A 57,671-nucleotide genomic window follows, 5' to 3' on the forward strand; every position below is an offset into this window, starting at 1 on the left:
TGGTTTGATGACACAAGACAAAAAGATTCATCGGATATGGTTGCATAGTAATCAACCCAACGGGTATCGGTTAGGAGTGAAATTAGATTTTGAAACCAAACAGGTAGATGGTACAAGACCAAATGCTGCGAATGTGTCCAATTGGGATGAAGCGATTTGGGATCAGAATACATTTGATAGAATCGAAATGTATATTAATCGACTACGTGTAAGTAATCGAACGAAAAAAATAGGCATGATTATTGAGGACGTAACTCATATACGTCCTTTTGTTGTATACGGCATCGGGGTCCAGTATGAATTGAAAAGAAGAAAGGAGACGTCCTATGGTACAAATTCAAAGAAAATATAATTTTATGCCAGGTACAACCATTTCATCTGGGCAAGTAAATCGTCCTATGGTACAAATTCAAAGAAAATATAATTTTATGCCAGGTACAACCATTTCATCTGGGCAAGTAAATGAAGAATTTACGAATTTAATTAATGCCCATAATGACAATGATGGGATTTTACAAAATTTGAATGAGTATGGGTTCTATAAAAATAACATACGAGCAGGAAAGACAGAGTTTATTCAGATAAGTCGTGGACAAACGTTGCAGAAACAAATCTTATTTACTCCTGCCTTTTCCCAAACTCCAATTGTTACGGTGACAGCGGCGAATGGAGATATTGGAACAGGAGACATCGTGGTATATCTTTCGCAAGTTACGACGACTGCTTTTACACTTACTCTGCACAATAAGAATACAACAAGAGATACTTCATTGGCTTTTCATTATATTGCCATTTCAATGGGATGAGGTGAGTTTGTATGACGAATTATCCAGTGTTTACAACGCCAGAACGGCGTAATTTAAGTATGCAAGATGCACGCTTACAAGCGNATTTCAATGGGATGAGGTGAGTTTGTATGACGAATTATCCAGTGTTTACAACGCCAGAACGGCGTAATTTAAGTATGCAAGATGCACGCTTACAAGCGAATGACGAGCTRGGTTCTTTATATGAAAGAGCATTGCAAAACATGCAAACGAGTGTAGCGGATAGTCAAACRCAAGCAGCAGAACAAGCAGCYGCAAGAGGGATGGGAAGCTCGGGTTTATCACAAGATGCGATGAATAAAATCGCGATTGCAGGTYTATCACAAAGAGGAAATTTAGAAGCAGAGCGTACACAAAAAGTTGCTTCTTTAGCTCGCCAACTRATGGAACGTGACCAAGACCTTGGTTTCCGTGAACGCCAACAGGCGTTTCAGGAATGGAGTGGAGAACAAGGAATGAAGATGGATCAAGACCGYTTTGCCTATCAACAGAAAAATGATTTACGAAACCATAATTTTGATAAAGAGCGCTTCRATTATCAACAGAAAAATGACACGTTAAATCGTGATTTAGAGCGTGATAAGTTTGATTATACGAAAGACAAAGATTGGAGAGATTATCAATTCGATAATAAACGATTTGACCATCAAGTGAAAAATGATAATCGAAACTATGGTTTAGAACGAGACCGGTTTGATCATACGGTTCGAAATGATGATAGAAACTATGATCTGGATATAAATCGTTTCAACCACACCGTGAAAAATGATGATCGAAATTATGATTTAGACCAACAGCGTTTTAATTATACGATTTTTAATGATGGTAGAAACTATAGTCTTGATAAAAATAGATTTAACTATCAAATGAAAAATGATGATCGGAATTATAATTTAGACCTGAACGTGATTATAATCTTGATGTGAGCCGATTTAATCATTCCGTAAATAATGATAATCGGAATTACAATCTCGATTTGAGTCGTTTTAATTATGGGAAACAAAAAGATACACGTGATTATAACTATCAAGTAAGTCGGGACAGTGTATCGGATAACCGTTGGCAGCAAGATTATAATTACCGGGCCGGTCGCGACAGTGTATCCGACAATCGTTGGCAACAAGAATTCAATTATCGTTCTGGGAGAGATGGTGTATCTGATAGCCATTGGCAACAGGAGTATAACCTAAAAAAGCAAGCAGCCGCCTCTAGAAATAGTGGTGGAGGTGGCGGCTCGCGAGGAACGTCAAGTAGTGGAAGTTCTTCAAGCAGTTCACCAAGTGTAAGCTCAAAATCTTCATTGAATGGTTATACACGCGATCAAATTAATTGGTACAGTAACCCAAATAATGCCCCGTATGCATATGGACAAAAGAAGGAAGAAGTAAAGAAAGCACCATCTTATGTGGAGTCGCTGTTATTGAGGAAACCATGGGAGTCTTCTTCTTTGTTGAAACAGTTTGGGCCGAAAGGGGTTAGATAGTATTGAAGAANTAATTGGTACAGTAACCCAAATAATGCCCCGTATGCATATGGACAAAAGAAGGAAGAAGTAAAGAAAGCACCATCTTATGTGGAGTCGCTGTTATTGAGGAAACCATGGGAGTCTTCTTCTTTGTTGAAACAGTTTGGGCCGAAAGGATTTTGGTAAGGAGTGTGAAGTATGCCTCGTAAAAAGAAAAGTGACATAGAAAAAGAACAAGCTTCTTCTATGGTGAAGGATTGGGAAAAAGATAATGGTGGTCTAGATGATAATCAGCGTGCTACGCTTCAACGCATGATTGAACTCAATTCAAATACAGCTCAGCAAGATGTTCGTCGTGTGGATTATTATAGTGGGAATCAAGATAAATATGAAAGAAGTACGCAACCCATTCAAGTTCGGAATGAAAATACAGGTAGTCTTGTAAAAAAGAAAAAAGAAATCTTCGCATTGAGAAATGGTGAGGAAGATGAACCAGTAGAGAATGTGTATCAAAATCTTGAATTTGATAAGAACAATGAGGATCATAGAAAACCACCAGAGAGAAATCCATTTTTAGATCAAATAAAAGCAGCTAACAGTATTTCACAATCCATATCCACAGACTGGATGAAACAACAAGAAGAAGCTAGTCGTACCAATCGTATGATGGGTACGATTGATCGTATCGCGAAACAGTCACCTCCTCAGGAAGGGGGTTTTTTTGGTGACTTGAAATTTGCCGCGCAAAAGTTTGGTGAAATGATTAAACCACCAGAAGGGAAAACTCGTCAGCAAGTTTGGGATGAGTACATGAAAGATGGCGGGAAAAGTGAAGCCACAAAAGAGGTAAATCGCTTTGCTACTCGTACACTGGATTCCACTTTACTCAATGCACCAAGTGCTACAATGAAAAAAGTAAGAGGGCAAGATGCAGTTGATTGGCAAGATCACCGTGAGGGTGTAGGAGAAAACATCGCTGATTTTGCTTCTATGGGACTTGGATATGTGCTACCTGGTGCAGGAGCGGTGAAGGTAGCTGGTAAGCTAGGGCTTGCCGCGAAGGTGGGAGAAAATACATCTAAACTCGGTAAAATAGGGCAATACGCAAAAGAGGGAGCTGCAACAGGTGCCCTTATTGCAGGCGCAGAAACACCAGCAAAAGCATATGTGAATCCTGACCAAACGATAGAAGATCATTTGAAACGAATTGGCGTAGAGACCGCAGCGGGGGCGGCTATTACCCCTCTTGCCTATGGAATTGGTAATGTGATTAAAAGCTTACGTAAGACGAAGGGTGATACTTCTAACATAGCTGATGATGTCATTCAGCAGGAAAGACAACAAAGGGAATTAGTCAATCAAGCTGTGGAAGAACAAGTATTACAAAATACGCGTACCAAAAACGAATCGGAATCTTTACCGATTCAATCTGAATTAGAAAGCAATACTTTTTTTAAAGAATATAACGATGCAGTAAATGAGCAATATAAATATTTGAAAAATTCATCTGGAAAAGGTGTAGAACCAGGTGGGATTATTCGGGATGAATTAGGAGATGTTGTTAATCGGTATGGACGTATTTCAAATAATCCATCTTGGTATCAAGAATTTTATAAAACAAATGGAAGGAAACCAAATAACACGGAACTTCGTGAATTGGCAGAAAGTCATGTTCGCAATGGATATCAAGAAAACGGGGTTGATATTCCTTCTTGGAGTCCATCGTCTGTTAAAAAGATTGACGAGCAAATTGGACAGGCAACGGCATTAATTAAACAAAATCCTTCCGACCAAGAAGCGTTACAACCAGTAATTGATGCACTCAAGCAGGAACGAGAAATCGGATTACAAAAGTTTTATACAGAACTAAATGGTAAGAAAGCTTCTTCAAATGGAGAACTTCCTGATGACGTACAAGCGATGCGCAATGCACCACCGGTCATTCAATCCGCTATGGCGCCAGATGGGCGGACCATTACGCAGAAAAAGTTAATGGATAGTTTCCGTGATAATGTGGATATCACACTTCGTACGGGGCGCATGGGAGTGGGAGACGATGCGGTTTCGGGTATTTATAAAAATGGTCCCGAAGTCATTCGTACACGTGATTATGGGGACTTAGAAACGTTAGCGCATGAAACAGGTCATCATTTGGATAAGAAATTTGGATTGAATGACCCAAAATTTGATGACGAATTAATGAAACTTGGTTCCCANCTTAGAAACGTTAGCGCATGAAACAGGTCATCATTTGGATAAGAAATTTGGATTGAATGACCCAAAATTTGATGACGAATTAATGAAACTTGGTTCCCATACATCCGGTCAAAATTATACACCTGAACAAATTCGTCAAGAAGGTATGGCGGAATTTATGCGTCGTTATTTACTCAACCCAGCCATGGCAGAACAAGAGGCACCTGCATTTATGAAGCATTTTCAAAATACCATTCCGGAAGATGTACAAAAGGGATTGAAAAAAGTACAAGAAGATGCGCAAATTTGGGCGAATCAAGGGGATGAAGCGCGTTTCCGCGGAAAAATTAATGTAAATGAAAAACCTAAGAGTCTTGAGCGTGTGAAGCAAGTGCTGCAAAAACTACCAAATTCGAAAGAAGAGTTATATACAGATGTAATAGATAGATTGTATCCAATTTCTAAAGCAGAGAAAGAGATACTTGGTGGAGAATTGGCGGATGCTTCTGTTTCTCCTTATAAAAAAGCAAGGCTTGCAGCGGGAACGCCTAAAAAGGCGCAAATGAAGGTAGAAGAGTTCCGTAATATCTTTGGAGATTCAAAGGTTGATATGGCAGATATACGTGATTATGTGACCGCTACGCATGCAAGAGACTTAGAAAAACAAGGCATTAAAACTGGGTTTACTCCGGACGAGATAGAGAAAACAATTGCGAAGTTTGATAATCCTGAAATACAAGCNGAGACTTAGAAAAACAAGGCATTAAAACTGGGTTTACTCCGGACGAGATAGAGAAAACAATTGCGAAGTTTGATAATCCTGAAATACAAGCGGCACACCAAAAGATTAAAGCCTACAATGATTCCTTGTTAGATATGTTGGTTGAAGGAAATATGTTATCTAAGGATGCTGTTACTGCCATGCGTGAAAAGCATCCAAACTACATGCCATTTAACCGTTATTTTGATGAAGAGGGCGTGGGTGAAGGCTTCGGTGGTGGAAAAGGCTTTGTAGATTTGACCAATCCTGTTAAGCGTATAGAGGGATCGAGTCGAAATGTCATTGATCCATTTGAAAGCATTGTGAAAAATACCTTCAAGTCTATGCAAGCAATAGAACGGAATAAAGTTGGACTAGCTCTAGCAGATTTAGCGGAAAATGAAGGCGCAGGGAAATGGATTGAAAAGCTTGCAGGTGATGGAAAAGAGTCGGTAGCGAAAGAGAACATTGTAACTGTTTTTCAAAATGGGGAAAAACAACAATATCAATTAGCGCCTGAATTATATCGTGCCGTGAAAGCAATGGACAAGGAAGTTACAAATAAATTTATATTGGCGGCATCGAAACCGAGTGATTGGCTACGTGCCGGGGCAACCTTAACTCCTGAATTTGCCTTGAGAAATCCGATTCGTGACCAGTTTGCAGCTTATGTGGTAAGTGATACAGGGTACAATCCGTTTGACTTTGTAAAGGGACTTAAAGAAGTTGGGAAGAAAAAGTTCGGGAAAGGTTCAGAGGTGTATGATGACTGGGTAAATCAGGGCGGTGCATATGGTGGATATTTATCTGCCGATCGTGACTTGTTGAAAGAACAGTTATCAGGATTAGAAAAACAAGAATCTGGACTTCCAAAAGCGATAAAGGCTATTACAGCTCCTGTTAATCCTAAAAATTGGCTGAAAGTACTACAGAATATCTCCGAAGTATCGGAAGAAGCAACAAAAGTTGGAGCTTATCATAAAGGATTGAAAAAGGGATTAACGCCAGAAGAATCAGCTTATCAGGCACGTGATTTAATGGATTTCAACCGTATGGGGAATTCCATGCAATCTGCCAATCGAATATTTACGTTCTTAAATGCAAACGTACAAGGAAAAGACAAATTAATTCGTGCGATGAAGGAACATCCAGTTCGAACAAGTGCCCGTATTGCAGGTTCAACCCTACCACCAAGTGCACTAGCCATCGCAAGTTATGCAAGTGCAAATGATAAACAAAAAGAAATGATGGATAATATGCCGCAACAAGAGAAGGACACGTATTGGTCATATGCCATTCCTGGTACTGATAAAGTGGGACGGATTCCTAAGCCTTTCGATATTTCATTACTAGCTAATACAGTAGAAAGAGCAAATAAATATAGAGAGGGAGATCAGTATGCGTTTGATGGATTTGATAAGACTGTAAATGATGCGGTGAAAGTACCTTGGATACCGACTACGTTACAACCAATTGTCGAGAATATGGCAAACTATAGCTTTTTTAGAGATGGTCCAATTGTTCCAAAGCGTGATGAGAAAAATTCACCGAAAGAGCAATACGGTCCGAATACGAGCCTAACAGCTCGTGAAATGGCAAGTGCATTAGATAAGATAGGAATTGAAGCTTCTCCATACAAAATTGATAATCTATATAAAGGGTACACGGCTGGATTAGGTCAATTTCCATTGAAAGGATTAGATAGTGCTATTTCTTTAATATCTAATAAAGATGTGCCTACGCCAATTGCACAAGAATGGAATGAATCGACACCGGGTGCGAAAGCGTTCTTTGTAAATGGACAAGGTGGTGGGCAAGTCATGGAAGATTACTATAACATCATGGATGAACAACAAGCGATTCAAGCGGATAGTAAAAAGAATGAAGAAGATGCATCGAATGCCGAAGAAATGAAAGCATTTAATAGAATTGATAGAGAAATGGCTAAATTACGTAAAGAATATTATGTTGTAAAATCGAATACCGAGATGAATCCAGAAGTAAAACGAAGTGAATTAGATCGTTTGGATGAAGAAATGCGTACACTTGCACGAGAAGGAATTACAGTCTTTAGACCTGATTATAAATAAGGGTTCTACATACTCTGTTTGAATAAGAACATCTTGTCCATTTTTAGAATAATATATCTAGATGCTTCGTATTTAATTAGAACAAGGGATGTGGAAACATGGAAGACATCAAGAAAAAAATAGAGGAGTTGACTTTGGAGCAAAAAGAAATCATGCGAGAAATAAGAANAATTTAATTAGAACAAGGGATGTGGAAACATGGAAGACATCAAGAAAAAAATAGAGGAGTTGACTTTGGAGCAAAAAGAAATCATGCGAGAAATAAGAAATTTAGAGATGCGTACAACGATAAATGAAAAAGATATTTCTACAGTTAATAAGCAATTAGAAAAAATCAGTTTAAATACAACTTGGATTTTACGAATTGTTATCGGGGCGGTTGTAACAGGGGTTTTAGGTCTAGTAGTTAAAGGGATAATGTAAAAATCGTATCCAAAAGAGCTCCTAAAAGGGCTCTTTTTTCTATTGCCAATAAAGGGGATGAGAACAATGGAGGAGCAAATTTTTAATTCTATGATTCAACAAGGGGCATTCGCAGCGTTATTCGTGTGGATGCTTTTTACGACGCAAAAAAAGAATGAACAGCGTGAAGAACAATATCAGAAAGTCATTGAAAAGAATCAGGACGTTATCACAAAACAAGCAGAAGCTTTTGGGGATTTATCAAAAGATGTTTCTGAAATTAAACAAAAAATCTTAGGAAGCGGAGATGTTCAATAATGGAAATCCGAAAAAAATTAGTTGACCCAAGTAAATATGGTACGAAGTGTCCGTATACAATGAATGCGGAGTTTATTACAGTTCATAATACGTATAATGATGCTTCAGCGGAAAACGAAATCGCTTATATGATTCGAAATAATAATGAAGTATCCTTCCATATTGCGGTAGATGATAAAGAAGCTGTACAAGGAATTCCTTTGGAGCGTAACGCTTGGCATTGTGGTGATGGTGGAGGTAACGGAAATCGTAAATCTATCGGGGTTGAAATTTGCTACTCTTTAAGTGGTGGAGATCGATATTATAAGGCGGAAAATAATGCGGCTATCGTTGTAGCTCAACTCATGAAACAGTTCAATATTCCAATTAGTAAAGTTCGTACACACCAATCCTGGAGCGGTAAGTATTGTCCACATCGTATGTTGGATGAAGGGCGATGGAATTCCTTTATAGAAAGGGTGCAAAACGCATATAACGGTGGCGGCAATACAGCACCATCCACACAACCGTCAAACAATGGTGTAGGTGTTGTTACCATAACAGCAGATGTATTACGCGTTCGTACGGGACCAGGAACAAATTATGACATTGTGAAAAAGGTCTACCGAGGTGAACGCTATCAATCTTGGGGCATTCAAAATGGCTGGTACAACGTTGGAGGGGATCAATGGGTATCGGGGGAGTATGTGCGGTTTGAGGGGTAGAGAGTCACACGGTTTAATAGGCGTGCATACTATGTAATTACCAAAGGTTTTTATATATGCGTACAATAGGGCAGACAAACAGCATTCCCCTGGCGAGGGAGGAATGCTGTTTTAACATTATAAAGATATACATCTCTTATTTGGTTTGCAATAGTATTATATATAACCGTAAGAATTAATATGAACTGTAAAAAATAATGACTATGTGTAGATGGAGTAAGGAGGGGAACCAAAAGAGGCCCCTCTTGTCTATATAAGGAGACCTCTTCTAGGGATGTCAGTTATTTGTAAAGCTTATTATATGATATGCAATAGTTACAATATATTATAACAGTAAAAATAAAAAACCAGTGCACTCTTGACTGAGGAGTACGCTGGTTTCGTGGTTTCTCTTGAACCATTAAATATATATGTGAAAAAATTATATTGTATTACTAAAAAATAAAAAAAGAACACTCCAATATAAGGAATGCTCTTTATGTAGAGTAGTATAAGGTTCTAATGGGAGAAAACTGTTATTAGTTTAGCTATATGCATGTTAGGTACTTAATATTCCTTAAAAATAGAAAAAGACACTTTCTCTCAGTTGAAAGTGTCTTTTTCCATGAGGAGTATTCTCCGATGACATTCTTACTATATGCGCGTGAAAATAATGTATGAATACAAAATAAAAAGACGCTTTCTTTAGGAAAGCGTCCGGTTTATATAAATTTCTCTCGGTGTTAGTTTTAGTATATGTAATAAAAGCGAGCGATAGAACGAAATATTGACGATAGAGTATATTTTTATTATATTCTTTAATCTAAAATTGTATGTAAAGAAAAGAGCCGTTTCCTTTAGTGGGGACGGCTTTTTTGTTGGTGGGATTACATATTGTGAAAAAGGGTAAAATTATTGAAATGGAGGTGTTAAAATGTCTGTTTTCACAATTGTTCTCTTATTTATAACGTGTATTTCTGTTATTAATTGGGTATTGTTACGAAGGAAAAAAGAGCACGACTTTTTGAATTTATTACATTTAGCAAATAATGATGTAGATTTTAAAAAAACTGTAGCTATGGGGCTGTATTATCGATTCATGAAACAGACAGAAGAAGAAAAAGTATCTAATGTATTTATTGGGGAAGATCCAATAGCATTTGAACATTTTGTTGGAGACGTATTTGAAAGGTACTATGGAGGATCAGTTTACGTAACGAGGGGGTCAAATGATTACGGTGTTGATTTTGAACATAAGTTAAATGACGAATTATATCTTGGACAAGTGAAATGTTATAATTCGGACATGCCTTTTAATGCTATCGCGTTAGTTCATTCAAATATGGTAAAAGAAGACGCGAAGGGCGGATACGTAGTAACAACTGGGAGTTATACTGTAAATGCCCAGCGTTATGCTGAAGGATTAAATATCCAACTAATCGATGGACCAAAACTTGCTGAGATGTACATAGAAGTGTTGCAAAATGAAAGAAATCCTGTTTACAAATTGGACCCTGTTAATAATTAATTAGCAGGGTCATTTTTTTGTACTTCATATAAATCGTCAACTCTACAATTAAAGATACAAGCTAATTGGTATAAACGATGAACATTTGGAAAAGAAGTTCCAGTTATGTAGTTGTTGAGTTGTTTTACGGTTATTCCTAGTTTATTCGCTATAAAATCTTTTCGATATCCACTTTTTTCTACCCAATCTCCAATTTTACTTTTAAGTTTTATCTCCATATTTTATCACCTGCAAATTATTTCAACACACATAAAAAAATACCTCTATTATAATTTATCTTCTATATTAAAGAAAAATAATTTCTCAATATGGGTAATAATCCTTCTTCTAAGTCATATACCTATATTAATACCATGAGGAATACCAAGTGGAAGCAAGGAAATCTGGAGGGGAGAGAGCACATATGCGTTGGCAATATTCACATTTAAACGAAACACCTTATCTATATCCATCGAAGGAATTGAGAAATATGCATAGGAGTTCTAAGGGTAAGAAAGAAATGAATGCGATAGTGAACCACATGGAAAGACATGAAGTATTTAATAATCGTGAATATAAAGGCTATTACCATTTATCAAGCGAAATTATCGATGATTTATATGAAGATGGAGATGAAGTGTTGGAATGGGGGGATGTCATTAACGATTATCAACCAATAATGAATTCAAAGAAGGTTCTACAGCTAAAAAGAAAAGAGGGGTTTAGATGACACTTGCAGGGGAAGCGGTAATTATTTGGACAGCAACAGGTTTGTCTGTAATCGCGATGAGTGTAGCTGAAAAAATGGGGAAGAGTGTTCCGCATTGGCTTCCACGTATAACCTTGTATACGACGCTTACGGGCTCGTTCTTATATCTTCTACGTTATATTCTCGTTATGTTTCTATGAAGGAATACGATGTGGAAGAGAGGGACAATAGACCTCACAAGCAAAAATGCTCGTCCTGTTATCTTCCAAAAAAATGCAACTATATCCTTATAGGATATATAAGGAGTGTTCATCAATGCTTGAATTATTGTTAATACCCGTTGCTTCATTTGGATATGCCTTGGTAAGTGATAAGCTCAAACGTAAAGATGATGATAAACGCAAGATACAAGTATTCTTTGAAGTGTCTGGAATCGCAATCAAAAAAGAAGAAAAGCTATGTTATCCAAAATTTCAAAAGAAAAATATTGATGATCGCAGTACAACATACATTTACACTTTACCTGTTGGTATGCCAAGTAAAATCATTCAGAAGGTCGAGGATGTTGTTTCTGAAGGACTAAATAAACCCGTTCGAATCCAGTATGATAATTATGAATTGAATATTCGAGTATTCCATAAAGAAATACCTACGAGATGGGAATGGTCAACGAATTTAATTCAAGAGCGCAAATGGCGTGTACCAATCGGGCAAAGTTTAGAAGAGTTAATTTGTCATGACTTTGATAAAACACCGCACATGACTTTAGGTGGACTAACGAGGATGGGAAAAACGGTGTTTTTAAAGAATGTATTCACTTCACTTACTGTAGCTAATCCAGAGCATGTTCACTTTTACATTATTGATTTAAAGGGTGGATTGGAGTTTGGACCTTACACGAACGTAAAACAGGTAGAATCTATTGCGGAAAAGCCAATTGAGGCCTTTCAACCATTATACCAATGTGGTAGAAACAAATATAAAAGAACGCTATTTTATTATCGTGGATGAAGGCGCAGAACTTTGTCCTGATAAAAGTATGAATAGAGAACAACAAAAGTTATTAGGAGCTTGCCAACAAATGCTGTCTCATATAGCGCGTATAGGTGGAGCATTAGGGTTTAGACTAATTTTCTGTACACAGTATCCAACTGGGGATACGTTACCACGCCAAGTGAAACAGAATTCAGATGCGAAGCTAGGCTTCAGGTTGCCAACAGCAACAGCTTCACATGTTGTTATAGATGAACCAGGGCTTGAAACCATACACAGCATTCCAGGGCGTGCGATTTTTAAGACTGATCGATTGACTGAAGTGCAAGTTCCTTATATTACGAATGAAAAGATGTGGGATGTACTAAAACAATATGAGGTGAAGAAAGATGAACATCCAGACACATATCAAAATCAACAGACAAATGATGATTCTGACCTCGATTAGAAAGCTGAAATTTGCTACACGTAGGCATTTAATGGCTATACATGATTTAGGTGGCATAAGAAATGCAAACCGCATATTAAAGGATTTAAGCTCATTTGTGAATAGTACAGTGTATAAAAAAGAACATGTATATTACCTAAATAAAAATGGTAGAGAGCTATTTGATGATAATGAGAAAGTTATACCCAATAGTCGGTTAGCGCATAGTCTTATGAGAAATGAAGCATGGCTTTATCTGTTTTGTCCCGATGACTGGCAAATAGAAGCACCCATCCGTTATAAAGTAAATGACCGAAAGAAAACGATTATTTCTGATGTGAAATTCCGGGATGACGACGGGATATTAAACGCTGTAGAAATTGATCGTAAACAGACGATGAATATAAACGCTGAAAAAATGAATCGGTATGGTGAATTCACTGTGTATTATAAAAACAAATATAACGGGAAAGTCCCTATTATTCACTTTTTTACACTCACATCATACAGGCAAAAGACGTTAGAACAATTCGCTGTGCAACAAGGTGTATATGCAAAAGTACATGTTATACCTGAATTGTAAAGTGAAATCAGGACATCTGCTCTATTCAATATAGCCCGATTTCATCAGCTTCTTCTTTAGATGTTTTATAATATACACCTGGAGTAAAAGGGTTGTCTATTGTCTTTGTGGAAGGTATTTTTGAGCCATCAACCTCTAGCCAATTATAAAATATTCCATCACTAGTGCATGCACTTGTCTTACGATTTGCAAGGTTATGTATCTCTCTAAAGCTATCAATGTAGTTATAGACCATCCTTTTGAATGTTCGAGTAAAGTATCCAATAGGATTTTTCATCAAATTTCCGTTATGCTCGTACTTATGTGTTTTAGNTATCAATGTAGTTATAGACCATCCTTTTGAATGTTCGAGTAAAGTATCCAATAGGATTTTTCATCAAATTTCCGTTATGCTCGTACTTATGTGTTTTAGAGTACAAAACCGAAGAAGCATTCGCAAGAAGGTTGTGAAATATATCTGTATCCGCTAGTAAATTAAATTGCTTTGCAGCCTTCTTCGCAATATTTTTGGCATTTTTGAAAGATTCATTAATAACATTTGATGAAAAAGCAGTTTGTAATTCCATACGCATAGATTGTGGCACACGATAATCAATGAAGTCTAAATCATGTTGAAAAGATTGCGAAACTTCCTCTTTACGTTTGTTTATATCTTTTATATTTTGTTTTAAGGTTTTTGTAGTTGTTTTCTTGGTGTGACAAATTTCCACAGTTTTAGTGGGGGCTTCTGTGACAAACTCTTCTTTTGTGATGATTGGCTGGATTACAATAATGTTACTTGTTTGTCTCATATCACTTTTACGTTTCATTTCTAGCTGTTTGATGATACCAAGTAATTCTAAGTGTTGGCATGCACGAATGACCGTTCTACGGCTAATATGAAGTACTTCAGCAATCTTTTTTTTGGATTTAAAAGAAACGCCAAAATATTTACAAGAATGGGTGTGTAAGTGATTGAGTACAGCCAATTGATTTTTATTTAATTGATCAGCAAATTGATCTTTATATGCGCGCACAGTGTCATTTAACTCCTTGAGATTTTGAAAAGATACTAAGTTTTCATATGTTTCTATACTAGCAAGAATGGTAATTGCTTGTTTCTTTTTCATAAGGGCTCGTCTCCTCCGAAAACAAAAAAGCAACAGTATGCCACAAAATGTAAGCAAACTGTTGCGGAGGAACCCTTATGTACGATAAAATGAGGTACATAAAGAGTTACAGCAAGTGTTTGCCTAGTGTGATTAGGCGGACGATTAATAGAGTGTCTCACCACTCTATTAACACGCTGTGCTCTTTTGTTTTTAATTGTTCAATCCGGTAACAAATTGGTAACGGAAATGTAAAATAACACGATTATTTCACTTCTTGAAGATAATCCAAAAAGTTTATATACCAACGCTTTGTATCACTTTTAATACGTTTGATTTCATTAATACCAGAAGGTTAACTTCTCGTTTGTTTTATGCTAGAATAGAAAAAGATGTAAAACAGCAGTGAGGACACCTGTATGAAGGTGTCCCTTTCACATTACATAGCTGTTGGTAGAGGGGGTTTGTATGAGCAAGAAGCAGAAGCAAAATAAGAAAAAGACCCACGTTCCTTTTCGGTTAAACGTGCTGTTTTTCTGCGTGTTTTTAATGTTCTCCGCGGTTATTGTAAGGCTCGGATATGTACAAATTGTTCGCGGTGAAGAATATAAGAATGAAGTGGAGAAGAAAGAAAACTCAACGATAAGTAATCCTGTACCGCGTGGGAAAATATTTGACCGTTATGGGCGACCTGTAGTAGATAATGCAGCCATTCGTACTATTACATTTACAAAAATGAAAGGATCAACGGCAGAGGATCGCTTAGAAACAGCGAAAAAGCTAGCAGATTTGATTGAAGTACCGACAGATAAATTAACAGATCGCGATAAAAAAGATTATTGGCTTGCTATGCATAAAGAGGAAGCTAAAGAAAAAATTACGAATAAAGATCGCCAAGAGTTTAAAGATAAAAAAATTGATGATAAAGAATTAGACGAGCGTCAGCGAAGTCGTGTAACAGAAGAAGAGATTAATCAATTATCCGCAAAAGATCTAGAAATATTAGCGATTAAAAGTAAGATGGACGGCGGATATGCAATGACACCTCAAGTTATTAAAAAGGATGCTACAGAAAAGGAATATTCGATTATTAGTGAAAACCTAGCAGCATTACCAGGTGTAGATACGAATGTTGATTGGGATCGAAAATATACGTACGATGATTTATTCCGAAGTGTACTTGGTGGGGTGTCGACATCTGATGAAGGCTTACCGAGAGAAAGACTAGATTACTATCTTGTTCGTGATTATAATCGAAATGACCGAGTAGGAAAAAGTTATCTTGAACAACAGTATGAAGATAGCCTGCACGGTACGAAAGCAGAAGTTAGAAATGTTACAGATAAAAACGGTAATATTTTAGAAACGATTAATGTATCAAAAGGACAAAGTGGTAATGACTTGAACTTAACAATTGATATGGAATTACAAAAGCGTGTGGAAGATATTCTTGCGAAGAATTTAATGAGATTTAAAGGAAGCGAACCTCTTTTAGATCGCGCATTCGTTGTAATGATGAATCCAAAAAATGGTGAAGTTTTATCTATGGCGGGGAAACAATTAGTTAACGAAGATGGTCAAACGAAAGTAAATGACTTTGCATTAGGTACCATGACAAGTTCTTATCCGATGGGGTCAACTGTAAAAGGTGCAACAGTACTTACTGGATATCAAACTGGTGCGATTCAACCAGGGTCGGTGCAATTGGATGAACCAATTAAATTAAAAGGTACACCTACGAAATCGTCTTGGAAAACGATGGGATACATTAATGACCTTACAGCTTTAAAAATGTCTTCTAACGTTTATATGTTTAAAACAGCGATGAATATCGCCGGTGTTCAATATGTGAGAGGTGGTACGTTAGATATACCTCAAAAAGCATTTGATACGATGCGTTATTATTTCGGACAGTTTGGACTGGGTGTAAAAACAGGAATTGATTTACCCAATGAATCTGCTGGTCAGATGGGTAGAAGTAGTCAACCAGGTTTCTTACTAGATTTATCAATTGGACAGTATGATACGTATACACCGCTTCAATTAGCGCAATATATTTCGACGATTGCCAATGGCGGATATCGTATGCAACCACAAGTTGTAAAAGAAATTCGTCAACCAGCAGTGAAACCAGATGAAGTTGGGAAAGTTGTTCAATCTATGGAACCGAAAGTATTAAATCGTGTTGATATGCCAGAATCGCAAATTAAACGTGTTCAAGAAGGATTTAGACAAGTGTATAATGATTCAGGTGGTACAGCTACAAAATACTTTACAGGTGCAAAATATAAAGCGGCAGGGAAGACAGGTACCGCGCAAACTGTGTATGGCGGAGATAAAGAGATTGGTAGAAAGGCAAACGGTGAACGTGTGGAAACATATAACCTAACATTAGTAGGTTATGCGCCACTTGAAGATCCAGAAGTAGCATTCTCTGTTGTCGTTCCGTGGGTACATGATGATAAGACTGGTATTAATGGATATATTGGTCGTGAAATTATGGACGCTTACTTTGATTTGAAAAACAAAGAAGTAAATGGTGAAACTCCAAAAGATGACAAAGACAATAAAAATAAAGATCAAGATGATGAATAAAAAAATTGTAAAAAAGCACACTATCTGAAAAGATAGTGTGCTTTTTTTTATGGTTTATGCATATCGTGTAATAAATGTGGACAAGTATACAACACTGAAAAACACGCGGCCGTATAAATGATACTTGTATATGATGAGATAGGGGATAACTGTTTTATAGGGAAATCATCAGAGAAAATGAATAGCTACTACTGATTAAAATTGTATCGTATGTTGATCTTTGTGGAACTTTACAAAACTTTTACAAACAATTAAAACCGAATTAATAGTTTAGCAGTATTCTTATATCTGTAATCCTGTTATTTCCGGTTACTTCTAGGAGGAAGAACACGTGAAATGGATGCGTACACCGATTAAAATTTTCGTACTATCAATATGGTTCCTCTGTTTTGAAATGTCTACTGCATTTGCTTTAAATGATACGGGAGAAGTGAGAGTTGATGGATCCTCAACGGTTTTTCCTATTATAGAAGCAGTAGCGGAGGAATATACAAAGGTGCATCCAGACGTGAAAATTTCCATCAGTATTTCTGGAACTGGGGGAGGATTTAATCGTTTCGGTAAAGGAGAAGTAGATATAAATAATGCTTCGAGAGTAATGAAACAAGTCGAGAAAAATGAAATGAAGAAAAATTCTATTCAATTCACACCTTTTGAGGTGGCTAACGATGGTCTTGCAATTGTTGTGAATTGGCACAATACATGGGTAGACGATATGTCAGTAGACGAGTTACGTCTACTGTGGAGTGAAGATGGAAGTGAGAAGCGATGGTCACAAATTCATTCAACATGGCCACGTGAACAAGTGAACTTTTATGCACCAGGCGTAGACTCTGGTACGTATGATTATTTTCAAAATGTCATCTTACAAAATCATCGCATTGTAAAAAAAGTCTCTTTGTCTGAAGACGATCAAGTTATTATGCAAGGGGTAATGAATGATAAACATGCCATTGCTTTTGTAGGATATGCTTATTATATGGCTAATCGAGATAAGGTGAAAGCAATAAAAGTAAATGGTGTATTTCCGACGAAAGAGACCATTCAATCAGGTAAATATAAGCCGTTATCTAGGCCGCTACTTACTTATGTGAATAATGCATCTATCCGAAATAAAATGAATGTAGCAAACTATGTTGAGTTTATGATTCAGCATGTTGGTAACCTCGCTGAAGAGGTCGGTTATGTAAAATTGCGAAAAGAAAAATACAATGAACAGCTGCGTATGTTAACAGAAATAAAAAGGTAATGTCAGGGTGGAAAGGGGTTTTCATCTTTGGCTCATAATGACAAAAATCAAATTACATTTTCTGTACAACATTTGATTGAAAGAAATAAAAAGCAAAGAAAAAAAACGCAGCGAATCAATCGAATAGTACCTTTATTACTAAAAATAATTGCTAGCGTTTCTATTGTGACGACACTTGGAATTGTTTTTACGCTCTCTAATGAAACAATCATGTTTTTTCAAAAAATATCACTATACTCCTTTTTGACGGAGAAAGAATGGTTACCATTTTTTGAAGATCCTAAATTTGGTATAGTACCACTTATATGTGGAACGTTCCTTGTAACAGCGCTTGCTATGTTTGTGGCAATTCCTATCGGTTTAGCGTGTGCTGTATTTTTAAGCGAATATGCTTCAAATAGTGCACGGAAAATATTAAAGCCGATGTTAGAGCTATTAGCAGGTATCCCGACAATTGTATACGGTTTTTTTGCATTAACAATTGTTACACCGCTTTTACAAAGGATTATACCAGATTTACAGTTTTTTAATGCGATTAGTCCAGGAATCGTTATCGGATTTATGATGATGCCTACAGTTGCATCTCTATCTGAAGACGCGATGAGATCTGTGGCGAAAGGGACGAAAGAAGCTTCATTAGCACTCGGAGCGACGCGGTTTGAAATGGTAAAACAAGTGGTGTTTCCGTCCGCTTTTACAGGGATTATGGCAGCAATTATATTAGCGGCTTCTCGTGCAATTGGTGAAACGATGATCGTTGTAATTGCAGCAGGATCCACACCAAATGTATCGCTTGATCCGACACATTCTATTCAAACGTTAACAGCCTATATTGTGCAAGTAAGTTTAGGTGATGCTCCGCATGGAACGGTTACGTATTACAGCATGTATGCTGTAGGTGCAACTTTATTTATGTTTACTTTTATTATGAACATCATTTCGCAGTCTATTATGCGCCGTTTTAGGAGGATGACATAATATGCGAATGTTGAATCATAATAAAATACAAAAAAACATGGCATCACGCTTTTTAAAAGATCGAATTTACAAATTGTTATTTTATATAGCAATTTTATTTTCAATCGTAATTTTGTCTGTGTTACTGTTTCAAATTGTTGAAAAAGGCATAAGTTATCTTTCAATAGATTTCTTTACAAATTTCGCTTCACGTAATCCGAAAGAAGCTGGTATTGCTGCAGCTTTGTCAGGGACAATATTATTTATGAGTATTGTTATACCTGTTTCTTTTATATTTGGAGTTGGAACAGCTCTTTATTTAGAGCAATATGCGAAGGAATCTCTATTTAAAAAAATAGTAGAGATTAATAATCAAACGTTAGCAGGAGTACCATCCGTTGTATTTGGATTGCTTGGTTTAACTATTTTTGTATATGCTCTTCATTTAGGAGAGAGTATAGTTGCAGCAGCACTGACGATGAGTTTACTCGTCTTACCAACAGTTGTTGTGGCGAGTCAAGAAGCAATCCGATCAGTACCAAGTGTATTATTAGAGGGTTCTTACGGATTAGGTGCTACGAAGTGGCAAACGATGTATCAAATTGTATTGCCATATGCTTTTCCAGGGATTATAACGGGCTGTACGTTAGCGATATCAAGAGCAATTGGAGAAGCAGCACCACTATTAGTGATCGGGGCACTTGCGTTTGCGAATTATGTTCCATTTAGTATGTTTGATAGATTTACAGTTTTACCAATCCAAATTTTTAATTGGATGAGTAGGCCACAAGAAGAATTTCAGTATGTAGCAGCAGCTGGGATGATTGTTTTGTTAGGTTTGTTGCTATTTATCAATATATTTGTTTTATGGTTACGAAATCGAAAATAAGTTGGAAGTGGATGAAAGGGGAATTCAAATGGTAGCAACAGTAGTAAATGTACAGGTGAAAAACGAAGAGAAAATCGAGACTGCGCCAAAGAAAGTAGTATTTGATACGAAAAACTTAAATTTATGGTACGGGGAAGACCATGCTTTAAAAGATATTAATTTAAGTATTCATGAGAATGAAGTTACAGCCATTATCGGTCCAAGTGGCTGTGGTAAATCAACGTACTTAAAAACGTTAAATCGCATGGTAGAGTTAGTACCGATCGTTCGAACTACAGGTGTAATTGAATATAGAGAACGCAATATATTTGATAAATCATATCCAGTTGAAGAATTAAGAACACATGTAGGAATGGTGTTCCAAAAGCCAAATCCATTTCCAAAATCTATTTATGAGAATGTAGCATACGGTCCAAAAATCCATGGTATTCGTGACAAAAAGACATTAGATGAAATTGTTGAAAAAAGTTTACGTGGAGCAGCGATTTGGGATGAATTAAAAGATCGTTTGCACGATAATGCATACGGTTTATCTGGTGGACAGCAACAGCGTCTATGCATCGCACGCTGCTTAGCTATTGAGCCAGACGTTATTTTAATGGATGAGCCAACATCGGCATTAGATCCAATTTCAACATTAAAAGTAGAAGAATTAATTCAAGAGTTAAAGAAAGACTTTAGTATTGTTATCGTAACGCATAATATGCAACAAGCAGCGCGTATTTCAGACAAAACTGCTTTCTTCTTAAGCGGGGAAGTTGTGGAGTATACAGATACAAACAAATTATTTACGACTCCTTCAGATAAGCGTACAGAAGATTATATTACAGGTCGCTTTGGCTGATATCGTCGCAAAGCTAAGAGAAAATGCCCTCTTAACAGAGGGCATTTCTTATTTTTATCTCACTTTAATAGGGAAGTAATACTTCCTTTATTTTAAGTTTTATTACAAGTGTAAGAGGCTATGTAGGAGATTTATCCCGCTATTTGCGGGCAGTAAGACCGGATTTCAAAATTCAACAAAAGCAAAGAAGTTAGATGGCGGGCCGCCTGTAAAAGCCCGATTGATGAGGGTTGATTAAAGTTTCACTTTATATATAATGGCACATAATATTGAGGGGGAAGAAAAAATGGTAAGAGAACAGTTTCAAGGTGATTTAAAAGTGTTACAGCAAAAGGTAATCGAGCTTGGAGAATTAGCAAATGCGGCTTTATTGATTGCTATGGAAGGTCTGCATACAAGGGATGTAGAGAAAGCGTTAGAGGTCATTGATGGTGATTACCGCATGGATAATTTAGAAGAGGAAATAAACGATCTTGCACTTATGCTTATTACGAAGCAGCAACCTGTAGCAAGTGACTTAAGAAGGATCTTTATTTCAATTAAAACAGCGACAGATTTAGAGCGTATTGCAGATCATGCTGTTAATATTGCAAAGGCTACAATTCGTCTTGGGGAAAAAGAAGTGGCTGTTAGTTTGCACAACCTGGATGAAATGTTTGCGATTGCAAATGAGATGTTGCATTTAGCGTTAGAAGCATATGAACAAGAAAATTTAACTTTTGCGAAACAAATCGCTGAAATGGATGATTCTGTTGATGAAATATATGGAAAATCAATTCGTGAGTTTATATCTTCAGTTCCGGAACAACCAGAAGCAATTACGCAAATTACACAATTATCATTTGTGGCGAGATATATTGAGCGTGTAGCAGATCATATTACAAATATTGCTGAAAATGTCTTTTATTTAGTAAAAGGAAAGCATTATTTATTGAATGAGTAGGAATTAAAGCGGGTGATGAGAAATCACCTGCTTTTTTTAGTCAAAACATGACAAAAAAAGCTCGTTGTTTCCTTTAGTTTATGATGATAAGATGTATCATAATGTAATGGGAAAATTAGTATATATGTTGTTCGTTAATAAGTATTATTTATCAATTAATAGTAAGCGCTTTCTTTGAGTTTGAACCGTACGTTTTTATAGGTGGGACATTTAATTATAGGGTCTTTTAAATGAGGATTCGTTTAACTAATCAAGTTTATGCTGCTAGTTCATGTGGGATAGAGAATATACATATGGTATATGGAGCTACTGAACATTATATAAGTGGAGGCTGAAGTATATGAAGGGGGTTATTTTAGCTGGAGGAAAAGGAAGACGCCTTAGACCATTAACATGTAATACTCCAAAGCCGATGTTACCATTATTAGAAAAACCAGTTTTAGAATACAATATTGAGTTATTACGCCAGCATGGTATTCGTGAAATTGCAATTACTGTTCAATATATGAGTACGACCATTAAGCAATATTTTGGTGATGGTAGTAAATGGGGAGTTAACTTGTATTATTTTGAAGACTCTCCTCCGCTTGGTACAGCAGGGAGTATTAAACAAGCAGAACAATTTTTAGATGAAACATTTGTTGTGATAAGTGGGGATGCATTAACTGACTTTCAATTATCAGAAGGAATTAGGTTTCATGAACAAAAGAAAAGAATAGTAACAATGTTTGTGAAAGAAGTAGAAAATCCACTCTCATTTGGATTGGTTGTAATGAATAAAGACCAGGAGGTTACACGATATATAGAAAAGCCGGGCTGGAATGAGGTAGTCTCTAATGTTGTGAATACAGGCATATATATTATGGAGCCAGAAATCTTTTCTTACATACCGCCTAGGCAATTTTTTGATTTTAGTCATGATGTGTTTCCGTTATTGGCAAATAAAAATGTGTTATTCGCATATTTGTCAGAAGGTTATTGGTTAGATATCGGCACATTTAATCAATATCGACAAGCACAATTTGATTTGTTAACGAAAAAGTTACAAGTACCTATTCCTTATACGGAAGTATTACCGATGGTATGGATGGGAGAAGGGGTGACGATTGGCAAAGGGACGAAAATTCATGGCCCCTCTTTTATTGGAGAAGGAGCAAAGATTGGTACAGGAGCTGTAATTGAGCCATATTCTATTATTGGGAAAAATAGTATCGTTTCAAATTATTCTCATCTTCAAAAAAGTATTGTTTTTGCAAATGCCCACATTGGGAAGTATTGTGAACTATTAGAAACGACAATAGGAGAGCGTACAATAGTTGAAGATGACGTTACACTGTTTCAAAAAAGCGTTGTAGCGGATCACTGTCATATTGGGAGAAGCACGGTAATTAAGCAAAAAGGAAAACTATGGCCTTATAAGGCCATTGATAGTCATTCGATAGTAGGAGCAGCTGGTATTCAAGAGAGTGAAATGAGTGCAGGTTGGTTACAAAAAAGCCGCATTGTAGGAAGAGGGAATGTTGAAATTACTCCCCAGTTTATCGTGAAGATTGCGATGGCGTATGGATCTCTTTTTACAAAAGGAGAGAGTATATTAATTGGAAGTCAAGAAAATATAGAAACAACCTCTTATAAAAATTTATTTTTACATGCTATTCATGGTATAGGGATTCATACGATGGAATGTAAAGAAATGAACGAGTCACTTTTTCAATATAGTGTTCATCATTTGCAATGTGCAGGTGGTGTTTTCATTCAAGTGGAGAATGAGAATGAGATTGTTATAAAGTTATACAGTCAAGCTGGCATGCCGTTAACGTATAAGCAGCAAAAAGAGATAGAACAAGTATATATGTCCGAATTGTTTTATTACGTACATGAGAAAGAAATGGGGCGTAATGAGCTGGTTCATGTTTCTATGAATGAGTATATAGAAGTTATATTGGAGCATATTGATATCGAGAAAATACAGATGCAGAAGTTTCATCTTCTTATTAATAAGAGAAATGATACGTTGCAACATTTACTTATGCTCTTTCTGCAAAGACTTGGTTGTACAGTTACATGGATTTATGCAAGCGAACAAAAAGATCATGTGAAAGCTTTGATGAAATCAAGTAAAGCGAATATGGCTCTTATGTTTTCTGAGCAAGGAAATCATTTCGAGTTATACGATAAACATAGTAATATTTACCAGGGTACAGATTTGGAAGAGGTAGATATTCCGGATTTTTTACTCGAATCGACAGGAAATATTTACCCGATGTCTTTGAAGTTAGGAGAATGTTATCTTCTATTTTATACGCAGGATGAAAGAAAGTCGTTTCAAGTAAGGTGGAAGCGAGATATTTTATATCGAATTGGAAAATTATTCGAGCTAATAGCATTGCAAGGAAAAACGTTTCTCAGCATAGTAGAGCAATCACCGCCGCTCTATTTACTTTATGATGAAGTGGTATGTTCATGGAATGAAAAAGGGGAAATTATGAGGAAATTATTGGATGATATAGAAAGGAAGGGAGAAGGTATATTTGAAGGAGTACAGTTCAAATATACTGAAAAAGAGTGGTCTTATATCGTTTCTGACACAAAACAACCAAAATTTTTAGTGTATTCACATGCTAGAAACCCAGTAATAGCAAGGGAAAACATGAAAAATCTTATAGAAAAAATTAGACAATATCAAAAGGTGTAGAATTTTTATTTTAAAAGTGGTATTATAGTATAGTCTGATTTAAGTTATTAGTACTGGAGGGAAATAAGAATGCGTGTGAATATTACTCTAGCATGTACAGAATGCGGAGATCGTAACTATATCTCAAAGAAAAATAAACGTAACAACGCTGAGCGTATCGAGCTTAAAAAGTATTGCAAGCGTGACAAGAAGTCTACGTTACACCGTGAAACAAAGTAAGCAGTAGGAATATTTTCCTACTGTTTCTTTTTTTATTCGATTCCTATGTTAAAAGTGATACACTATCATCATAGAGAAAAGTGTCACTGTAGGGGGGAAATGTGTGAAAGAAGAGAAAGTGCGTTTGCGTAAACAAATAATAGAACACATGAATTCTTTATCAGAAGAACAGTATACAACTTTATCAGAACAGATTGCATTTTTGCTGTATGCGCAAAAAGAGTGGGTTGAAGCTAAAACAATTGGAATTACTCTTTCAATGGAAAATGAAGTAAATACATATCCTATTATTGAAAAAGCTTGGGAAGAAGGAAAGAAAGTTGTAGTTCCTAAGTGTAATAAAGGAACAAGAACGATGTCCTTCCGGCAAATTAATAATTTTGATCAATTAGAAACGGTGTATATGAATTTACGCGAACCGATTCCCGGGCTTACGGAAGAAGTGAATGTGGATGGAATTGATCTTCAAATTGTGCCGGGCGTAGTTTATACAGAACGAGGAGAGCGAATTGGGTACGGCGGTGGCTATTATGATCGTTATCTCGTGCATTATAAAGGGAAAACGCTATCATTAGCGTATGGTTTTCAAATGGTAAAACACATTCCGGTAGAGCCATTTGATAAAAATATAGAAAAAATTATTACAGAAAAAGGAACAATGCTTATAAATGAGCTTGTCTAGACAAATAAAAATTGACGAGACTTTTTCTTCTTGATTATAATAAAATATGTGAACGTTTTCTTATTATAATTTTTTATAGTAAGCAAGCATAGAGGGTGATGAAATGGTATCTATTTATGATATTCAGCAATTGCTAAAGAAATTTGGTACGATTATTTATACGGGAGATCGAATTGCAGATTTACAATTAATGCAAGATGAATTGCGTGAATTAAATCAATCACAGCTAATCGATCCACAAGACTATCAAACAGCTTTATTTTTATTGAAGCAAGAAATTCAAAAAGAGCTAAATAAGAATTAGATAAAGGTAGGTAAGCAACATGGAAGAGAAATGGTTAGTTGGTGTTGACCTTGGTGGTACAACGATTAAATTAGCATTTATTAATGTATACGGTGAAATTTTACATAAGTGGGAAATCCCTACGAATACAGGTGAGCAAGGAAAACATATTACACTTGATGTTGCGAAAGCAATTGATAAAAAGCTAGAAGAATTAGGCGAATTGAAGAGCAAGTTAATTGGTATTGGTATGGGAGCTCCTGGCCCTGTACATGTGGCATCTGGAATGATTTATGAAGCGGTTAATTTAGGGTGGAAAAACTATCCGCTAAAAGATTTATTAGAAGTAGAAACAGGATTACCTGTTGTTATTGATAATGATGCAAACTTAGCAGCGCTTGGTGAAATGTGGAAAGGTGCTGGTGAAGGTGCAAAAGATTTAATCTGCATGACACTTGGTACGGGCGTTGGTGGTGGTGTAATCGCCAATGGTGAGATTGTACACGGCGTGAGTGGTGCTGCTGGTGAGATTGGACATATTACAGTAGTTACAGAAAATGCTTTCCCATGTAATTGCGGGAAGTCTGGTTGCTTAGAAACAGTAGCATCTGCAACAGGTATTGTACGTGTTGCTATGCAAAAAATACAAGAGACTAATAAAGAAAGCATGTTGCGTTCTATGTTAGCTGAAGAAGGACGTATTACATCAAAAGATGTCTTTGAAGCACTTGGACAAGGTGATGAATTAGCAGGCGGAGTAGTAGAAAAAGTAGCTTCTTATTTAGGATTAGCTGTAGCGAACCTTTCTAGTACGTTGAACCCAGAGAAAATTGTTATTGGTGGAGGCGTGTCTAAAGCTGGAGATGCGCTATTAGAACCAATTCAACGCTATTTCGAGCAATACGCTTTCTCACGTGCTGTAAAGAGCACGAAGTTAGCTATTGCAACACTTGGTAATGATGCAGGTGTTATCGGAGGAGCTTGGCTTGTAAAAAAGCACAAATACGAAGCGAAGATGATATAAGATGTGAAATATGAAAAGAGGAAGGGGGAACCCTTCCTCTTTTTGTGTGAAATCTCGATGAAGAATAAAGTGTAAACGAATTAAGCTGCTGGTGGATACCCGTTATATAGAACAGTCATGATCGTAAACCATCCGAAAACGAGTACAGTTGCAATTGCAAAGCCGCTCGCGAAAAAGTTTTTTTCACGAAGTGTTCTAAGCGTAGCAAATACAGCTAACAGAGTGACAAGTGTAAAAATAATAACAAGGCCCATACAATATCCTCCTCTGTCTACCCATTTCTTATTATGAGTTTTTGGAATATTTACTCTTTTATATTGTACATGTTTTAAAAATGATTGTCGAGATAGCATCCTTTCTTTTCCTCAGAGAAAGAAATGTTGTATCATTAAAAGTAAGTTTAATAATTGGAGGAGATTTCATATGAAATGGATACAAATGCCGTTAGGCCCATTGCAAACCAATGCTTATATTTTAATGAACGATCAAAAAGAGTGCATTATCTTTGACCCTGGTCATGAAGGTGAAAAGCTCGTTACATATTTACAAGAAGAACAATTAAAACCATTGGCGGTTTTATTAACACATGCTCACTTTGATCATATCGGTGCTGTTGATGCGGTAAGAGACGCTTTTTATATTCCTGTATACGTACATAAAGAAGAAGCAGATTGGTTAGGAGATGCAACTGTAAACGGCTCTCAAATTTTTATGATGAACCGCAGTATTACAGCAAAACCAGCGGATCATATTATTGATGCAGAAGGTACATTAACAATTGGATCATTTAATTTTGAAATTTTTGAGACGCCGGGACATTCTCCAGGAAGTATTTCTTATTATAGTAAAGAGGCGAATGCTGTATTCTCAGGAGATGTATTGTTCCAAATGAGCATTGGAAGAACAGATTTGCCTGGTGGAAGTTTTGCTGAATTAATTGGAAGTATTGAAGAGAAATTATTTGTATTACCAGATGAAACAGCGGTGTTATGTGGACATGGTCCAGAAACAAGCATTGGCTTTGAAAAAGAAAATAATCCGTTTTTACAATAAGGAGTCATTATGGGAATGGAGCTCATTTTAAGAGAATGGATGGGGAAAGAAAAGGATTATTCAATTTCATATAGTACGTATATGAACCTTGTATTGTATACAGAAGGTCATGGATATTATATGAAAGAACGTGAAAAGATTGGAAGAAAAGGGGATTTTTTTACAAGTAGCAATGTATCCTCTGTTTTTGCAAAAACTTTTGCTAAACTTTTTATTCGTCTTGTTGAAAATGGTGAAGTTGCTTCGAATATTTGTGAGGTTGGTGGGGGAACTGGAAAGTTTGCCTATGATGTTTTACAAGAATGGAAGCAATTATCTCCAAAAACCTTTATTGATTTAAACTATTCAATGATTGAAGTGAGCCCTTTTCATAGGAAATTACAGCAGGAGCAACTTGGCTCATTTTCTAATGTATCGTACTATACCTCCTATAGTGAAATGGGAGATTCTTTCGAGGGAATTCTTTTTTCGAATGAGTTGTTTGATGCATTTCCTGTTGAAATAATTGAGAAAAGAAATGGTATGTTGTATGAAGTACGTATTACATATACAGAGGAAGGAAACCTTTCAGAAGTATGTAGGCCGTTAGATAAAAGAATTGGTCGATATTTATTGAAATATAATATTCATATTGCTGAAGGGCAACGTTTTGAAGTACCAATTGTGATGGAGGAGTATATAAAAGAAATTGCGAAATGGTTTCAAAAAGGTATATGTATTACAGTTGATTACGGATACACAAAAGAAGAATGGATGCATCCAGCACACCGTGAAGGAAGTTTGCGAGGGTATTATCAGCATAAGCTAATACGAAACCCACTAGCGTATCCAGGTGAAATGGATCTTACTACTCATATTCATTGGGACGAGCTAACTGAGATGTTTAGTCTGCAGGGAATGAGTGCAGTATGGCATAAGAAACAATCTGAGTTCTTGTTAGCTGCAGGAATATTAGAACAGCTTACGAGCCATCAAGATACGAATCCTTTTTCTGAAACGCAAAAAAAAAATCGAGCAGTTCGTTCTATGATTTTGAATGGAGGAGTAGGGAGTGCGTTTGATGTTGTTATACATACAAAAGATATGCAACATTTGCATTTGGAGCAGTATGTAACAATATAAAAAAACAAGACACAGTATATACTGTGTCTTGTTTTTTAATACGACTTATGTAGTATTATATATTTCCTCTCATGATATATATTTATATTAAAGATATGAGATGAAAAATATAGAATACGTTCTTTTTCTTCGATTATTAGTCCCTAACCTAATAATACGCGAACGAGTTGAATTATTGTTTCGTTCTCTACTTTGTAATAAATTTCCAATCCTTTTCTTTCACTAGAAACGATTTTAGCGCTTTTTAATTTTGCTAAATGCTGTGAAATTGTAGATTGTGGCATGTTTAAGCCAGTATACATTGTAGAAACGTTGCTTGGACCGCGCTCAATTAATCCTTTTACGATACATAAACGAACAGGATGAGCTAGTACTTTTAATAATTCTGCATTACTTTCATATAGTTCTAATTCTTTTTGAAAGGTTTCTAACATGTTCTTTTCCACCTCCGTGTGAGCTATTATACCATACTATACATACCAAAAATTTAAAGAAAAGAAAATAGTTGTTGCAGAAAAAAAGTCCTAAAGTAAAGAAATTGTAAGAAAAGAGACCCTGATGTAAATAAAATAGGTAAATTAGCACGTTTTTGTAAAATAAAATTTTTGGGTGAAAATTTCGATGCGTTTTAAAAATTGAAAGATATAGATATATTTGTAACACAATTTTATCATGATTTTCTTATTCTTTCAAATGAATATACAAAATTTTTAAAATAATATGACAAAGGAATTGTAATGATATATATAGAATATAAAACAGTTTAAAAGAAAAGAAGCTGAATGTAATTCGCTTCTTTATGATGATAACGAAATATTTGATTACAGCTGATAAATCTTAGGATAATCAAGTCATTAGTCATTTATTCTAAAATTCATCTTTTAGCAACGTTAAAAACCTGTGATTCCATATGTTCTCGTAAAAATCAATCGTCTCTTTTGCGGACATAAAAGGATTCTTCAACGTAGAGGTTGTTTTCTGTGCCATAAAGTTTTCGTATCCCAGTCCGTGGGCAAACTTAATCGTAGCATCCATACAGTACTCTGTTTGGGCACCACAAAATTCAATGCGCTTTACAGATAATTGATCTAAAATTTCTTTTAAGTTTGTTTTATAAAATGAATTTGCATGTGTTTTTCTTACAAAAAAATCTTGTTCTTGAACATCTAGATCGGTATGAATAGCCCAATTTTCTTTCTCGGGTACTAAATCATCATCACAATGTTGAACAAAAAGGATTGGTTTATTTAATTTTCTGTATGAAGAAATTCTTTGATTTACTTTTGTTAGTAAGTTCTGTAAATCAAATAGATGCTCTCCGCTATAACATACTCCATTTTGTAAATCGATAACGATTAAAATATCTGTACAAGTATCCATTATTTTTGCTCCTTTTTATTTCTTAATATATCAATTAATCCATTACTTGGAAATAGATAAAAATTTTATTTTTTAATGAACTATATAGACAGAAAAGCACTAAAACGAGTATGGTAGACAGCATAAAAAAAGATATGAAAACTTAATTTCATATCTTCTATTCATTCTATACATTTACAGGTTCTTCTACATAAGAAAGGGCATTTTCAAAATCGGATATTAAATCGTCAACATTTTCAAGGCCAACTGATAACCGAAGTAATGAATTAGAGATCCCTCTTTCATCACGAGCTTCTTGCGACAGTGCTGCATGTGACATTTTTGCTGGGTAAGAAAGAATTGACTCTACCGCTCCTAAACTAACTGCAAAAACGGGTAATTTTACTTTTGACAAAAATTGGCGGAGTGCATCTTCTGACTGCAAAGTAAACGATAAGACCGCTCCAGCTGATGTTGCTTGAGATTGTTGAATATCAAATCCGAGATGCGTTTGTAATCCAGGATAATAGACATTTTGTACTTTAGCGTGCTCTTGTAAATAATGTGCAATTTTATTGGCATTTTTAGCTGAATGCTCGAGGCGTACATGCAATGTTTTTAGGCCACGAAGTACGAGAGAACAATCTTGAGGCCCTAAAATAGCACCGAATGCATTTTGTAAAAATCCAAGCTTTTGAGCGAGTTCTGCATCTTTTACTACTGCTAATCCGGCAGTAACATCACTATGACCAGCAATAAATTTTGTAGCACTATGAAGAACGACATCAGCTCCAAGTTCAAGTGGTTTCTGGAATAGTGGTGTCAAAAAAGTATTATCAACAAAAGTAAGAGCGCCAATAGATTTTGCAAGTTTAGAAACTTCGCGGATATCTGTCACTTTTAAAAGTGGGTTAGAAGGTGTTTCTACATAAAAGAGCTTTGTATTTGGTTTAATGTTTTGTTTTATTTCTTCTAAATTGGTCATATCAACAAATGTATGTGAAACACCGTAACGGGAGAGTACCTCAGTTATCACTCTGTAAGTGCCTCCGTATACATCTTCTGAAATGAGTACGTGATCACCTTGTGAAAGAAGGAGGAATGCAGTGGAAATCGCTGCAATGCCTGATGCAAAGGCGAATCCCTTTGTTCCACCTTCTAATAAAGCAATGATATCTTCAAGAGCTTCACGAGTTGGATTTCCTGACCTGCTATAGTCATATTTTCCGAACGTATCTACATCAAACTGGTGAAAAGTTGATGTGTTATAAATGGGAACGTTCACAGCGCCCGTTTGTGAGTCATGTTTATATTGGTTGTGTAGTAAGAGTGTATCTATAGAATAGCTCATATTTTTACACCTTCTTTTACGAGTTTAATGGCTTGCTTTAAGTCTTGAATTAAATCGTTACTATTTTCAATGCCAACGGAGAATCGAAGAAGACGATTGCATACACCGTTTGCTGTTCTAATATCTTCAGGAATATCAGCATGTGTTTGCGTTGCTGGATAAGTCATTAAACTTTCTACACCACCAAGACTTTCTGCAAATGTAATTAAGGATAAAGATTGTAAGAATGGATTAATCCAAGCTTCATCTTTAAGGCGGAATGAAATCATGCCGCCTCTTCCTGGATAAAATACATCTGTCACCCCGTTTTCATCATTTAAATATGCAACAACTGCTTTCGCATTTTCTTCATGTTGTCTCATGCGAAGCGCTAACGTTTTCATACCGCGAATTAATAACCATGAGTCAAATGGGCTTAAAACCGCGCCTGATGCATTATGATAATGAGCGATTTCCTCGCAAAGTTCCATTCCTTTTGCAACGACAAGTCCGCTTAGTACATCGTTATGTCCCCCTAAATATTTCGTTGCGCTATGGAGTACAATGTCAGCACCTTCTGTTAATGGTTGCTGTATATAAGGTGTGTAGAATGTGTTGTCTACAATAAGAAGTAGTCCGTGCCTTTTCGCTACAGTTGCGACAGCAGCAATATCAGTAACTTGCATTAATGGATTAGTTGGAGTTTCTATGAAAATAGCCTTCGTTTCAGTTGTGATAGCTTGCTCAATTTGTTTAATAGATTGTGTGTTTACGTATCTACATCGAACATTCCACTTTTTTTCGTGCTCAGAAAATAATCGATACGTTCCTCCGTATAAATCTTCAGATACAATAAGTTCGTCTCCAGAGCGGAATAGAGAAAGGACGAGGAGAACAGCCGCCATCCCTGAACTACAGGCATAACCTTGTTCGCCATATTCTAAGTCTGCGATCGCCTGTTCTAAAAGACCGCGAGTTGGATTGCCAGTTCGTGAATAGTCAAAGCCAGTAGATTTACCAATTCCTTCGTGACGATAAGCGGTTGAGAAATAAACCGGTGGATTAACCGTTCCTGTTGTAGTTTCACTGCGATTTCCGATTTGTGCTAGTTTCGTTTCGGTTGTTGACATGTGAAAATTCCTCCTTTTTAAATTGAAACATTAAGTGAATATAAAATAAAAAAAGCCTTCTAAGAAGAAGGCTTTCGGTTTGAATAGAGTCTTCTTCTCATCTGTCAAATCTTTCACAATTTGCTGGAATTAGCACCTTATTAACAAACTGTTAATGGTTGCTGAGGCGTCATAGGGCCAGTCCCTCTACCTCTCTAGATAAGAATGTTCGTATGAAATTTTTATTATGTTTTTAACTTTACAACAAAAGATAATTGAATTGCAAGTTTATTTTAAATAATTTTTATTTTTCCGCAAGTATCATTGACTTTTACTTTTGTGCATGCTAAATTTATTAAAAAATTAACAAACATTGTTAAAAGGGGAACGCATTTCCTTTTAGCTACATAAATAAAATAATAAAGACAACTCTTATTGAGAGCGGTGGAGGGAAAGGCCCTGTGAAACCCGGCAACCTTCAAACGAAATGTTTGAAACGGTGCTAATACCTGCAAAACGAATGTTTTGCATAATAAGAGGAGGAACGATTATGTCCCCCTCTTCAAAGTGAAGAGGGGGTTTTTATATTGATAGAAATGAGGGAGATTCGTGAAATTACTAGATTTATTATCAAAAGGAATTGTAATAGGTGATGGTGCGGTTGGGACGTTATTGCATTCACATGGTTTGCAAAGTAGCTTTGAAGAATTGAATGTATCTGATCCAGACTTAATTATATCGATTCATAAACAATATGTAGCTGCTGGAGCAGATGTAATTCAAACGAATACGTATGGGGCAAATGAGACGAAATTACGTATGTATGGTTTAGAAAATCAAGTTACAGAAATTAATAGAGCGGCAGTAAAACTGGCGAAAGCATCTGTTACAGACAGAAATGCAATTTTAGGAACAATTGGTGGTATGAAACACATCGGAGCCGTTACAACGACTGATATGGAAAGGGAGTTTATGCTACTTGAACAGGCAGGGGCTTTACTAGAAGAACAGGTTGATGGATTACTATTAGAAACTTTTTACGATGAATTTGAATTACTTCATGCCGTTAAAGTATTGCGTAAGCAAACGAATATTCCAATTGTTGCTCAATTAGCGTTACATGAAGCAGGTACGACTCAAAATGGAAATGATGTCAATGAAATATTAAAGCAACTTATAGATTGCGGTGCAAATGTTGTTGGATTGAATTGTCAACTAGGGCCGCTTCATATGACGGAAGCTTTCAAAATGATATCGATTCCGCAAAATGGCTATTTATCAGCATACCCAAATGCAGGTCTCCCGAATTATGTGGAGGGACGTTATGTATATGAGGGAAGCCCAGCTTATTTTGAAGCGATGACACCGAGATTTATTGAGCAAGGTATTCGATTATTGGGTGGTTGTTGTGGTACGACTCCAGAACATATTCAAAGTATGAAGCGCGCTGTTGCGAATATTACCCCTGTAATAGAAAAAGACACGATTCAAAGGCCGAAAGTCGTTCATACGCATGAGAAACGTTCGAAGGCTCACGTCACTCTAGCAGAGAAAGCGAAAAAACAAACGACAGTTGTAGTGGAATTAGATCCACCGAAAACGTTAGATACACAGCGTTTTTTTGAAGGAGCAAGAGCGTTAAAAAGAGCGGGAGCAGATGCTATTACTCTAGCAGATAATTCATTAGCATCGCCTCGCATCTCGAATATGGCAATGGGTGCGTTATTAACCAAGCATGATATCCCAGTATTGACACATTTAACGTGTAGAGATCATAACGTCATTGGACTACAATCTCATTTGTTAGGTTTATCGGCGTTAGGGATGGAAGAAGTGCTAGCTTTAACTGGTGATCCAGCGCGCGTTGGTGATTTTCCCGGTGCAACTTCTGTATATGATTTATCCTCTATTGAGCTCATTAAAATGATTAAAGAAATGAACGATGGACGTTCAATTTTAGGGAAATCAATTGGACCGGCGACAAGGTTTTCTGTAGGCGGCGCATTTAATCCTCACGTGAGGCACTTAAAAGCAGCGGTTAAGCGAATGGAACGAAAAATAGATGCTGGAGCGGAGTATTTTTTAACTCAGCCAATTTACGATATCGCGCTAATTGAAGAAGTGTATGAAGCGACAAAGCATTTGGAACAACCTATTTTTATTGGAATTATGCCGTTAGTAAGTAAGCGGAATGCAGATTTTCTTCATTTTGAGGTGCCGGGTATTACTCTTCCTGAAGAAATAAGAGAGAGAATGGATGGACACGAAACGAAAGAGGCAGCAATTGAGGAAGGGATTCGCATTTCGCAAGAATTAATCGACATAGCGATGAAATATTTTAATGGTATTTATCTTATTACACCATTTTTAAAGTATGAAATTACAGAACATCTTGTTAAATATGTAAGAGAAAAGCAAGAAGTGAAAGAAGGTATTAATTGATGAAGTGTATAGAAGAAAAATTACAGAATAGCATTTTAATATTAGATGGGGCAATGGGGACAATGATTCAGCAAGAGGATTTAACTGCTGAAGATTTCGGAGGAGAAGAGTACGAGGGCTGTAATGAATATTTAGTAGAAACAAGACCAGACGTTATTTTAAAAATTCATAAAGCTTATATTGAAGCTGGAGCGGATATTATTGAAACAAATACATTTGGGGCAACGAATATTGTACTAAGTGATTATGAGCTGTCTCATTTAGATGAAGAACTAAATGAAAAGGCAGCACTTTTGGCGAAGCAAGCTGTTAAAGAAAGCGGGAAGGAAGTATATGTTGCAGGAGCAATGGGACCAACAACGAAAGCAATTAGTGTTACAGGTGGTGTGACTTTTGAAGAATTGATTGAGGCTTATACAAGGCAGGCACGAGGATTGTTAAAAGGAGAAGTTGATGTATTACTCGTTGAGACGAGTCAAGATATGCGTAACGTGAAAGCAGCTTATATTGGAATTCAAGCTGCTTTTGAAGAAATGAAAAAAACGGTTCCTATTATGATTTCAGGAACGATTGAGCCAATGGGAACGACTCTGGCTGGGCAAACAATTGAAGCTTTTTATTTATCAGTAGAACATATGAAACCATTATCTGTTGGATTAAACTGTGCGACTGGTCCGGAGTTTATGAGGGACCATATTCGTTCACTATCTGATTTATCGGAGTGTTACATTTCTTGTTATCCAAATGCAGGTCTTCCTGATGAAGATGGACATTACCATGAATCTCCATCTTCTCTTGCTGAAAAGGTGAAGCGATTTGCTGAAGAAGGATGGGTTAATATTATCGGTGGTTGTTGTGGCACGACACCAGAACATATAAAAGCAATGAAATCCGCGCTAGCATCTCTTAAGCCTCGTGACCATCATGAGAGAGAAGGACATGGAATTAGTGGATTGGAGGCACTGCAATACGATGAGTCTATGAGACCGTTATTTGTAGGTGAAAGAACGAATGTTATTGGATCACTTAAATTTAAACGATTAGTAGCAGAAGGGAAATTTGAAGAGGCTGCTGAAGTGGCAAGGGCGCAAGTGAAGAAAAATGCTCATATTATTGATATTTGTATGGCAGATCCTGATCGTGATGAAATAGAAGATATGGAGAAATTTTTGACAGAAGTTACGAAAGTGTTAAAAGTACCGATTATGATTGATTCAACGGATGAAAATGTTATGGCAAGAGCACTTACTTATATTCAAGGAAAAGCTGTTATCAACTCTATTAATTTAGAAGATGGAGAAGAGCGTTTTGAAAAGGTAACACCGCTTCTTCGTAAGTATGGTGCTGCAATTGTAGTTGGTACAATCGATGAAGATGGTATGGCAGTAAGTGCTGAAAGAAAATTAGAAATTGCAAAAAGAAGTTACGAATTATTAACGACGAAATATGGAATACGTCCGTCAGATATTATTTTTGATGCACTTGTGTTTCCAGTAGGGACAGGTGATGAAGAATATATTGGTTCAGCGGCAGCGACTATAGAAGGAATTCGTCTTATTAAAGAAGCGTTACCAGAGTGTTTAACGATTTTAGGTGTAAGTAACATATCATTTGGTTTACCACCAGCTGGACGTGAAGTATTGAATTCCGTCTTTTTATATCATGCTACGAAGGCTGGATTAGATTACGCGATTGTTAATACGGAAAAATTAGAACGCTATGCGTCGATTCCAGAGGAAGAAAAACACCTTGCAGATGCATTACTGTTTGAAACGACTAAAGAGACGTTAGAAGAATTTACAAACTTTTACCGAGTCGCTAAAAAGAAAGATGTCGTTGTGCAAGAAACGTTAACGCTTAATGAAAGACTAGCAAATTATATTGTAGAAGGTACGAAACAAGGATTACACGAGGATTTAAGTCTTGCACTTGAAGAAGGAAGAAAACCTCTTGATATTATTAACGGTCCGCTTATGACAGGGATGGACGAGGTAGGACGACTATTTAATAATAATGAACTTATTGTTGCTGAAGTATTGCAAAGTGCCGAAAGTATGAAAGCTGCTGTAAGTTATTTAGAGCCATATATGGAATCTAGTGATAGTGCGAAAAAAGGGAAAGTATTATTAGCAACTGTAAAAGGTGACGTGCATGATATTGGGAAAAATCTCGTTGAAATTATTTTAGCGAATAACGGGTATGAGATTATTAATTTAGGAATTAATGTACGTTCAGATCGAATTGTTCAAGAAGTACAAGAAAAGAATCCGGACATTATAGGACTTTCAGGTTTATTAGTAAAATCAGCGCAACAAATGGTAACGACTGCTGAAGATTTAAAAGCAGCAAATATTGATGTTCCCATTGTTGTAGGTGGTGCAGCGTTAACGAGAAAGTTTACAGATAATCGGATTTCACCATCATATAAAGGGCTCGTTTGTTATGCGAGTGATGCGATGACGGGGCTCGATATTATTAATAAGCTTCAAAAAGAAGAAGAGCGTGAGAAGATGAAACAGGATAAGAAAGAACGGCATCTTCATATCGTAAAAAAAGAGGAGAAGAAAGTAGAAATTCCAGCAGTAATTGAGCCATTACCAAAGGCTGAGGTTATCGTGCCTGATTCAACAAAACGAATTGTATTACGCGATATTCCCGCCCTTCATCTCGCTCCATTTTTAAATAGACAAATGCTACTTGGGCATCACCTTGGATTAAAAGGAAATGTGAAAAAGCTTTTGAAAGAGGGAGATAAGAGAGCGCATGAATTAAATGATTTAATAGATGAATTATTGCAAGAAGGACAATCTTGGTTAAAGCCAAAAGCAGTGTATCAATTTTTCCCAGCGCAAAGCGATGGACAAAACATTGTAATATATGATCCAGAAGATCATACGCGTGTTATAGAGCGTTTCACGTTCCCTAGACAAGGAAAGGCCCCCTATCGTACTTTAGGCGATTATTTGCGCCCAATTGGAGATGAGATGGACTATGTTGCTTTCTTATCTGTTACGGTTGGGGAAGGAGTTCGGGACATTGCTGAAGAGTGGAAGGCGAAAGGTGATTACTTACGTAGTCATGCCATTCAATCGTTAGCGCTTGAATTAGCAGAAGGACTTGCTGAAAAAACACATATGCTCATTCGTGACCGCTGGGGCATTCCAGACTCACCTGAACTGACGATGGAAGAACGTTTCCGTACGAAATATAGAGGAATACGCGTGTCATTTGGTTATCCGGCGTGTCCAGAACTTGCAGATCAAGAAAAGCTATTTCGCTTAATTCATCCAGAGGAAATAGGTATTTCATTAACAGAAGGATTCATGATGGAGCCAGAAGCGTCCGTAACGGCTATGGTATTTTCTCACCCTGAGGCAAGATATTTTAGTGTATTATAGTCTAGAAGGGGGAGACGTATGAAGAAAATAGTCTTTACAGGTGGCGGTTCGGCAGGACATGTAACACCTAATTTAGCCATTATCCCACATTTACAGGAAGACAACTGGGATATCTCTTATATTGGTTCTCATCAAGGTATTGAGAAAACGATTATAGAAAAGGAAGGCATTCCCTACTATAGTATTTCGAGTGGAAAGCTACGTCGTTATTTTGATTTGAAAAATATAAAAGATCCTTTTCTTGTAATGAAGGGTGTTATGGATGCGTATGTAAGGATTCGAAAACTAAAACCAGATGTGATTTTTTCAAAAGGCGGTTTCGTATCTGTACCAGTCGTAATTGGAGGATGGCTAAATAGAGTACCAGTTTTATTACATGAATCTGATATGACGCCAGGACTAGCAAATAAAATTGCGCTTCGTTTTGCTTCGAAAATATTTGTTACATTTGAAGAAGCAGCGAAGCATTTACCGAAAGAAAAAGTAATATATACGGGATCTCCTGTACGTGAAGAAGTGCTGAAGGGAAATCCTGAAACAGGTTTAGCATTTTTAGGTTTTTCACGTAAAAAGCCAGTTATTACGATTATGGGAGGCAGCTTGGGCGCGAAGAAAATTAATGATACGGCTCGAGAAGCATTACCAGAACTTCTTAAAAAGTATCAAATTGTTCACCTTTGCGGAAAAGGTAACCTTGATGAAAGTTTACAAAATAAAGAAGGATATAGACAATTTGAATATGTACATGGAGAACTGCCGGATATATTAGCGGTAACAGATTTTGTTATTTCACGCGCGGGCTCCAACGCAATTTTTGAATTTTTAACATTACAAAAGCCGATGGTTTTAATTCCATTATCGAAATTTGCAAGCCGTGGAGATCAAATATTAAATGCAGAGTCCTTTGAAAGGCAAGGGTATGCCTCCGTATTATATGAAGAAGATGTAACTGTAAAATCTCTGATAAAGTATGTCGAAGAATTGAATCAAAATAATGAGAAGTATAAAACAGCACTAAAAAAATATAATGGAAAAGAAGCAATTCAAACAATCATTCAAAATATTTCAGAGGCATGATGAAACAATCATGCCTCTTTTAGTAGGGTGAAAGATTCCAAGAATTGATATTTTTATGTTACAATAAAGTGAAACTTTAATCAGTTGGGTGCATCCCACATCTAACTTCTTTACTTTTACTGAAATTTGAGGAGGGAGTCTTACTGCCCTCAAATAGCGGGATAACAACTGGGTTAATAGAGAAATTCCAATTAATGAGGCGTGAAAATACGAATGGATTAGGAGTGACTGTGTTGGAGCTAAGTCTCTATGAAAATACTGCACTTATTATATGCTTTGTGTTGTACGTTGGTAGTGTTATTGTTTATATTTCAAGGAAATTTTCGCAAGAAAGAGAGCTTGAAAAGTCAGAGATAACAGCTGAACTAGAAATGTTAGCTGATGAAAGTTATAAAAAACAAAAAATAAAAGAAGACCATGAAGCATCCCATCATTTAAACGCAAATAAGTTTTAAAGATGGGGATTTTTTTTGAAGTTGTTATTTATTATAGCTATAACAAATAACGCTAAAAAGGAGTTTCCCCATACATAATGAAGGAGTGTATATAAATGAATTTTTATATCGCCTCAGGTTTCCAAAATAAACATCTGGTATGTTCCGTAGCAAATGAACTGAAACATGCAGGATGGCACCATACATATGATTGGGCCAAAAACGAAAGAGCAGCGAATCAAGAACAATTAAGAGAAATTGGTCAGGCAGAACAAAATGCTGTAAAAGAAGCGGATGTGTTTTTACTTATATTAGATGGCGGAAACGGGAGCCATACAGAGTTTGGAATGGCGATTGCGCTAGAGAAAACGATATATGTATATCATGCAGGAAATCCGCTCCAAACAACGTTCTATCACTTGCCAGAAATAAATATTTTTGAAGGAGATGTAGCTGAGTTTGCATCTTATGTTATGAATCATGTGAAATAATGTAACTACCTAAAAGGTTATAAAAGTGATTTTTTGGGTACAGTGATGATAAGAAACGTATATAAAGGAGTACATAATATGAAATTAGAAAATGGATGGGAAACGAGCTTTTTAGAAGTCGTACAAAATAGTGAATTTAAGAAAGAGGCACTTCTTAGTCAATTGCTTTGTCAGGATAGTGAAGAAGTAGAAGAGCTTGTGGATGATTACGGCTACGAAGAACTTGTTGAACGTGAACATGATGATGAGTTAGCTGAAATCTTAGGAGAAGAACTTTTTAGTGAGATGGAACGCCAAGTATTCTTATCTTCAAACCCAGAAGAAAAACTTATTGCATTCGTCAATGGATTAGGTTTTCATGTGTTAGATTGGATCGTTCTTCTTGAAACAGAATTTGGAATTGATAGTGCAAACTTTACATCAGATGCTGTAAAGGTGTTAGAAAAGCGTTTCAGACAGTTTCCGTACATAGAGGACAATACAATTTTTGATATGACATTTGGAGAATCGATGGATGTATTAGAATCTGTTACAGGATTACAACTAAAGGAAAAGATGAACATATAATGAAAAAAGAACGTGATTGGATCACGTTCTTTTTTTACATAATAATAATTTTATCATCTAGTTTTGTCTGCCCGGTAAGAAGTGCGTTTAAATATTCCACTTTTCTTATACAAGCTTGTATATGTCTTTCAACCTCTTGTAACTCTGCTTGGTGATGTGTTTCAATTGGATGAATTTGTACGTTGAATTTTTCAAATTGACTACTATATGTTATTTCTGCATAGCCGCTCATAATATCGGTTTCGTTATGAAATAAAAATTGCCTCGTTTTGTCACAGAATGATACATCCTGAAAGCCATATACTTTTAATGCTTCAATTACTTTTTTTATCATTTTTGTATTCATTTTTTTAACCCTCTTTACGAAGTTCTACTTTTATATTATAACACAAAAAATTACATAGAAAGCGCTTCCAAGTGTATTTTATTATAAACTTTACGTTTCAATCACAAAAATGAAACAAAGAAAAAATAATTGTAAAGAAGGAAGGACTCTTTTATTGTTTCGTCATATATATAGAGAAATAGTGCAATGAAAGGAAATTTTCCGAGGTGGAGATCGTATTTCCAATTTGAGCGCAGTAAAAGAGGTGAAAATCTTGAACTTTGATATTGTAGGACAAAAAGCATATATAAAAGATGGACCGCATCGGAACCGAATTGGAATTGTAAAGAAAAACGAGACAAAATTAGCATCGCAGTTTGCTATTGTAATTGGAGAACAAATCATTGATGTAGAGCTAAAGGATATCGTGTTAGTTGGAGTAGACGTAGGACAATTTCATAAATGGTGCGAACAAAATGGTTATTTGTGAAAAGGACGGGCTGTGAGATAATGAAATATATTTGAGAGAAGAGAATATGTTATTATATTCTCTTTTTCTATGTGTAAGGAGGCGGAGATGAAGTATACAGAACGAGATTTTACACTGGAATTGAAAGAGAAAATTCAATGCATGGAGAAGGAAATAGAACGGATATCACTTAAATTTTATAAAGAGTATTCGCATTTATACATAGAAAAAAACATGGAATTAGATATGGGATTTGCAAGAGAAAAAGAGAATCCCTTTGAGGTGGGTTATTATTCATCAGTTGCTATAGCTATATTAGATGAAGAAAAAGAGATGATTGGATTTTACAATATACCAATTTGGAAATGCGAAAGAATCTTTTTAGGAATGCCAATTCAATCAAACATTTTGGGTAGTAAGAAAGTAGGGGAACTCGCTGATGAATCTTGTTATGAGATTGAGGAAGAGTTAAAAGAGCAATTAAAAGAATACTTGGAGTGATAATTCTCAAGATAAGATCTATAAAGAGGGAACGGAATAAAAAAGACGCTAACAATTGTATGTTAGCGTCTTTCTTTCATTATGAAGCAATTTCACCAGTTTTTGTATCGTCTTGATTGTACGTATCTTGATCTAATTCACCAAGCCATTTACTTGAAATAAGACCTGCTGTCATAGAACCACTTACGTTAAGAGCTGTACGACCCATATCGATTAATGGCTCAACTGAGATAACTAGAGCAACAATACCGATTGGTAAGTTCATTGTAGATAGTACGATTAAAGCTGCGAATGTTGCACCGCCACCAACTCCGGCAACACCGAATGAGCTAATAGCAACAACAGCGATTAAAGTTAAAATAAATTGTGGTTGTAATGGATCAATTCCTACAGTTGGAGCGACCATCATTGCAAGCATTGCTGGATAAATACCTGCGCAACCGTTTTGTCCGATAGATACCCCAAATGAAGCTGCGAAGTTTGCAATTCCTTCGGAGATACCAAGCTTTTCTTTTTGAGCTTCAATATTTAATGGCATCGCACCAGCACTAGAGCGAGATGTGAATGCAAAAGTTAGTACAGGGAACACTTTTTTCAAATATTGAATTGGATTTAAACCAGACAATGCAATTAATAATAAGTGAATGATAAACATTACGATAAGTGCTACATAAGAGGCTAACACGAAGTTACCAAGCTTTAAAATAGCATTTATATCGCTACCAGCAACTGTTTTTGCCATAAGAGCTAATACGCCGTATGGAGTAAGGCGTAAAATTAATGTTACCATACGCATTACGATTGCATATACAGCATCAAGCATTTTCTTAAATAGCTCTGCTTGTTCTGGATATTTTCGTTTTACACCTATAAAGGCAATGCCGATAAAGGCTGCAAATATTACGACAGAAATTGTTGATGTTGGACGAGCGCCTGTTAAATCAAGAAACGGATTTGTAGGCAATAGCTCTAATAATTTATCTGGAATTGTTGTCTTTTCAATAGAAGTAAATCTTTCTTCAACTAGTTTCAGACGAGCAGATTCTGCATCACCTTGTTGCAAGCCTGTTGCAGATACATCAAATCCTGCACTTGCAGCGATACCGACAGCTGCAGCGATTCCTGTAGTAAGAATTAAAATTCCAATAATAAGACCACTAATTTTACCAAGGTTTTTCGTTAACTGTAATTTTGTAAATGCTGAAATAATAGATACTAAAATAAGTGGCATAACGATCATTTGAAGTAATTTCACATAACCGTTACCAATTAAGCCAAACCAAGTATTTGATTCAATAATTACTTTAGAAGTTGGCTCATAAATGAATTGTAATATAAGACCGAATAAAATTCCGACTCCTAAAGCGGTAAATACACGTTTATTAAAAGATACATGCTTACGTTGCATATAATATAATACGCCAACTAAGATGAGCATGACTGCAACGTTAATTCCGACAAGCAGTGTATTCATGTTGATTCCCCCTAATTCCAATCTGTTATATAGAATATAAGGTAATAAAACCTATAAGTCAACTAGGAAATTCCGGGATTAAAAAAAAGATGGCAAAATGCCATCTTTTAATGTCCAGCCCCAGGGACAAGTAAAAATGTCGTGTAGTATGTAAATCCTATGAAGAAAACAGTTAAATATGCCCCGAATACGTATATATACATACGCTCTGTTAATTTTAAATAGCTTAAAAGTACGAAGAAACCTGTTTGTCCTAAAAATAGTAGTGCAGCCTGTTGCATATCTCCTACGTAAAACATAACCGAGAAAATTCCAGTCCAAAAGCCGAGAACGCGAAACATGCGATCCATGCTATTTCCCTCCTTTTCTAGAAAAAGTAAAACCTCTTTTCATTATAGTTTATTTTTCTTACTATTGTAAATATTCATTCATATAAAAAGAAGCCAATTATTATTGGCTTCTTTTTATATGAGAAATTAAATTGTTAGTTTATAATTACAAGATTTACATCCATCTAATAGACTATCATTTCGAGTTAATTCCATGTTAGGGAATAGGATTTCAAAAATTCCTTTCATCATATCTCCGTGCATGTTACAAATTTCAGTTGGATGATGAACAGCCACTTCTTTAAATGGACAATTGTGTACATCATAGAAAATTTTTGTTCCATCTGCACTTAATTCAAATGCAGGTGATAAGCCGGCTGTTGAGAAAGCTTCTTTTGCAATTTGAACTTTTTGTTCTACTGTTAAAGCATCTTCACTCACATTTAAACGTTGCATATGTTGTTGCATTAATTCGGCCCCGAATTGTTTTCCTGTTTCGTATAGCGCTTTCTCACCAGCAGCGCCAAGGCTAAGTAAAGAATTAAATGCTATTCTTGCTAACAATTGATAATCACGGAATGGAAATTGCAATTGAATAACATCTTCAGATAAGACATATAATCTGCTTGGTCTTCCGCCTTTTCCAGTTTTCTTTGTTTCCGATTTAAGCATATGAACATCTTCTAATTTAGATAAATGTAAACGTGCTACGTTTGGATGAATATCGAATTCATCTGCAATTTCTTGTACAGTTACGTAACTATGTTTTTGCGAAATATATTTATAAATGTAATAACGAGTTGGGTCAGCTAAAACACCTGTAATTTTTAAAGCTTGTTCCATGAGGATCTCCACCTTTATCACTTTATCCAAGATAATAACATTATAATACAGATAAACATGAGTATAGGTAATTTCAGACAATAATTCGGAAATTGTTCATAATTTCACAAACATATTTTTCCTTTTTACTCTATTGAAAATACAAAAATCCAAATTTTTATTGTGCATGTTTTCATGCTATATACATAGTGAGGAGGGAAAAGTGATGAATGGGATTGAAATTTTTGCTAATACAATTTTAAAAGAAGCGTGTAGGGTACAAGCGTCAGATTTACATATTGTGCCCCGGCAGAAGGATGTAGCGGTGCAACTACGTATAGGAAAAGATTTAATGACGAGACAATGTATTGAAAAGGAGTTTGGAGAAAAACTTGTCTCACATTTTAAATTTTTAGCATCTATGGATATAGGAGAGAAACGGAAGCCACAGAATGGTTCGTTGTATTTGCAAATTGATGGACAAGAAGTGTATTTACGCCTTTCAACACTTCCAACAGTATATCAAGAAAGTCTCGTTATTCGCCTTCATTTACAAGCATCTGTTCAGCCCTTATCACATCTTTCGTTATTTCCAAGTACGGCAGCAAAACTACTCTCGTTTTTACGCTATTCACAGGGGCTACTCGTGTTTACTGGACCGACTGGTTCTGGGAAGACAACGACAATGTATGCATTATTAGAGGTAATTAGAAAAAAGAAAACACGTCGTATCATTACACTTGAAGATCCGGTTGAAAAAAGAAGTGACGATGTATTACAAATTCAAATAAATGAAAAAGCGGGTCTTACATATGAAACAGGATTAAAGGCTATTTTACGTCATGATCCAGATATTATTTTAGTCGGTGAAATCCGTGATGAAGAAACAGCAAAAATAGCTATAAGAGCAAGTTTGACAGGACATTTAGTAATGACAACGCTGCATACGAATGATGCGAAAGGAGCAATCATTCGTTTCATGGATTATGGTATAACGAGGCAAGAGATTGAACAGTCTTTATTGGCTGTAGCTGCACAGCGACTTGTCGAATTGAAATGTCCGTTTTGCAGAGGGAAGTGCTCAACTTTATGTAAATCAATGAGGCAAGTAAGGCAAGCAAGCATTTATGAGCTGCTATATGGGTATGAGTTAAAACAAGCGCTTAAAGAAGCGAATGGAGAATGTGTTACTTACAAACATGAGACTTTAGAATCGTCAATACGAAAAGGATATGCTTTAGGGTTTTTAGAAGATGATGTTTATGTTTAAGAAAACTTGGAGTTTAAGTAATCAAGTAGTATTGTTGAAACGTTTAGGAGAATTATTAGAAAAAGGCTACTCTCTTTTACAAGCATTAGAATTTTTACAGTTTCAATTACCTGTAGAAAAGAAAGTACAATTGCAACGCATGGTTGAGGGATTAAAAGATGGGAAAAGTCTACACGATTCTTTTCATCAGTTAAGGTTTCATCAGGACATGTTAAGTTATTTATTTTATGCCGAGCAACATGGTGATATTTCTTTCGCTTTGCAACAAGGAAGTGCACTTCTTTATAAGAAAGATAAGTATAGGAGAGACATGATGAAAATAATGCAGTATCCTATGTTTTTGGTGTTTTTTCTACTAATCATGCTTTTTATTTTCAACCTCATCTTATTACCTCAGGTTGAAATGGTTTATAGTTCGTTCGGTTCTAATACACCACTACTTACAGAACAAATTTTAAGTGCAATAAAAATGCTACCTTACATTATTTTAACCGCTATTGTAACTGTTATTATTGGATGTAGTTTATATATGTTGTATTTTAGGAAACTTCCACATATTAGACAGGTAAAAATCATGCATCGTATTCCCTTCATCAAAACATTTCTTATTTTAAAGCATTCACATTATTTTGCTACTCAGTTGAGTGGTTTATTAAATGGTGGACTATCAGTATGCGAAGCTTTAACAATAATGATGGAGCAAAGATATCATCCGTTCTTTCAATATGAAGCGAGCCGAATTGAAAGACAATTAATTGGAGGAGAACAGTTACAATCTATCATTGCTAAAAGTGGGTATTACGAGAAAGAACTTTCTTATGTTATTACGCATGGACAAGCAAACGGTAATTTAGCGATTGAATTAGGTGACTATAGCGATCTTATTATGGAAAAGATGGAACGGAAAATTAAACATATGGTAGTTATCATTCAGCCTATTTTATTTACATGTATTGGAGGAATCGTTGTCCTTATGTATTTAGCGATGATTATGCCGATGTTTCAAATGATGAATTCTATTTAGGAGGCATTTGTATGCAGAATGAGGAAGGATTTACTCTGTTAGAGATGCTATTAGTAATGGTTGTCATAACTATATTATTACTATTAATTATTCCGAATGTAGTTACACAGCGCTCATCGATCCAAGGAAAAGGGTGTGCAGCTTACGTGAAATCTATAGAAGCGCAAATACAAGTATATCAATTACAACATAATAAAATTCCATCGTTAAAAGAACTGATAGATGAAAAGTATATTACAATTGATAAGTGTCCGAATGGCGAATCTATTCATATTTCAGATGATGGCACAGTATCAATTAGGACATTGTGAAACAACAGGGGTTTACTTTTTTAGAGATGTTACTCGTTTTATTTGCTATTTCTATATTGAGTATAGTTACGTATTTTAGTGTTCATTCCTTATACGAGCGACAAAAAGTTGAACAATTTTTGAGACAGTTTTCAAATGATGTTTTGTATATGCAGCAATTAGCGATAAACCGTCAAAAGCACTATACATTACGTTGGTATAAAGATAGAAATTTGTATGCTATAAAAGAGTTAGGTACAAAGTATTATATCGTCAAGCGGGAGTATGAAGAAGATATACAAATTGATTTGCATACGTTTCCAAACCCGATGACATATAATCCAAGTGGAAATATTAATAGAGGTGGTACGATTATAATTTCGTATCGAAATTATAAATATGAAATTGTATTTCAGCTTGGAAGAGGGAGATTTACGTATCGTGAAATGTCAAAAAGGGTCCATAATGGCTGAAATGATTGTGTCGTTAAGTGTTTTAATGATGGCTGTATCGTTACTACTACCGCAAACAGTATTAGTTATGCAAGAAAGAAAAAATATACAAATTCGTTATAAGGCATCTGGGTTATTAAAAAAAGAAGCAGCTATATATATGTATGGAAATGAAGAAAAGCGAATAATAGAAAAGAATATGAATGGAATTGTGTATTACACATATTGGGGAGGCAATGAAGTTTGTACCATGTGGAGAGATGTGAAAGAAAGAATGGTGGAACAATGCTTTTATGTAGGAGAAAAAGTAAATTAGAATTTGGTTTTTCATTAATAGAAATGATTGTATGTCTGTTTCTATTATCAATATTTTTTTTGCTCTTTCCCCGCCTACATTTCATTGAAATGGAAAATAAACAGTCAAAAGGATTAAATGATTGGGAGTGGGATGTGTTTTTAGGTCAAACGCAATTGGAGTTTCGTGAAGTATCATCTGGAGAACAGCTAGCATTTGAAAATGGAGAAAGTATTTTAAGATTCCGATCGCGTAATGGGAGTGAAGTATCATATGAAAAAGAGAATAGTCGTCTTATAAGAAAGGTAAATAGGCGTGGGAGAGAAGTTGTTTTACAAAATATTGGAACGGTTTCTTACAAACTAACACCTCATGTACTCATTATAAATGTGAAAGATACTAGTGGGAAAATATATGAAGGGGTAGTTATGCGATATAGTGAAATGGAAATGAATGTATGAGAGGGCAAAATGGGTTTACAATGCCTGGAACGATCATCTTTCTTATTTTATTAACTTCTTTTTTTATATACGAAACCAATATGCTGCTTACAGATAAAAATTTTTATATGGAAATAGAACAAAAGTTTTTACTGGATGAACTACTTAACCGATCTATTACAGATATAAAAAAAGACTTACAGCAAAAAGAAAAAGAAGGTGCATTTTTCTTTCAGTATGAAAAGGGAGAAGCGAGTGGGAATTATGTTTTTGAAAATGATTCAATTTTCGTTGCGTTGCAGTGCAAACTCAAACAGGAAGCTTTCTATACGGTGAGCTTTCGGTATAGAAAAAAGGATGGAAAAATAGTCGATTGGATAGAAGGATAATATGTAAAAAATACGAAGAAAAACCAGGGATTTCTATTGTGAATTGAATTGATTTTTTAGAAGAAATGGATAAATATAATGATTAAAAGTTTAAATTTTCTCAAAAAAGAGAAAGGTAGAAAGAATGTGATATATTCATGCTATCCAATCATTATTTTTAGGGAGAATAGGGAAATGACAAACAACAATCAAATAGGTGAAAATAAGGAACAAACTATTTTTGATCATAAAGGAAATACGATTATGACAGAAGATAGAGAAATACACATTATTTCAAAATTCGAAGAACCTCTTATTGTCGTATTAGCAAATGTACTAAGTGATGAAGAGTGTGATAAATTGATTGAAATGTCTAAAAATAAAATGAAGCGTTCTAAAGTTGGTTCATCACGTGATGTAAATGATATTCGAACAAGTAGCGGTGCATTTTTGGAAGACAATGAACTTACTTCAAAGATTGAAAAACGAATTTCATCTATCATGAATGTTCCTGCGTCGCATGGTGAAGGATTGCACATTTTAAATTATGAAGTGGATCAACAATATAAAGCACACTATGATTATTTTGCGGAACATAGTAGATCAGCTGCTAACAATCGTATTAGTACGCTTGTAATGTACTTAAATGATGTAGAAGAAGGCGGGGAAACGTACTTCCCGAAATTAAATCTTTCTGTACATCCTAGAAAGGGAATGGCAGTATACTTTGAGTATTTTTATCAAGATCAATCACTAAATGAGCTTACGTTACATGGAGGGGCACCTGTAACGAAAGGCGAGAAATGGATTGCAACGCAGTGGGTGAGAAGAGGTACTTATAAGTAAAAGCGAGTGTTACGTTTTGTTCTTCATAGTATAAGAACAAAACGTTTTTTTATTAAACAAAGTAGCATCTTTCGTTATAATAACAATTAATAAATGACGATTGAGAGGACAGAAAATGAAATCTATATACATAACCGGCTACATGGGAGCAGGGAAAACAACAATTGGAAAAGCGTTAAGTAAAGAACTTCATATGGATGTTGTAGATACTGATCAAAAAATCGAAGAGAAGCAAGAGAAGGCAATTCGAAATATTTTTGCCGAAGAAGGCGAAATGGCTTTTCGGGAATATGAAAGCGAAATGTTGCGTTCGCTACCAGTCCATAATGTCATTATTACAACTGGTGGGGGAATTATTGAACGAGCGGAAAATCGCAAGTGGATGAAAGAGAACGGAACTGTCGTGTATTTATATTGTGATCCGCATGTAATTGCAGAAAGGCTTCGTGAAGATACGACACGTCCACTATTTCAAAAGAAAGATATAGATGCATTCGTAACGAAATTTGAATCACGCCGAGCTTATTATGAAGAGGCTCACATTCATATCGATACGACAAATAAGTCTGTAAAGCAAATTATGAATGAATTAAAGGAAAAGATTAATGTATAAAAAAGTGGACATACTAATCAAGTAGAGGTGATGATAATATGTCTACTAATGATTATGTTCGCTTTGTGACGCAGCAGTTTGTGTCGTATATGGATGCTCCAAAAGAAGATCGAAAACAAAAGAAAGAACAACGCCGTGCTGAAAAAGAGCCATTTATGAATAAGTGGTTTGGTGTTATGCCGCTGAGTGCTGCTTTGTTTTACCGAAATGTAAAAAGTAAAAGAAAAAAATCAAGTTGAATTTTAGTCATATGTTTAGCAAACCAAAAATCCCCTAGTGTCGTATTACACTAGGGGATTTTTATTTACTGCACGGATTCTTGTTCTTCCGTAACGGCATGTATTTTATTGTTCACCCATACAAATCCTATTCCGATACAAATAGAAATGCCCCAGCCTACAGCGGTCATAATCGCTCTCATTTCACCATAGCCATCTACACCAAAAACAGAGATGAAATAAATTTTTAAAAAGCTTTTTAATATAAATTGTAGCCCGAAAAATAACGTTAAATATTGCAGTGCTGGATATATACGACTATCACGATAAAGCTCACGACTTTTATCGCGATCATGGCCTTGCAGCGCTGCAATATCCGCAGCGAAATATAACATGAGTGGTTTTTTTATGAAAATTGTACAGATGACGATAATACCGAGTACGATGTGATAATATGCATCATTCCACAACATTCGTTCAGCTGAACCAGATAATAAATCTACCGTTGTATTAGAAATGAGTGTAATTAAAATAAAGAACCCTGTCACGTTAAACTGTTTTTCTTTTTTAAAGGTATACAGTGTATAAATAATCCCCGGAACAGAGGAAAGTAACATCGCGTAATAAGGATCGATATAAGGTTTTGCAAATTTCCAAATGAGGAATGGGATTACGAGATAAAAGACAAGATCTAATATAGCTTTTTTATTTTGATTCATACAAAGCCTCCTTAAGTCATACATATATTTTATAATATAATTTCTGAAAATTGTATAAGGTTTAATGGGAAAAGAAAAAATATATCAATTTTCGAGGGGTTAGTAGATTGAAAAAAATTGCCCCTAGCGTAGTAAGTTTTTTTAGTATATAATAAAGGAAACGCTTTCATTTTTAATTTGTTCACAAAATGGACGGAAAATCACATATTTACTATCGATATGTTGCTTTATAATGAAACTAATTAAATATACATGCATACAATATTGTGAAATAAATAACATAAATAATCTATATAAATGTAAACGTTATCAAAAGAGAGAGGTGGAGACAATGAGTAAATTTTTCTTCAATCATAATCCAGCAACAGTAGAGGATGGAAGGCTTGTTAAATATGCTGAAATTATTTATGGAGAAGGTGGCCGTTCTGTATTAGAAAATTTAATGGTGAAGGCATCTATCAGATTGCGTGATCGTTATCCGAATAAATCTGACGAGCAGATCTCGAACCTAGTAAATAAAGGCATCCATGATATGTTTCAAAAATATGTGAGCGAGTAAGAGTGGCCAATGGCTGCTCTTATTTTTTTGTATAAGGATTGTAACTCTAGCTGAAAATAAACATGTATTCTGAAAAACGTAAAAAGGAGTGGGAAAGATGAGCAATGGAATTGGACGTTCGAAAGAAAATCTTCCAACTGATGCAAATCATGTGAGCGCGAAGGATCGTGCGTATCAAAAACGCATGGCAAAGCAAAAACAAAAAGAGCGTAATGAGGATAGAGAGTAACTCGAAATAAAGCTCCTTCTAAAGCAGAAGGAGCTTTATTTTGATAGAAAATGATTCGCGGTAACATAAAAGAGTCCACCGTTAATAATTTGCACTGTAATACGTGGTTCATACTGTTCTTGCAGAGCTTGTTTTTCAATTTCATAGCTCTCAGGAAGTTCGTCACTTTCTTCATAAAAACGGTTTAAAAGGTCTAAATCATGATTCCAACGCACTCTTGCTTCTTTTGCCCATGTATGGTCATCTTCTGCAATTATATTTTTTAAAGCGTCTTCTATGCGTTGTAAACCACTTTGAGGTTTAATGATGGGCGAGAGCGTAAAACAAAAATCAGGTATTTTTGGTGTAAGTTTAATGTTTGTTAATGTTTCATGAAAGTTTGCCATCATTGTTCCAGAAATGAGATGAATACCAATCGAGTGAAGGATGTCTTTTTTTCGATCACATTGATAGGAAACTTTTATATTAATACCGAGCCAAGGGTGGAGCGGTGTATGTGTTGCTCCATTATGTCTTACATCCTCATATAAACGTATGTATGAGCCTAATTCTTTTGTCGTTTGGAAAATTTGATGTAGACGTGGTGAACCGTAGTGAATAAGCTCACCATCATTTTCTTCATTTTCTGGATTTGTAATAAGAGTAAGGCGCATCGGATTCGGTACGCCTCCTGTTTTCTCAAGATAGTGCCAATAAAAAGGGCGATTCATTAATAATTTATCCATCTCAATTGTTAACTGTACATCTAATAAATGAGGAGAACGTTCTAAAATTTCACAGTTATTCGCCTCAAAGAAATTGTATAAGTAATTATGAATTTCATGTTGCTGCATAGCCTTGCACCTCAGCTTCATTTCGTTTCGCAAAGTCGATAATAGATGTTAAGTTTTCCATCTTAATTCTAATTTCACCTTCGCTTTTTGATTGCGCGAAAATTTCTTGAATGTGCGCGTCGATGTTTTTCATATTAATTCTCGTTAAAATTTCATCGAGTTCACCGATAACACGCTCGAATAAGTTGATTTTTTCATATAACAGTTTCAAAATATGTTCTTCAACAGTATGCTTTGTAGCTAAGTTATAAATATGAACATCATTCTTTTGACCGAGACGGTGAATACGCCCGATTCTTTGTTCAAGACGCATTGGATTCCATGGCAAATCATAATTGATCATATGGCTACAAAACTGTAAGTTAATCCCTTCACCACCAGCTTCAGTTGCAATTAATACTTGTGCGTGGTTTTGGAAAAGCTCCTTCATCCAATCTTTCTTCCCGCGTTTAAATCCGCCGCGGAATGGAACGGAAGAAATACCGTGTTGTTGTAAAAACCATTGTAAGTACATTTGTGACGCTCGATATTCTGTGAAAATGACGACTTTATCGTCAATTTCTTTTATAAGCTCTAGAGCTTTAGTTGCTTTCGAGTTGAAAGGAATATGATTAATTTTGTCCATTAGCACATCGATATGTGGATCTTTTATATAATGTTCATTTTCTTTCTGTCTTTTTTCTACATGCTTTTTCAATGAATAGTAAACAGCCTCACGACTACTACACGCTTCCCGTTTTAAAGTTAACGATGAGAAAGCAGATGTGAAGGCGTCTTGTCCTCGCCAATTTTCGATATCATTATATAGAGCTTGTTCTTGTTCATTAAACTCAACAAAAATTGTACGTACATGTCTCTTCGGCCAATCGATACCGGTATTATGTCGTCTATTTCGCACCATTACTTTGTTAATGAGAGCTTTTAAGTCTTCATCTGATTCGGCTGAACGATTTTTGGAAGCGTAATATTCTTCAAAGTTGGATTGATTGCCTAGATGTCCTGGCTTTAATAAAGAAACAAGGTTAAAAATTTCATCAATCTTATTTTGAACAGGAGTAGCGGTTAGTAATAAACAAAACTTCTTTTTTAATCGTTGTGCAAATTCATAGTTTTTTGTTTTATTATTTTTCAGTTTATGTGCTTCATCGATAATAATAAGGTCATATTCTAAGTTCAACACGATATCGCGATGTGGTGAACGTTTCGCAGTATCAATTGATGATACGATTACGTCAGCTTGTTCCCACGAGTAGCTTTTCTTTTGTGCTACAGCGGGAATGAAAAACTTTGTATTCAGCTCGTATGCCCATTGTGATACGAGAGAAGCTGGGACAAGTATAAGTACCTTTTTCACAAGCCCGCGGACCATGTATTCTTTCAAAATAAGTCCAGCTTCGATTGTTTTTCCAAGACCTACTTCATCTGCTAGAATCGCTTTACCATTCATTTGTTCAATTACATTTTGAGCGACTTCTAATTGATGCGGAAGCGGCGTGAAATGGGATAAATGTTTCGGTGCTTGTAGTCCATCAAAAGTAGGAACAAGTAACGATTTTTCTGTTTCATAAGCTAAGTGATATAAATCCCAGTTTGTCCAAGGACCATCTTCATCAATTCTATTTAAAAAATTGTTTTGCCACGTCCGATCTACGGAAATATCGACATTCATTACGACTCTCCCACCTTTTATAAACTAAAGTAATTATTTTTAATGTATGATGATTTACCTTAAAAGAAGGCATAATTATCGTTATTAAAGGCTATATGATAGACAATAATAAAGTATTAAATCTCAAAAGCTGTATTTATTGTGTTTTAACATAAAAAATTCTAAATTATTTTTTATGCTAGAATATTGATGAAATATAGCGAATGATGTTAGGATAATGGTGTGAAATGTGTGGAATCTTTCGTATTTTATCCAAGAAAGTGATTTTTTATTTACGCTTTCATAAAAAAATATAATGAGATTCCGTATATCCTATCTTTTCAGAATGAAAATGTTTAGAAAAGGGAAGCAACTTTTATTGATTTGTCAAAGCATAAGGGGGAGAGAGCATGATTACATTACAACGTACACCGTTATTTGATGTATACGCGAAGTATGGTGGAAAAACAATCGACTTCGGTGGTTGGGAATTACCAGTTCAATTTTCAAGCATTAAAGAAGAACACGAAGCTGTACGTACAGCTGCAGGTTTGTTCGATGTGTCTCATATGGGAGAAGTTGAAGTAAAAGGTGTAGATAGTTTAGCATTTTTACAACGTGTTGTTACAAATGACGTATCTACCTTAAAGGTAGGGGGCGCACAATATACAGCTATGTGCTACGAAAATGGTGGTACAGTAGATGATTTATTAATCTACAAACGTGGTGAAGAAGACTATTTATTAGTAATCAATGCATCAAATATAGAGAAAGATTACGAATGGTTAGCAAGTCATGTAATTGGCGATGCGACAGTAGTCAATGTTTCTAGTGAAGTTGCACAGCTTGCAATTCAAGGACCAAAAGCAGAAGGCATTTTACAAAAAGTTGTGTCAGAAGATTTGAAAGAAATTAAGTTCTTTAAATTTAAAAACAATATTCTTGTAGATGGAATTCCAGCACTTGTATCTCGTACAGGTTACACAGGTGAAGATGGATTCGAAATTTACTGTAAGAGTGAAGATGCTGCAAAACTTTGGGAGAAACTTCTTGAAGTTGGAGCAGAAGAGGGCTTAAAAGCATGTGGTTTAGGTGCTCGTGATACACTGCGATTCGAAGCAACATTACCACTTTATGGACAAGAATTATCAAAAGATATTACACCGATTGAGGCTGGAATTGGCTTTGCGGTAAAAACAAATAAAGAAGCAGACTTCTTTGGAAAAGCAACGTTAAAAGAGCAAAAAGAAAACGGTGCGCCTCGTAAATTAGTCGGCATCGAAGTAATCGAACGTGGAATTCCTCGTACGCATTACCCTGTATTTATTGGTGAAGAAAAAATTGGGGAAGTAACGAGTGGTACACAATCTCCAACGTTAAAGAAAAGCATTGGTTTAGCACTAATTGATGTAAAATACGCAGCAGTTGATACAGAAGTAGAAATTGAAATTCGTAATAAACGCGTCAAAGCAGTAGTTGTTCCAACACCATTTTACAAACGTTCAAAGTAACGGGGAGAGGGGTAGATTTCATGTTGCATCGTTATCTTCCAATGACAGAAGAAGACAAAAAAGAAATGTTACAAACGATCGGCGTTCAAACGATCGATGAATTATTCTCTGATATTCCAGAGAGTGTTCGTTTTAAAGGGGATTTAAAAATTAAAGAAGCAAAATCAGAGCCAGAGCTTTTAAAAGAGCTATCTCAAATGGCTAGTAAAAATGCTAACTTAAAAGAATACGCTTCTTTCTTAGGAGCAGGCGTATACGATCATTATGCTCCAGTAATTGTAGATCATGTTATTTCTCGCTCAGAATTTTATACAGCTTACACACCATACCAACCGGAAATTTCACAAGGGGAATTACAAGCAATCTTTGAATTCCAAACAATGATTTGTGAATTAACAGGAATGGATGTAGCAAACTCTTCTATGTATGACGGGGGTACAGCTTTAGCTGAAGCGGCAATGTTAGCAGCTGGCCATACTCGCAAAAAGAAAATTCTTGTATCTAGCGCGGTTCATCCAGAATCAAGAGCAGTACTTGAAACGTATGCAAAAGGTCAAAATCTTGAAGTTGTTGAAATTAATCATAAAGATGGTGTAACAGATTTAGACGTATTACAAAGTGAAGTAGATGATACAGTTGCTTGTGTAATCGTTCAATATCCAAACTTCTTTGGACAAGTTGAAAAATTAGCTGATATTGAAAAAATCGTTCATCAACAAAAATCATTATTTATCGTTTCTTCAAATCCATTATCATTAGGCGCATTAACACCACCAGGGAAATTTGGTGCTGATATTGTAATCGGTGATGCACAACCATTTGGTATCCCAACGCAGTTTGGTGGACCGCATTGTGGTTACTTTGCAACAACGAAAGCATTTATGCGTAAAATTCCAGGACGTCTTGTTGGACAAACTGTAGATTCAGATGGTAAACGTGGATTTGTATTAACGTTACAAGCACGTGAACAGCATATTCGCCGTGATAAAGCGACATCTAACATTTGTTCAAACCAAGCGTTAAATGCATTAGCAGCTTCTGTTGCAATGACGGCACTTGGCAAACAAGGTGTGAAAGAAATGGCACGTCAAAACATTTCTAAAGCACAATATGCAAAACGTCAATTTGAAGCGAAAGGCTTTACTGTAACATTTGCTGGACCATTCTTCAATGAGTTTGTTGTAGATTGCAAACGTCCAGTGAAAGAAGTAAACGATGCATTATTACAAAAGAATATTATCGGCGGTTACGATCTAGGCCGTGATTATAAAGAGCATGAAAACCATATGCTTGTAGCGGTAACTGAGCTTCGTACGAAAGAGGAAATTGACACACTTGTAAACGAAATGGGGGCTATCCAATGAAGAACCAAGACCAAGCACTTATCTTTGAAGTGACTAAAGAAGGACGCGTAGGATATAGCTTACCCAAATTAGATGTAGAAGAAGTGAAACTAGAAGATGTGTTTGAGAGCGATTATATTCGAGTAGAAGATGCAGAGCTACCAGAAGTATCTGAACTTGATATTATGCGCCACTATACAGCACTTTCAAACCGTAACCACGGTGTTGATTCTGGATTCTATCCACTTGGATCTTGTACGATGAAATATAATCCGAAAATTAA

At 35.8% G+C, this 57,671-nt stretch carries 58 protein-coding genes, 7 pseudogenes and 2 riboswitches (1 of these 67 cut by a window edge); of the genes and pseudogenes, 49 read left to right on the forward strand and 16 right to left on the reverse strand.

What is annotated here, in order from left to right; all coding sequences use genetic code 11:
* The first annotated feature begins 326 nt into the window (after positions 1-326).
* The 9 genes and pseudogenes from ASE54_RS19115 (at position 327) to ASE54_RS19145 (ending at position 10,269) form a co-directional block, all read left to right on the forward strand.
* Complete coding sequence (locus tag ASE54_RS19115; protein ID WP_235567855.1) at positions 327-806, forward strand: H-type lectin domain-containing protein; 480 nt, start codon at positions 327-329, stop codon at positions 804-806.
* A 110-nt stretch (positions 807-916) separates the two neighbouring features.
* Positions 917-2,310 (forward strand): annotated as a pseudogene (locus ASE54_RS19120) (hypothetical protein).
* A gap of 180 nt (positions 2,311-2,490) precedes the next feature.
* Positions 2,491-4,410 (forward strand): annotated as a pseudogene (locus ASE54_RS37160) (4'-phosphopantetheinyl transferase); the annotation flags it as partial.
* A 99-nt stretch (positions 4,411-4,509) separates the two neighbouring features.
* A pseudogene (locus tag ASE54_RS37165) lies at positions 4,510-5,229 on the forward strand (4'-phosphopantetheinyl transferase); the annotation flags it as partial.
* A gap of 1 nt (position 5,230) precedes the next feature.
* A pseudogene (locus ASE54_RS37170) lies at positions 5,231-7,338 on the forward strand (LPD38 domain-containing protein); the annotation flags it as partial.
* 198 nt (positions 7,339-7,536) lie between these two features.
* The gene (locus tag ASE54_RS19130; protein ID WP_000389432.1) at positions 7,537-7,761 is read left to right on the forward strand and encodes a hemolysin XhlA family protein; all 225 of its coding nucleotides are present in this window, start codon (positions 7,537-7,539) and stop codon (positions 7,759-7,761) included.
* A gap of 66 nt (positions 7,762-7,827) precedes the next feature.
* Entirely contained in the window at positions 7,828-8,058 is a 231-nt protein-coding gene (locus tag ASE54_RS19135; protein WP_000392441.1) for a BhlA/UviB family holin-like peptide, read from the forward strand.
* Positions 8,058-8,762 (forward strand): N-acetylmuramoyl-L-alanine amidase, encoded by a 705-nt coding sequence (locus ASE54_RS19140; RefSeq protein WP_000405774.1) that lies wholly within the window; start codon positions 8,058-8,060, stop codon positions 8,760-8,762. Before ASE54_RS19135 ends, ASE54_RS19140 begins: the two co-directional genes overlap by 1 nt.
* Positions 8,763-9,675: 913 nt before the next feature.
* Entirely contained in the window at positions 9,676-10,269 is a 594-nt protein-coding gene (locus tag ASE54_RS19145; protein ID WP_000110514.1) for a restriction endonuclease, read from the forward strand.
* Here the strand turns inward: ASE54_RS19145 and ASE54_RS19150 are convergent.
* Positions 10,266-10,487 (reverse strand): helix-turn-helix transcriptional regulator, encoded by a 222-nt coding sequence (locus ASE54_RS19150; RefSeq protein ID WP_000403528.1) that lies wholly within the window; start codon positions 10,485-10,487, stop codon positions 10,266-10,268. The genes ASE54_RS19145 and ASE54_RS19150 overlap by 4 nt on opposite strands.
* A gap of 185 nt (positions 10,488-10,672) precedes the next feature.
* Between ASE54_RS19150 and ASE54_RS19155 the strand changes: the two genes are divergently transcribed.
* From ASE54_RS19155 to ASE54_RS19170, 4 genes and pseudogenes are all read left to right on the forward strand, one after another.
* Complete coding sequence (locus ASE54_RS19155) at positions 10,673-10,978, forward strand: hypothetical protein (protein ID WP_003256223.1); 306 nt, start codon at positions 10,673-10,675, stop codon at positions 10,976-10,978.
* Positions 10,975-11,157, forward strand: coding sequence for a hypothetical protein (locus tag ASE54_RS19160; protein WP_000170776.1), 183 nt, complete (start codon positions 10,975-10,977; stop codon positions 11,155-11,157). Before ASE54_RS19155 ends, ASE54_RS19160 begins: the two co-directional genes overlap by 4 nt.
* 115 nt (positions 11,158-11,272) lie before the next feature.
* Positions 11,273-12,398 (forward strand): annotated as a pseudogene (locus tag ASE54_RS19165) (FtsK/SpoIIIE domain-containing protein).
* On the forward strand, positions 12,340-12,960 hold the full coding sequence (locus tag ASE54_RS19170) for a replication-relaxation family protein (protein ID WP_001025806.1): 621 nt from the start codon (positions 12,340-12,342) through the stop codon (positions 12,958-12,960). The pseudogene ASE54_RS19165 and the gene ASE54_RS19170 overlap by 59 nt, the downstream one beginning before the upstream one ends.
* A 25-nt stretch (positions 12,961-12,985) precedes the next feature.
* Here the strand turns inward: ASE54_RS19170 and ASE54_RS37175 are convergent.
* Both ASE54_RS37175 and ASE54_RS19180 read right to left on the reverse strand, forming a co-directional pair.
* Positions 12,986-13,272 (reverse strand): annotated as a pseudogene (locus tag ASE54_RS37175) (cytosolic protein); the annotation flags it as partial.
* 1 nt (position 13,273) lies between these two features.
* Positions 13,274-14,069, reverse strand: a pseudogene (locus tag ASE54_RS19180) (helix-turn-helix domain-containing protein); the annotation flags it as partial.
* Positions 14,070-14,516: 447 nt separating this feature from the next.
* On the opposite strand from ASE54_RS19180, the gene ASE54_RS19185 reads away from it, so the two are divergent.
* The 11 genes from ASE54_RS19185 to glcK all read left to right on the forward strand — a co-directional run bounded on the left by ASE54_RS19185 (position 14,517) and on the right by glcK (position 26,428).
* Positions 14,517-16,643, forward strand: a complete 2,127-nt coding sequence (locus ASE54_RS19185) for a penicillin-binding protein 2 (RefSeq protein WP_000038980.1) — start codon at positions 14,517-14,519, stop codon at positions 16,641-16,643.
* A 331-nt stretch (positions 16,644-16,974) separates the two neighbouring features.
* Positions 16,975-17,892 carry a PstS family phosphate ABC transporter substrate-binding protein gene (locus ASE54_RS19190; protein ID WP_000871819.1) on the forward strand — a complete coding sequence of 306 codons (918 nt, stop codon included), beginning with the start codon at positions 16,975-16,977 and terminating at the stop codon, positions 17,890-17,892.
* 27 nt (positions 17,893-17,919) lie between these two features.
* On the forward strand, positions 17,920-18,870 hold the full coding sequence (pstC, locus tag ASE54_RS19195; RefSeq protein WP_000940890.1) for a phosphate ABC transporter permease subunit PstC: 951 nt from the start codon (positions 17,920-17,922) through the stop codon (positions 18,868-18,870).
* Between the two features lies 1 nt (position 18,871).
* Positions 18,872-19,738, forward strand: a complete 867-nt coding sequence (pstA, locus tag ASE54_RS19200; RefSeq protein ID WP_001242568.1) for a phosphate ABC transporter permease PstA — start codon at positions 18,872-18,874, stop codon at positions 19,736-19,738.
* 28 nt (positions 19,739-19,766) lie between these two features.
* Positions 19,767-20,582 carry a phosphate ABC transporter ATP-binding protein gene (pstB, locus tag ASE54_RS19205; protein ID WP_000226681.1) on the forward strand — a complete coding sequence of 272 codons (816 nt, stop codon included), beginning with the start codon at positions 19,767-19,769 and terminating at the stop codon, positions 20,580-20,582.
* A gap of 286 nt (positions 20,583-20,868) precedes the next feature.
* Positions 20,869-21,525 (forward strand): phosphate signaling complex protein PhoU, encoded by a 657-nt coding sequence (gene phoU / locus ASE54_RS19210; RefSeq protein ID WP_000251245.1) that lies wholly within the window; start codon positions 20,869-20,871, stop codon positions 21,523-21,525.
* Between the two features lie 340 nt (positions 21,526-21,865).
* Positions 21,866-24,220, forward strand: coding sequence for a sugar phosphate nucleotidyltransferase (locus tag ASE54_RS19215; RefSeq protein WP_000679330.1), 2,355 nt, complete (start codon positions 21,866-21,868; stop codon positions 24,218-24,220).
* A 69-nt stretch (positions 24,221-24,289) separates the two neighbouring features.
* The gene (rpmG, locus tag ASE54_RS19220; protein ID WP_001265616.1) at positions 24,290-24,439 is read left to right on the forward strand and encodes a 50S ribosomal protein L33; all 150 of its coding nucleotides are present in this window, start codon (positions 24,290-24,292) and stop codon (positions 24,437-24,439) included.
* A gap of 103 nt (positions 24,440-24,542) precedes the next feature.
* Positions 24,543-25,121: a 5-formyltetrahydrofolate cyclo-ligase gene (locus ASE54_RS19225; RefSeq protein WP_000656860.1), complete on the forward strand. Its 579-nt coding sequence runs from the start codon at positions 24,543-24,545 to the stop codon at positions 25,119-25,121.
* Positions 25,122-25,224: 103 nt separating this feature from the next.
* Positions 25,225-25,425 carry a YqgQ family protein gene (locus ASE54_RS19230; RefSeq protein WP_000253699.1) on the forward strand — a complete coding sequence of 67 codons (201 nt, stop codon included), beginning with the start codon at positions 25,225-25,227 and terminating at the stop codon, positions 25,423-25,425.
* A gap of 19 nt (positions 25,426-25,444) precedes the next feature.
* Positions 25,445-26,428, forward strand: coding sequence for a glucokinase (glcK, locus tag ASE54_RS19235; protein WP_000391703.1), 984 nt, complete (start codon positions 25,445-25,447; stop codon positions 26,426-26,428).
* An 80-nt stretch (positions 26,429-26,508) separates the two neighbouring features.
* On the opposite strand, the gene ASE54_RS34870 is transcribed toward glcK, so the two are convergent.
* A complete protein-coding gene (locus ASE54_RS34870) occupies positions 26,509-26,682 on the reverse strand; it encodes a DUF2759 domain-containing protein (protein ID WP_000524852.1) in 174 nt (57 codons plus the stop codon).
* Between the two features lie 169 nt (positions 26,683-26,851).
* On the opposite strand from ASE54_RS34870, the gene ASE54_RS19240 reads away from it, so the two are divergent.
* Together ASE54_RS19240 and ASE54_RS19245 are read left to right on the forward strand one after the other, a co-directional pair.
* A complete protein-coding gene (locus ASE54_RS19240; protein WP_000871230.1) occupies positions 26,852-27,481 on the forward strand; it encodes an MBL fold metallo-hydrolase in 630 nt (209 codons plus the stop codon).
* A gap of 9 nt (positions 27,482-27,490) precedes the next feature.
* On the forward strand, positions 27,491-28,603 hold the full coding sequence (locus ASE54_RS19245; protein ID WP_000525134.1) for an SAM-dependent methyltransferase: 1,113 nt from the start codon (positions 27,491-27,493) through the stop codon (positions 28,601-28,603).
* Between the two features lie 143 nt (positions 28,604-28,746).
* Here ASE54_RS19245 and ASE54_RS19250 read toward each other — a convergent pair whose 3' ends face one another.
* From ASE54_RS19250 to metI, 4 genes are all read right to left on the reverse strand, one after another.
* Positions 28,747-29,037 carry a metalloregulator ArsR/SmtB family transcription factor gene (locus ASE54_RS19250; RefSeq protein WP_000894377.1) on the reverse strand — a complete coding sequence of 97 codons (291 nt, stop codon included), beginning with the start codon at positions 29,035-29,037 and terminating at the stop codon, positions 28,747-28,749.
* Positions 29,038-29,470: 433 nt separating this feature from the next.
* The gene (locus tag ASE54_RS19255) at positions 29,471-29,983 is read right to left on the reverse strand and encodes a cysteine hydrolase family protein (protein ID WP_000379186.1); all 513 of its coding nucleotides are present in this window, start codon (positions 29,981-29,983) and stop codon (positions 29,471-29,473) included.
* A 166-nt stretch (positions 29,984-30,149) separates the two neighbouring features.
* Complete coding sequence (gene metC / locus ASE54_RS19260; RefSeq protein ID WP_000122297.1) at positions 30,150-31,313, reverse strand: cystathionine beta-lyase; 1,164 nt, start codon at positions 31,311-31,313, stop codon at positions 30,150-30,152.
* Positions 31,310-32,422 carry a cystathionine gamma-synthase/O-acetylhomoserine thiolyase gene (gene metI / locus ASE54_RS19265; protein WP_000108149.1) on the reverse strand — a complete coding sequence of 371 codons (1,113 nt, stop codon included), beginning with the start codon at positions 32,420-32,422 and terminating at the stop codon, positions 31,310-31,312. Before metI ends, metC begins: the two co-directional genes overlap by 4 nt.
* A gap of 94 nt (positions 32,423-32,516) precedes the next feature.
* A riboswitch (SAM riboswitch) is annotated at positions 32,517-32,627 on the reverse strand.
* Between the two features lie 203 nt (positions 32,628-32,830).
* Positions 32,831-32,940: riboswitch (SAM riboswitch) on the forward strand.
* Positions 32,941-33,010: 70 nt separating this feature from the next.
* Between metI and ASE54_RS19270 the strand changes: the two genes are divergently transcribed.
* The 6 genes from ASE54_RS19270 to ASE54_RS19295 all read left to right on the forward strand — a co-directional run bounded on the left by ASE54_RS19270 (position 33,011) and on the right by ASE54_RS19295 (position 40,810).
* Positions 33,011-34,843: a bifunctional homocysteine S-methyltransferase/methylenetetrahydrofolate reductase gene (locus ASE54_RS19270; RefSeq protein ID WP_000770367.1), complete on the forward strand. Its 1,833-nt coding sequence runs from the start codon at positions 33,011-33,013 to the stop codon at positions 34,841-34,843.
* A complete protein-coding gene (gene metH, locus ASE54_RS19275; protein WP_014895333.1) occupies positions 34,843-38,241 on the forward strand; it encodes a methionine synthase in 3,399 nt (1,132 codons plus the stop codon). The genes ASE54_RS19270 and metH overlap by 1 nt, the downstream gene beginning before the upstream one ends.
* An 18-nt stretch (positions 38,242-38,259) precedes the next feature.
* On the forward strand, positions 38,260-39,318 hold the full coding sequence (murG, locus tag ASE54_RS19280) for an undecaprenyldiphospho-muramoylpentapeptide beta-N-acetylglucosaminyltransferase (RefSeq protein ID WP_000724741.1): 1,059 nt from the start codon (positions 38,260-38,262) through the stop codon (positions 39,316-39,318).
* Between the two features lie 194 nt (positions 39,319-39,512).
* Complete coding sequence (locus ASE54_RS19285; RefSeq protein ID WP_001250699.1) at positions 39,513-39,773, forward strand: DUF3966 domain-containing protein; 261 nt, start codon at positions 39,513-39,515, stop codon at positions 39,771-39,773.
* Positions 39,774-39,868: 95 nt separating this feature from the next.
* Positions 39,869-40,243, forward strand: coding sequence for a nucleoside 2-deoxyribosyltransferase (locus ASE54_RS19290; RefSeq protein ID WP_001012329.1), 375 nt, complete (start codon positions 39,869-39,871; stop codon positions 40,241-40,243).
* A 78-nt stretch (positions 40,244-40,321) separates the two neighbouring features.
* Positions 40,322-40,810 carry a hypothetical protein gene (locus tag ASE54_RS19295; protein ID WP_000764263.1) on the forward strand — a complete coding sequence of 163 codons (489 nt, stop codon included), beginning with the start codon at positions 40,322-40,324 and terminating at the stop codon, positions 40,808-40,810.
* A 34-nt stretch (positions 40,811-40,844) separates the two neighbouring features.
* Here ASE54_RS19295 and ASE54_RS19300 read toward each other — a convergent pair whose 3' ends face one another.
* Complete coding sequence (locus ASE54_RS19300) at positions 40,845-41,156, reverse strand: hypothetical protein (protein ID WP_001093240.1); 312 nt, start codon at positions 41,154-41,156, stop codon at positions 40,845-40,847.
* A 253-nt stretch (positions 41,157-41,409) separates the two neighbouring features.
* On the opposite strand from ASE54_RS19300, the gene ASE54_RS19305 reads away from it, so the two are divergent.
* Both ASE54_RS19305 and ASE54_RS19310 read left to right on the forward strand, forming a co-directional pair.
* Positions 41,410-41,625 (forward strand): DUF3912 family protein, encoded by a 216-nt coding sequence (locus tag ASE54_RS19305; RefSeq protein WP_001008326.1) that lies wholly within the window; start codon positions 41,410-41,412, stop codon positions 41,623-41,625.
* An 87-nt stretch (positions 41,626-41,712) separates the two neighbouring features.
* The gene (locus ASE54_RS19310) at positions 41,713-42,105 is read left to right on the forward strand and encodes a hypothetical protein (RefSeq protein WP_000877906.1); all 393 of its coding nucleotides are present in this window, start codon (positions 41,713-41,715) and stop codon (positions 42,103-42,105) included.
* Positions 42,106-42,184: 79 nt separating this feature from the next.
* On the opposite strand, the gene ASE54_RS19315 is transcribed toward ASE54_RS19310, so the two are convergent.
* The 3 genes from ASE54_RS19315 to ASE54_RS19325 all read right to left on the reverse strand — a co-directional run bounded on the left by ASE54_RS19315 (position 42,185) and on the right by ASE54_RS19325 (position 44,751).
* Entirely contained in the window at positions 42,185-43,579 is a 1,395-nt protein-coding gene (locus ASE54_RS19315; protein ID WP_001094344.1) for an L-cystine transporter, read from the reverse strand.
* A gap of 107 nt (positions 43,580-43,686) precedes the next feature.
* Entirely contained in the window at positions 43,687-43,929 is a 243-nt protein-coding gene (locus ASE54_RS19320; RefSeq protein WP_000375619.1) for a DUF2626 domain-containing protein, read from the reverse strand.
* Positions 43,930-44,055: 126 nt separating this feature from the next.
* The gene (locus tag ASE54_RS19325) at positions 44,056-44,751 is read right to left on the reverse strand and encodes a helix-turn-helix domain-containing protein (protein ID WP_000434108.1); all 696 of its coding nucleotides are present in this window, start codon (positions 44,749-44,751) and stop codon (positions 44,056-44,058) included.
* 205 nt (positions 44,752-44,956) lie between these two features.
* On the opposite strand from ASE54_RS19325, the gene comGA reads away from it, so the two are divergent.
* From comGA to ASE54_RS19375, 10 genes are all read left to right on the forward strand, one after another.
* Positions 44,957-46,000 (forward strand): competence type IV pilus ATPase ComGA, encoded by a 1,044-nt coding sequence (gene comGA, locus ASE54_RS19330; RefSeq protein ID WP_001013181.1) that lies wholly within the window; start codon positions 44,957-44,959, stop codon positions 45,998-46,000.
* Complete coding sequence (comGB, locus tag ASE54_RS19335; protein WP_003257965.1) at positions 45,987-47,024, forward strand: competence type IV pilus assembly protein ComGB; 1,038 nt, start codon at positions 45,987-45,989, stop codon at positions 47,022-47,024. The genes comGA and comGB overlap by 14 nt, the downstream gene beginning before the upstream one ends.
* 11 nt (positions 47,025-47,035) lie before the next feature.
* Positions 47,036-47,335: a competence type IV pilus major pilin ComGC gene (comGC, locus tag ASE54_RS19340; protein ID WP_001178680.1), complete on the forward strand. Its 300-nt coding sequence runs from the start codon at positions 47,036-47,038 to the stop codon at positions 47,333-47,335.
* On the forward strand, positions 47,332-47,787 hold the full coding sequence (comGD, locus tag ASE54_RS19345; RefSeq protein ID WP_003257968.1) for a competence type IV pilus minor pilin ComGD: 456 nt from the start codon (positions 47,332-47,334) through the stop codon (positions 47,785-47,787). Before comGC ends, comGD begins: the two co-directional genes overlap by 4 nt.
* The gene (locus tag ASE54_RS19350; RefSeq protein WP_000829465.1) at positions 47,780-48,082 is read left to right on the forward strand and encodes a hypothetical protein; all 303 of its coding nucleotides are present in this window, start codon (positions 47,780-47,782) and stop codon (positions 48,080-48,082) included. The genes comGD and ASE54_RS19350 overlap by 8 nt, the downstream gene beginning before the upstream one ends.
* Complete coding sequence (gene comGF, locus ASE54_RS19355) at positions 48,052-48,522, forward strand: competence type IV pilus minor pilin ComGF (RefSeq protein WP_000923110.1); 471 nt, start codon at positions 48,052-48,054, stop codon at positions 48,520-48,522. Before ASE54_RS19350 ends, comGF begins: the two co-directional genes overlap by 31 nt.
* Positions 48,519-48,890, forward strand: a complete 372-nt coding sequence (gene comGG / locus ASE54_RS19360) for a competence type IV pilus minor pilin ComGG (RefSeq protein WP_001214886.1) — start codon at positions 48,519-48,521, stop codon at positions 48,888-48,890. The genes comGF and comGG overlap by 4 nt, the downstream gene beginning before the upstream one ends.
* A 174-nt stretch (positions 48,891-49,064) precedes the next feature.
* Positions 49,065-49,715 (forward strand): 2OG-Fe(II) oxygenase, encoded by a 651-nt coding sequence (locus tag ASE54_RS19365; protein WP_000183866.1) that lies wholly within the window; start codon positions 49,065-49,067, stop codon positions 49,713-49,715.
* Between the two features lie 115 nt (positions 49,716-49,830).
* On the forward strand, positions 49,831-50,328 hold the full coding sequence (gene aroK, locus ASE54_RS19370; protein ID WP_000836635.1) for a shikimate kinase AroK: 498 nt from the start codon (positions 49,831-49,833) through the stop codon (positions 50,326-50,328).
* A gap of 38 nt (positions 50,329-50,366) precedes the next feature.
* Positions 50,367-50,567: a YqzE family protein gene (locus ASE54_RS19375; protein ID WP_000106083.1), complete on the forward strand. Its 201-nt coding sequence runs from the start codon at positions 50,367-50,369 to the stop codon at positions 50,565-50,567.
* A 65-nt stretch (positions 50,568-50,632) separates the two neighbouring features.
* Here the strand turns inward: ASE54_RS19375 and ASE54_RS19380 are convergent, their stop codons facing one another.
* Both ASE54_RS19380 and ASE54_RS34875 read right to left on the reverse strand, forming a co-directional pair.
* Complete coding sequence (locus ASE54_RS19380) at positions 50,633-51,265, reverse strand: VC0807 family protein (RefSeq protein WP_001073111.1); 633 nt, start codon at positions 51,263-51,265, stop codon at positions 50,633-50,635.
* Positions 51,266-51,406: 141 nt separating this feature from the next.
* Complete coding sequence (locus ASE54_RS34875) at positions 51,407-51,523, reverse strand: hypothetical protein (RefSeq protein ID WP_001987222.1); 117 nt, start codon at positions 51,521-51,523, stop codon at positions 51,407-51,409.
* A gap of 73 nt (positions 51,524-51,596) precedes the next feature.
* On the opposite strand from ASE54_RS34875, the gene ASE54_RS19385 reads away from it, so the two are divergent.
* Both ASE54_RS19385 and ASE54_RS37410 read left to right on the forward strand, forming a co-directional pair.
* Complete coding sequence (locus ASE54_RS19385) at positions 51,597-51,824, forward strand: hypothetical protein (RefSeq protein WP_000032702.1); 228 nt, start codon at positions 51,597-51,599, stop codon at positions 51,822-51,824.
* 97 nt (positions 51,825-51,921) lie between these two features.
* Positions 51,922-52,053: a hypothetical protein gene (locus tag ASE54_RS37410; RefSeq protein ID WP_000064667.1), complete on the forward strand. Its 132-nt coding sequence runs from the start codon at positions 51,922-51,924 to the stop codon at positions 52,051-52,053.
* Between the two features lie 35 nt (positions 52,054-52,088).
* Here ASE54_RS37410 and ASE54_RS19390 read toward each other — a convergent pair whose 3' ends face one another.
* Both ASE54_RS19390 and ASE54_RS19395 read right to left on the reverse strand, forming a co-directional pair.
* A complete protein-coding gene (locus ASE54_RS19390) occupies positions 52,089-52,886 on the reverse strand; it encodes a YqhG family protein (protein ID WP_001183964.1) in 798 nt (265 codons plus the stop codon).
* The gene (locus ASE54_RS19395; RefSeq protein WP_001100039.1) at positions 52,873-54,555 is read right to left on the reverse strand and encodes an SNF2-related protein; all 1,683 of its coding nucleotides are present in this window, start codon (positions 54,553-54,555) and stop codon (positions 52,873-52,875) included. The genes ASE54_RS19390 and ASE54_RS19395 overlap by 14 nt, the downstream gene beginning before the upstream one ends.
* Positions 54,556-54,944: 389 nt before the next feature.
* On the opposite strand from ASE54_RS19395, the gene gcvT reads away from it, so the two are divergent.
* The 3 genes in view from gcvT to gcvPB are tightly spaced (at most 20 nt apart) and all read left to right on the forward strand, a layout consistent with a single transcriptional unit that may run on beyond the window.
* On the forward strand, positions 54,945-56,045 hold the full coding sequence (gcvT, locus tag ASE54_RS19400) for a glycine cleavage system aminomethyltransferase GcvT (protein WP_000631776.1): 1,101 nt from the start codon (positions 54,945-54,947) through the stop codon (positions 56,043-56,045).
* Positions 56,046-56,065: 20 nt separating this feature from the next.
* On the forward strand, positions 56,066-57,409 hold the full coding sequence (gene gcvPA / locus ASE54_RS19405) for an aminomethyl-transferring glycine dehydrogenase subunit 1 (protein ID WP_000903240.1): 1,344 nt from the start codon (positions 56,066-56,068) through the stop codon (positions 57,407-57,409).
* Positions 57,406-57,671, forward strand: partial view of an aminomethyl-transferring glycine dehydrogenase subunit 2 gene (gene gcvPB / locus ASE54_RS19410; RefSeq protein WP_000795712.1) — the 5' end (the start) only. 1,210 nt of this gene lie beyond the right edge of the window; 266 of the gene's 1,476 nt are visible here — the first part of the coding sequence; the start codon lies at positions 57,406-57,408; the stop codon falls past the right edge of the window. Before gcvPA ends, gcvPB begins: the two co-directional genes overlap by 4 nt.

This window comes from Bacillus sp. Root131, assembly GCF_001429475.1.
Taxonomy (GTDB): Bacteria; Bacillota; Bacilli; order Bacillales; family Bacillaceae_G; genus Bacillus_A; species Bacillus_A thuringiensis_S.

Excerpts from the sequence above, each read along its gene's own strand:
- ASE54_RS19115 (WP_235567855.1), top strand. The coding sequence starts at position 327 with ATGGTACAAATTCAAAGAAAATATAATTTTATGCCAGGTACAACCATT.
- ASE54_RS19130 (WP_000389432.1), top strand. The coding sequence starts at position 7,537 with ATGGAAGACATCAAGAAAAAAATAGAGGAGTTGACTTTGGAGCAAAAA.
- ASE54_RS19135 (WP_000392441.1), top strand. The coding sequence starts at position 7,828 with ATGGAGGAGCAAATTTTTAATTCTATGATTCAACAAGGGGCATTCGCA.
- ASE54_RS19140 (WP_000405774.1), top strand. The coding sequence starts at position 8,058 with ATGGAAATCCGAAAAAAATTAGTTGACCCAAGTAAATATGGTACGAAG.
- ASE54_RS19145 (WP_000110514.1), top strand. The coding sequence starts at position 9,676 with ATGTCTGTTTTCACAATTGTTCTCTTATTTATAACGTGTATTTCTGTT.
- ASE54_RS19150 (WP_000403528.1), bottom strand. The coding sequence starts at position 10,487 with ATGGAGATAAAACTTAAAAGTAAAATTGGAGATTGGGTAGAAAAAAGT.
- ASE54_RS19155 (WP_003256223.1), top strand. The coding sequence starts at position 10,673 with ATGCGTTGGCAATATTCACATTTAAACGAAACACCTTATCTATATCCA.
- ASE54_RS19160 (WP_000170776.1), top strand. The coding sequence starts at position 10,975 with ATGACACTTGCAGGGGAAGCGGTAATTATTTGGACAGCAACAGGTTTG.
- ASE54_RS19170 (WP_001025806.1), top strand. The coding sequence starts at position 12,340 with ATGAACATCCAGACACATATCAAAATCAACAGACAAATGATGATTCTG.
- ASE54_RS19185 (WP_000038980.1), top strand. The coding sequence starts at position 14,517 with ATGAGCAAGAAGCAGAAGCAAAATAAGAAAAAGACCCACGTTCCTTTT.
- pstA (WP_001242568.1), top strand. The coding sequence starts at position 18,872 with ATGCGAATGTTGAATCATAATAAAATACAAAAAAACATGGCATCACGC.
- pstB (WP_000226681.1), top strand. The coding sequence starts at position 19,767 with ATGGTAGCAACAGTAGTAAATGTACAGGTGAAAAACGAAGAGAAAATC.
- phoU (WP_000251245.1), top strand. The coding sequence starts at position 20,869 with ATGGTAAGAGAACAGTTTCAAGGTGATTTAAAAGTGTTACAGCAAAAG.
- ASE54_RS19215 (WP_000679330.1), top strand. The coding sequence starts at position 21,866 with ATGAAGGGGGTTATTTTAGCTGGAGGAAAAGGAAGACGCCTTAGACCA.
- rpmG (WP_001265616.1), top strand. The coding sequence starts at position 24,290 with ATGCGTGTGAATATTACTCTAGCATGTACAGAATGCGGAGATCGTAAC.
- ASE54_RS19230 (WP_000253699.1), top strand. The coding sequence starts at position 25,225 with ATGGTATCTATTTATGATATTCAGCAATTGCTAAAGAAATTTGGTACG.
- glcK (WP_000391703.1), top strand. The coding sequence starts at position 25,445 with ATGGAAGAGAAATGGTTAGTTGGTGTTGACCTTGGTGGTACAACGATT.
- ASE54_RS34870 (WP_000524852.1), bottom strand. The coding sequence starts at position 26,682 with ATGGGCCTTGTTATTATTTTTACACTTGTCACTCTGTTAGCTGTATTT.
- ASE54_RS19240 (WP_000871230.1), top strand. The coding sequence starts at position 26,852 with ATGAAATGGATACAAATGCCGTTAGGCCCATTGCAAACCAATGCTTAT.
- ASE54_RS19245 (WP_000525134.1), top strand. The coding sequence starts at position 27,491 with ATGGGAATGGAGCTCATTTTAAGAGAATGGATGGGGAAAGAAAAGGAT.
- ASE54_RS19250 (WP_000894377.1), bottom strand. The coding sequence starts at position 29,037 with ATGTTAGAAACCTTTCAAAAAGAATTAGAACTATATGAAAGTAATGCA.
- ASE54_RS19255 (WP_000379186.1), bottom strand. The coding sequence starts at position 29,983 with ATGGATACTTGTACAGATATTTTAATCGTTATCGATTTACAAAATGGA.
- metC (WP_000122297.1), bottom strand. The coding sequence starts at position 31,313 with ATGAGCTATTCTATAGATACACTCTTACTACACAACCAATATAAACAT.
- metI (WP_000108149.1), bottom strand. The coding sequence starts at position 32,422 with ATGTCAACAACCGAAACGAAACTAGCACAAATCGGAAATCGCAGTGAA.
- metH (WP_014895333.1), top strand. The coding sequence starts at position 34,843 with ATGAAGTGTATAGAAGAAAAATTACAGAATAGCATTTTAATATTAGAT.
- murG (WP_000724741.1), top strand. The coding sequence starts at position 38,260 with ATGAAGAAAATAGTCTTTACAGGTGGCGGTTCGGCAGGACATGTAACA.
- ASE54_RS19285 (WP_001250699.1), top strand. The coding sequence starts at position 39,513 with ATGAGGCGTGAAAATACGAATGGATTAGGAGTGACTGTGTTGGAGCTA.
- ASE54_RS19290 (WP_001012329.1), top strand. The coding sequence starts at position 39,869 with ATGAATTTTTATATCGCCTCAGGTTTCCAAAATAAACATCTGGTATGT.
- ASE54_RS19295 (WP_000764263.1), top strand. The coding sequence starts at position 40,322 with ATGAAATTAGAAAATGGATGGGAAACGAGCTTTTTAGAAGTCGTACAA.
- ASE54_RS19300 (WP_001093240.1), bottom strand. The coding sequence starts at position 41,156 with ATGAATACAAAAATGATAAAAAAAGTAATTGAAGCATTAAAAGTATAT.
- ASE54_RS19310 (WP_000877906.1), top strand. The coding sequence starts at position 41,713 with ATGAAGTATACAGAACGAGATTTTACACTGGAATTGAAAGAGAAAATT.
- ASE54_RS19315 (WP_001094344.1), bottom strand. The coding sequence starts at position 43,579 with ATGAATACACTGCTTGTCGGAATTAACGTTGCAGTCATGCTCATCTTA.
- ASE54_RS19320 (WP_000375619.1), bottom strand. The coding sequence starts at position 43,929 with ATGGATCGCATGTTTCGCGTTCTCGGCTTTTGGACTGGAATTTTCTCG.
- ASE54_RS19325 (WP_000434108.1), bottom strand. The coding sequence starts at position 44,751 with ATGGAACAAGCTTTAAAAATTACAGGTGTTTTAGCTGACCCAACTCGT.
- comGA (WP_001013181.1), top strand. The coding sequence starts at position 44,957 with ATGAATGGGATTGAAATTTTTGCTAATACAATTTTAAAAGAAGCGTGT.
- comGB (WP_003257965.1), top strand. The coding sequence starts at position 45,987 with ATGTTTATGTTTAAGAAAACTTGGAGTTTAAGTAATCAAGTAGTATTG.
- comGC (WP_001178680.1), top strand. The coding sequence starts at position 47,036 with ATGCAGAATGAGGAAGGATTTACTCTGTTAGAGATGCTATTAGTAATG.
- ASE54_RS19350 (WP_000829465.1), top strand. The coding sequence starts at position 47,780 with ATGGCTGAAATGATTGTGTCGTTAAGTGTTTTAATGATGGCTGTATCG.
- comGF (WP_000923110.1), top strand. The coding sequence starts at position 48,052 with ATGCTTTTATGTAGGAGAAAAAGTAAATTAGAATTTGGTTTTTCATTA.
- comGG (WP_001214886.1), top strand. The coding sequence starts at position 48,519 with ATGAGAGGGCAAAATGGGTTTACAATGCCTGGAACGATCATCTTTCTT.
- ASE54_RS19365 (WP_000183866.1), top strand. The coding sequence starts at position 49,065 with ATGACAAACAACAATCAAATAGGTGAAAATAAGGAACAAACTATTTTT.
- aroK (WP_000836635.1), top strand. The coding sequence starts at position 49,831 with ATGAAATCTATATACATAACCGGCTACATGGGAGCAGGGAAAACAACA.
- ASE54_RS19375 (WP_000106083.1), top strand. The coding sequence starts at position 50,367 with ATGTCTACTAATGATTATGTTCGCTTTGTGACGCAGCAGTTTGTGTCG.
- ASE54_RS19380 (WP_001073111.1), bottom strand. The coding sequence starts at position 51,265 with ATGAATCAAAATAAAAAAGCTATATTAGATCTTGTCTTTTATCTCGTA.
- ASE54_RS34875 (WP_001987222.1), bottom strand. The coding sequence starts at position 51,523 with ATGCATGTATATTTAATTAGTTTCATTATAAAGCAACATATCGATAGT.
- ASE54_RS19385 (WP_000032702.1), top strand. The coding sequence starts at position 51,597 with ATGAGTAAATTTTTCTTCAATCATAATCCAGCAACAGTAGAGGATGGA.
- ASE54_RS37410 (WP_000064667.1), top strand. The coding sequence starts at position 51,922 with ATGAGCAATGGAATTGGACGTTCGAAAGAAAATCTTCCAACTGATGCA.
- ASE54_RS19390 (WP_001183964.1), bottom strand. The coding sequence starts at position 52,886 with ATGCAGCAACATGAAATTCATAATTACTTATACAATTTCTTTGAGGCG.
- ASE54_RS19395 (WP_001100039.1), bottom strand. The coding sequence starts at position 54,555 with ATGAATGTCGATATTTCCGTAGATCGGACGTGGCAAAACAATTTTTTA.
- gcvT (WP_000631776.1), top strand. The coding sequence starts at position 54,945 with ATGATTACATTACAACGTACACCGTTATTTGATGTATACGCGAAGTAT.
- gcvPA (WP_000903240.1), top strand. The coding sequence starts at position 56,066 with ATGTTGCATCGTTATCTTCCAATGACAGAAGAAGACAAAAAAGAAATG.